This is a genomic window from Thermobifida fusca YX, assembly GCF_000012405.1.
Taxonomy (GTDB): Bacteria; Actinomycetota; Actinomycetes; order Streptosporangiales; family Streptosporangiaceae; genus Thermobifida; species Thermobifida fusca.
The window spans coordinates 1,840,519-1,898,189 of the sequence record NC_007333.1; the positions used below are offsets into that span (position 1 = coordinate 1,840,519).

40 protein-coding genes (3 of these 40 cut by a window edge) are annotated in these 57,671 nt (G+C 66.8%); 11 read left to right on the top strand and 29 right to left on the bottom strand.

What is annotated here, in order from left to right; translation table 11 throughout:
* Positions 1 to 7: the 5' end (the start) of a type I-E CRISPR-associated protein Cas6/Cse3/CasE gene (cas6e, locus tag TFU_RS07865; protein ID WP_041428033.1), read on the bottom strand. It extends 689 nt beyond the left edge of the window; 7 of the gene's 696 nt are visible here — the first part of the coding sequence; its start codon is at positions 5 to 7; the stop codon falls past the left edge of the window.
* Positions 1 to 719: the 5' portion of a type I-E CRISPR-associated protein Cas5/CasD gene (gene cas5e / locus TFU_RS07870; protein ID WP_011292023.1), read on the bottom strand. The gene continues 19 nt to the left of window position 1, outside the view; the window shows 719 of its 738 coding nt (coding positions 1–719); the start codon lies at positions 717 to 719; its stop codon lies off the left edge, out of view. The genes cas6e and cas5e overlap by 26 nt, the downstream gene beginning before the upstream one ends.
* A complete protein-coding gene (gene cas7e, locus TFU_RS07875) occupies positions 716 to 1,909 on the bottom strand; it encodes a type I-E CRISPR-associated protein Cas7/Cse4/CasC (protein ID WP_011292024.1) in 1,194 nt (397 codons plus the stop codon). Before cas7e ends, cas5e begins: the two co-directional genes overlap by 4 nt.
* Positions 1,906 to 2,550 (bottom strand): type I-E CRISPR-associated protein Cse2/CasB, encoded by a 645-nt coding sequence (gene casB, locus TFU_RS07880; RefSeq protein ID WP_011292025.1) that lies wholly within the window; start codon positions 2,548 to 2,550, stop codon positions 1,906 to 1,908. The genes cas7e and casB overlap by 4 nt, the downstream gene beginning before the upstream one ends.
* Entirely contained in the window at positions 2,547 to 4,214 is a 1,668-nt protein-coding gene (gene casA / locus TFU_RS07885; protein ID WP_011292026.1) for a type I-E CRISPR-associated protein Cse1/CasA, read from the bottom strand. Before casA ends, casB begins: the two co-directional genes overlap by 4 nt.
* Positions 4,204 to 7,116: a CRISPR-associated helicase/endonuclease Cas3 gene (locus tag TFU_RS07890; RefSeq protein WP_011292027.1), complete on the bottom strand. Its 2,913-nt coding sequence runs from the start codon at positions 7,114 to 7,116 to the stop codon at positions 4,204 to 4,206. The genes casA and TFU_RS07890 overlap by 11 nt, the downstream gene beginning before the upstream one ends.
* A 428-nt stretch (positions 7,117 to 7,544) precedes the next feature.
* Positions 7,545 to 7,733, bottom strand: coding sequence for a hypothetical protein (locus TFU_RS16065; RefSeq protein WP_155983541.1), 189 nt, complete (start codon positions 7,731 to 7,733; stop codon positions 7,545 to 7,547).
* A gap of 945 nt (positions 7,734 to 8,678) precedes the next feature.
* Entirely contained in the window at positions 8,679 to 9,248 is a 570-nt protein-coding gene (locus TFU_RS07895) for a DUF4352 domain-containing protein (protein ID WP_038043725.1), read from the bottom strand.
* 838 nt (positions 9,249 to 10,086) lie between these two features.
* Positions 10,087 to 11,244: a xylose isomerase gene (xylA, locus tag TFU_RS07900; protein ID WP_011292029.1), complete on the bottom strand. Its 1,158-nt coding sequence runs from the start codon at positions 11,242 to 11,244 to the stop codon at positions 10,087 to 10,089.
* Between the two features lie 28 nt (positions 11,245 to 11,272).
* Positions 11,273 to 12,667 carry a xylulokinase gene (gene xylB / locus TFU_RS07905; protein ID WP_011292030.1) on the bottom strand — a complete coding sequence of 465 codons (1,395 nt, stop codon included), beginning with the start codon at positions 12,665 to 12,667 and terminating at the stop codon, positions 11,273 to 11,275.
* A 153-nt stretch (positions 12,668 to 12,820) separates the two neighbouring features.
* Between xylB and TFU_RS07910 the strand changes: the two genes are divergently transcribed.
* Positions 12,821 to 14,074, top strand: a complete 1,254-nt coding sequence (locus tag TFU_RS07910) for an ROK family transcriptional regulator (RefSeq protein ID WP_011292031.1) — start codon at positions 12,821 to 12,823, stop codon at positions 14,072 to 14,074.
* A 251-nt stretch (positions 14,075 to 14,325) separates the two neighbouring features.
* On the top strand, positions 14,326 to 14,910 hold the full coding sequence (locus TFU_RS07915; RefSeq protein ID WP_011292032.1) for a hypothetical protein: 585 nt from the start codon (positions 14,326 to 14,328) through the stop codon (positions 14,908 to 14,910).
* A gap of 49 nt (positions 14,911 to 14,959) precedes the next feature.
* Here the strand turns inward: TFU_RS07915 and TFU_RS07920 are convergent, their stop codons facing one another.
* A complete protein-coding gene (locus tag TFU_RS07920) occupies positions 14,960 to 17,746 on the bottom strand; it encodes a glycoside hydrolase family 3 protein (RefSeq protein WP_011292033.1) in 2,787 nt (928 codons plus the stop codon).
* Positions 17,747 to 17,778: 32 nt separating this feature from the next.
* On the bottom strand, positions 17,779 to 19,029 hold the full coding sequence (locus TFU_RS07925; RefSeq protein ID WP_011292034.1) for an ROK family protein: 1,251 nt from the start codon (positions 19,027 to 19,029) through the stop codon (positions 17,779 to 17,781).
* 165 nt (positions 19,030 to 19,194) lie between these two features.
* Between TFU_RS07925 and TFU_RS07930 the strand changes: the two genes are divergently transcribed.
* Genes TFU_RS07930 through TFU_RS07940 form a run of 3 tightly spaced genes read left to right on the top strand, consistent with a single transcriptional unit; the run spans position 19,195 to position 22,806 of the window.
* The gene (locus tag TFU_RS07930) at positions 19,195 to 20,868 is read left to right on the top strand and encodes an extracellular solute-binding protein (RefSeq protein ID WP_011292035.1); all 1,674 of its coding nucleotides are present in this window, start codon (positions 19,195 to 19,197) and stop codon (positions 20,866 to 20,868) included.
* 4 nt (positions 20,869 to 20,872) lie between these two features.
* Entirely contained in the window at positions 20,873 to 21,898 is a 1,026-nt protein-coding gene (locus TFU_RS07935; protein WP_011292036.1) for an ABC transporter permease, read from the top strand.
* A complete protein-coding gene (locus tag TFU_RS07940; RefSeq protein ID WP_011292037.1) occupies positions 21,895 to 22,806 on the top strand; it encodes a carbohydrate ABC transporter permease in 912 nt (303 codons plus the stop codon). The genes TFU_RS07935 and TFU_RS07940 overlap by 4 nt, the downstream gene beginning before the upstream one ends.
* Positions 22,807 to 23,449: 643 nt before the next feature.
* On the opposite strand, the gene TFU_RS07945 is transcribed toward TFU_RS07940, so the two are convergent.
* The 3 genes from TFU_RS07945 to TFU_RS07955 all read right to left on the bottom strand — a co-directional run bounded on the left by TFU_RS07945 (position 23,450) and on the right by TFU_RS07955 (position 31,064).
* On the bottom strand, positions 23,450 to 26,227 hold the full coding sequence (locus TFU_RS07945) for a cellulose binding domain-containing protein (protein ID WP_011292038.1): 2,778 nt from the start codon (positions 26,225 to 26,227) through the stop codon (positions 23,450 to 23,452).
* A gap of 66 nt (positions 26,228 to 26,293) precedes the next feature.
* Positions 26,294 to 28,591 (bottom strand): alpha-xylosidase, encoded by a 2,298-nt coding sequence (yicI, locus tag TFU_RS07950; RefSeq protein ID WP_011292039.1) that lies wholly within the window; start codon positions 28,589 to 28,591, stop codon positions 26,294 to 26,296.
* A 211-nt stretch (positions 28,592 to 28,802) separates the two neighbouring features.
* A complete protein-coding gene (locus TFU_RS07955; protein ID WP_011292040.1) occupies positions 28,803 to 31,064 on the bottom strand; it encodes a glycosyl hydrolase family 95 catalytic domain-containing protein in 2,262 nt (753 codons plus the stop codon).
* Between the two features lie 74 nt (positions 31,065 to 31,138).
* On the opposite strand from TFU_RS07955, the gene TFU_RS07960 reads away from it, so the two are divergent.
* Entirely contained in the window at positions 31,139 to 33,130 is a 1,992-nt protein-coding gene (locus TFU_RS07960; RefSeq protein WP_011292041.1) for a beta-galactosidase, read from the top strand.
* Between the two features lie 348 nt (positions 33,131 to 33,478).
* Here TFU_RS07960 and TFU_RS07965 read toward each other — a convergent pair whose 3' ends face one another.
* From TFU_RS07965 to TFU_RS07980, 4 genes are read right to left on the bottom strand one after another with little or no spacing between them, the layout of a single operon-like run.
* Positions 33,479 to 35,131: a glycoside hydrolase family 43 protein gene (locus tag TFU_RS07965; protein ID WP_011292042.1), complete on the bottom strand. Its 1,653-nt coding sequence runs from the start codon at positions 35,129 to 35,131 to the stop codon at positions 33,479 to 33,481.
* A gap of 56 nt (positions 35,132 to 35,187) precedes the next feature.
* On the bottom strand, positions 35,188 to 36,102 hold the full coding sequence (locus TFU_RS07970; RefSeq protein WP_011292043.1) for a carbohydrate ABC transporter permease: 915 nt from the start codon (positions 36,100 to 36,102) through the stop codon (positions 35,188 to 35,190).
* Between the two features lie 2 nt (positions 36,103 to 36,104).
* Entirely contained in the window at positions 36,105 to 36,995 is an 891-nt protein-coding gene (locus TFU_RS07975) for a carbohydrate ABC transporter permease (protein ID WP_011292044.1), read from the bottom strand.
* A complete protein-coding gene (locus tag TFU_RS07980; protein WP_011292045.1) occupies positions 36,992 to 38,296 on the bottom strand; it encodes an ABC transporter substrate-binding protein in 1,305 nt (434 codons plus the stop codon). The genes TFU_RS07975 and TFU_RS07980 overlap by 4 nt, the downstream gene beginning before the upstream one ends.
* 295 nt (positions 38,297 to 38,591) lie before the next feature.
* On the opposite strand from TFU_RS07980, the gene TFU_RS07985 reads away from it, so the two are divergent.
* On the top strand, positions 38,592 to 39,605 hold the full coding sequence (locus tag TFU_RS07985) for a LacI family DNA-binding transcriptional regulator (protein ID WP_011292046.1): 1,014 nt from the start codon (positions 38,592 to 38,594) through the stop codon (positions 39,603 to 39,605).
* Between the two features lie 285 nt (positions 39,606 to 39,890).
* Here the strand turns inward: TFU_RS07985 and TFU_RS07990 are convergent, their stop codons facing one another.
* Complete coding sequence (locus TFU_RS07990; protein WP_370491877.1) at positions 39,891 to 41,309, bottom strand: polysaccharide deacetylase family protein; 1,419 nt, start codon at positions 41,307 to 41,309, stop codon at positions 39,891 to 39,893.
* A gap of 390 nt (positions 41,310 to 41,699) precedes the next feature.
* Between TFU_RS07990 and TFU_RS07995 the strand changes: the two genes are divergently transcribed.
* A complete protein-coding gene (locus TFU_RS07995; RefSeq protein WP_011292048.1) occupies positions 41,700 to 42,701 on the top strand; it encodes an NAD-dependent epimerase/dehydratase family protein in 1,002 nt (333 codons plus the stop codon).
* A gap of 178 nt (positions 42,702 to 42,879) precedes the next feature.
* Here the strand turns inward: TFU_RS07995 and TFU_RS08000 are convergent, their stop codons facing one another.
* Complete coding sequence (locus TFU_RS08000; protein WP_011292049.1) at positions 42,880 to 43,980, bottom strand: dual specificity protein phosphatase family protein; 1,101 nt, start codon at positions 43,978 to 43,980, stop codon at positions 42,880 to 42,882.
* A gap of 149 nt (positions 43,981 to 44,129) precedes the next feature.
* Between TFU_RS08000 and fdhD the strand changes: the two genes are divergently transcribed.
* The gene (gene fdhD, locus TFU_RS08005) at positions 44,130 to 44,957 is read left to right on the top strand and encodes a formate dehydrogenase accessory sulfurtransferase FdhD (RefSeq protein ID WP_011292050.1); all 828 of its coding nucleotides are present in this window, start codon (positions 44,130 to 44,132) and stop codon (positions 44,955 to 44,957) included.
* A 77-nt stretch (positions 44,958 to 45,034) separates the two neighbouring features.
* On the opposite strand, the gene TFU_RS08010 is transcribed toward fdhD, so the two are convergent.
* The 5 genes from TFU_RS08010 to TFU_RS16320 all read right to left on the bottom strand — a co-directional run bounded on the left by TFU_RS08010 (position 45,035) and on the right by TFU_RS16320 (position 51,448).
* On the bottom strand, positions 45,035 to 46,009 hold the full coding sequence (locus TFU_RS08010) for an EamA family transporter (protein WP_011292051.1): 975 nt from the start codon (positions 46,007 to 46,009) through the stop codon (positions 45,035 to 45,037).
* A gap of 127 nt (positions 46,010 to 46,136) precedes the next feature.
* The gene (locus TFU_RS08015; RefSeq protein WP_011292052.1) at positions 46,137 to 46,862 is read right to left on the bottom strand and encodes a FadR/GntR family transcriptional regulator; all 726 of its coding nucleotides are present in this window, start codon (positions 46,860 to 46,862) and stop codon (positions 46,137 to 46,139) included.
* Positions 46,863 to 46,999: 137 nt separating this feature from the next.
* Complete coding sequence (locus tag TFU_RS08020; protein ID WP_016188738.1) at positions 47,000 to 49,921, bottom strand: glycoside hydrolase family 9 protein; 2,922 nt, start codon at positions 49,919 to 49,921, stop codon at positions 47,000 to 47,002.
* A 253-nt stretch (positions 49,922 to 50,174) separates the two neighbouring features.
* Positions 50,175 to 51,314 (bottom strand): YeiH family protein, encoded by a 1,140-nt coding sequence (locus TFU_RS08025; RefSeq protein ID WP_016188739.1) that lies wholly within the window; start codon positions 51,312 to 51,314, stop codon positions 50,175 to 50,177.
* A complete protein-coding gene (locus tag TFU_RS16320) occupies positions 51,314 to 51,448 on the bottom strand; it encodes a hypothetical protein (RefSeq protein ID WP_258076890.1) in 135 nt (44 codons plus the stop codon). The genes TFU_RS08025 and TFU_RS16320 overlap by 1 nt, the downstream gene beginning before the upstream one ends.
* A gap of 198 nt (positions 51,449 to 51,646) precedes the next feature.
* Between TFU_RS16320 and TFU_RS08030 the strand changes: the two genes are divergently transcribed.
* On the top strand, positions 51,647 to 53,038 hold the full coding sequence (locus TFU_RS08030; RefSeq protein WP_011292055.1) for a GH1 family beta-glucosidase: 1,392 nt from the start codon (positions 51,647 to 51,649) through the stop codon (positions 53,036 to 53,038).
* 210 nt (positions 53,039 to 53,248) lie between these two features.
* The gene (locus TFU_RS16070; RefSeq protein ID WP_155983542.1) at positions 53,249 to 53,494 is read left to right on the top strand and encodes a hypothetical protein; all 246 of its coding nucleotides are present in this window, start codon (positions 53,249 to 53,251) and stop codon (positions 53,492 to 53,494) included.
* Positions 53,495 to 53,685: 191 nt separating this feature from the next.
* Here TFU_RS16070 and TFU_RS08035 read toward each other — a convergent pair whose 3' ends face one another.
* The 3 genes in view from TFU_RS08035 to TFU_RS08045 are tightly spaced (each overlapping or abutting the next) and all read right to left on the bottom strand, a layout consistent with a single transcriptional unit that may run on beyond the window.
* On the bottom strand, positions 53,686 to 55,824 hold the full coding sequence (locus TFU_RS08035; RefSeq protein WP_011292056.1) for an ABC transporter ATP-binding protein: 2,139 nt from the start codon (positions 55,822 to 55,824) through the stop codon (positions 53,686 to 53,688).
* Positions 55,821 to 56,759, bottom strand: a complete 939-nt coding sequence (locus TFU_RS08040) for an ABC transporter permease (protein WP_011292057.1) — start codon at positions 56,757 to 56,759, stop codon at positions 55,821 to 55,823. Before TFU_RS08040 ends, TFU_RS08035 begins: the two co-directional genes overlap by 4 nt.
* Positions 56,752 to 57,671, bottom strand: the 3' portion of a protein-coding gene (locus TFU_RS08045) for an ABC transporter permease (protein ID WP_011292058.1). The gene runs 91 nt beyond the window's last position; the window shows 920 of its 1,011 coding nt (coding positions 92–1,011); its start codon lies beyond the right edge, outside the window; it ends in the stop codon at positions 56,752 to 56,754. The genes TFU_RS08040 and TFU_RS08045 overlap by 8 nt, the downstream gene beginning before the upstream one ends.

The following is a 57,671-nucleotide window of genomic DNA, read 5'->3' on the forward strand; positions in this document are numbered from 1 at the left end:
GGTACATGAGGTTCTCTCAGGAGTGGGGTGGGGTCGTGGTTGGGCGGTGTGGTCTTGCGTGCCTGCGGGTTAGGCACGGTGACTGTTAACGTGCGTACGCCGCGCAGGGCGTAGCGGCGATGCACCGGGTCGAAGCTGATTGGCAGGTCACGCAGGCTGTCGGCACCAGGATCACCCGGGGGCGCGTCGACGAGAAGGTCGAGGGGGACCTCCGGAAGGTCGCGTAGTTGGCGCTGATACCAGTTGGCGGCATGCCACTTTTCTTCTGCCAACACTTGTTCAAGCGGTTTTCCGCTGTGCACGCCCAGGTTGATCGGGCGGGAGGGTGGGCAGGAGCGCCGCCCCAGGTAGGGCAGGTACACGGGGTGCTGTACTGCCTGGTGCAGGGTGTCGATGAGGGTGTCTTCGCCTTCGACTGCTGCCACGAACACAGCGTCCGCCAGGTAGAAACGTTCGGACACCGGCATGGATTTTCCGGTGTCGAGGTGTATAGCGGTCTGGAAGTCGCGGATGCGGGTGCCGCGCTGGTCGACGCGTACGCCGAAGCGCAGGGCAGCCAGGTCGGACAGGTCGTCGGTGCGTTCGCGGCCTTGGGCGGCGGCGAGCAGGCCGAGGACACCGCTTTTGGTAGGGGCGTGTTCGGTGGTGCGCCGCGTGAAGCGGGAGGCGGCCCCCCACGCCTGCAAGGGGCCGGCCAACAGTAGTGTCAGGACTTTCACCGGTCTGCCATCCGCTGTGCGACTGCTGAACCGACGGCGGTGACGAGTTCGGAGAGGGTCACCTGTGCGCCGGGAAGACTGGTGAGTGCCTTGGTGTTGGGTCCCACGCAGACCAGCCATGTGTCGGTGTCGTCTTTGACTCCGTAGGCGTGTTCGATCTCGGGGATGTAGGTGGCTAGGCGTTCGCAAGCCTGTTTCAGGTATCCGCCGGCGTTTGTGGCGGTGACGGGTTCTTCGAAAGCGCTAGCGAAGCTCACCGGGCGGGAGGTGCGGATTTTAGCGATCACCACGTCGGGGAGGGTGTGGTTGCCGAAGGTGTTGATCTTGCCGGTGGGCATGGATTCGACGAAGCCGCGGATGAACGCTTCAACGGCACGGCGTAGCGGTTCGGTGAGAGGCTCGTCTTCCCGAAGCCCTTCGCCGAGGTTCTTGCGCAGCAGATCGACGTCGAGGGCAGCGTAGCGGTAGAGGGTGGCGGCGTTGAATTCGATGGTGCCGATCATGCCCGCGCCAGTTTCACTGTCGGGGTTGCGGTCGTCGACAGCGGTGTAGTAGTCGAATTCGTTCTCTACCGCGTGCACGCTGATCGCGTGGGCGACTTGGGCGGCGGCGTCGACGTTGATGTCAGCGCCGTCGGCGACCATGCGTCCGAACAGGGCGATGTCGACGGAGTGGCGGGTGTCGGCGATCTCTTTAGCCCGCTTTTTGTTGTCTTTGTCCTTGAAAAACGCCTTGATGTCGGCGCGGCCTTCGAGAGCGAGTTCAGCCAGGCCGTCGAGCTGGCGGTTGCTGAGGAACATCAGGTAGGAGGATTCGGGGGCCGGAGCGGCTTTGCCTTCCTTCTTTGCTGTGTCGGCTTTGCGCTTGGGCACTTCGATCTTGCTACCGGTGGCGGCCTGAATGGTTTCCGCGGCCAGGGTCCAGGCGTTCTGCTCGTCGATGGAATCGTCGTGGCGGCGGATCCGTTCGGCCAGCACTTCAGCGACCCGCTTGGTGCGCACACCGAGGTCTTCCGGGGGGAGCAGGGTGTTGAAGGCCATGCGGGTGGCGCGTTTCCACGCCTGGCTGGACACGCGGGCGCGGCGCACCCCGCCGTAGTTGGCGGTCTTGGGGGCGCCGGTGTCGTCCCGGTTGAGGTTGCTGGGCGGGACGGTCTGCAGGATGTGCAGGTCGAGAATGGTGCGGTTCATGAGTTGTCCTTTTCGGTCGTCGTGGTGGAGTCAGGGTTTTGGGTGGTCTTGGGCCGGTAGGCGTGGAATCCGCGTCCCCAGGCAGTACGGACGCGTTGTGCTCCTTGGGGGGTGCGGAACTGGTAGAGCTGGTCAGCGAGCAGCCCGTAGTCGAGGGGGATGGCGTCGCGGCGCAGCAGGGTGACGATTTCGCGCAACCTCTGAGCGAGAGCTTTATACGTGACGGCGTGGCCGACTTGCACAAAGCGTTTGCGGAGCGGTTCGTCGATTTCGCTTGAAGGCATGAGTCTGCGTACTGCCTCACCCAGTCCCCAGCCACGTTGGTGCATGCGGTCGTCGCGGCGTGACTGTTGGTGGATGGCGTAGAGGGTGAGGGCGATGTGCGCGGAGTTCTCCGCGACTTCCATGTCTTTTTCTTTGAGGGGAGGGGCGTCAGCGTAGAAACGGTCGTCGAGGATGAGCCCCCACAAGTCGGGGGTGTCCCCGATTTCCTTGCCTGCTCCTCTGCGGAGGCGCGCCAGGGTCGCTACCGCGCGGGGATTGTCGAGGCGGTAGCCTTCCTGGATTTCTCGGACCCGTTGGTCGACGAATGTTCCCACCCATGTCAAGGAGATGGTTTTCGGGGTTTCGGTGGTGGTCACGATGCTGCCTCACCTGTCTGTTCACTGGTGGCCATGGGAAGCTCCTTTTTCAGTTCGGCGCGGAACTTCAGATCAGCTCGGGAAGCGTTGAGCCAGACATCGGTGTTTTTGCCCTTGATGACCCGGCCGTTCCATGCAGCTTCCCCTGCTTCTGCAACGAGTTGCCTGCCAAGGTCGCTGATGATGCGGTGGGCTTTCTGCTGCCAGGCGCGGCGTCTTTCGGTGGCGTCTGTGCCGGGGGCGAGGGTGGCCAGCCAGGTTCGAAAAGGACCGTCGAGCATGCCGAATCCGCGATCACGTGCTGCAGCACGTGGGGTTTCGGGGTCAGCTCCGGCCGCTTTCGCGAGGTCAGCGGCGAGGCCTCCGAGGACGGTGACTGCTTTTTCGGCGTCTTCCACTGCTTTGATCGCGGTGCGCCCCAGGCCGCTGTCGCGTTCGTGGAGCAGGACCACGGCCATGGCCACGTGGTCGTCGACGATTTCGTCGATGACGGCCTGCTGGGTTCCGTAGGAGACGCCGATGAGCCGGGTGCGGATGAAGTAGTCTTCGGGCAGGAAGCCTTCGTTGACGAGACGTGCCACCCAGTCGAGGATGCGGGGGCGCACGATCGCTGCGGCTTCGCCACGCTGTTCAGCTCCACTTGCCTCCCCGGCCACGAGGGCGCCGAGGCCCCGCCAGGCGCTGCGTGTCGGGTCGTGTTCGCGCGGCAGGTAGACCTGTGGCTTTTTCAGTTTCTTCTCTTGGGCTGGGCTGCGCCGCCAGGCGGTCATCGGTTCGTGGTTGTGCTTGTTGTGCGGGGCGAGCGGATCGCCGTAGGCGAGCAGAACCCCGTAAACACCGTCGGCGTCGTAGTGCAGTCGGATACGGCGGCTTTGCCAGGTGTAGAGGTCGCATAGACCGTACGGGCGTTGGGCGAGTTCTTCGTCGTCTGCGGGGGCGGCGGTGGTGGGTGGCTGCCGCCAGGCCGGGCGGTCCTCGGGGGTAACTATGAGGTTGTCGGTGTCGAACGCCACCAGGTTGAGCAGCAGTGTCTCGTACAGGTTGGCGCCTTCGACCAGAATGCCACCGAGGTTTCCGGCCCAGCTAACTCCTTGTGGGTAGCCTTTGCCGCCTTTGGCCCGAGGGTCTCCTACAGCACCGGATTTGATGCCGGAAGTGTCGTAGGCGTGGGCGTGGACTAGCCAGCGGGCGGCTTCAGCGAAGCTGAGGCGGTCCACGCCGCGGGCCCGCATGGTGAAGAACAGCTCCCCGTTGGGGACATCGGCGACGATCCGATCTAGGGAGAACACGTCGTTCTTCTGGGTGTGCAAATCAGCGACCTGGAAGAACGGAGTGGTGGGGTGCAGCAGGTCAAAGCGGTGGTAGTACTGCTCCAGGTATGAGGCAATGCAGTCGAAGGGCAGCTGTTGTTCTGCCTCGTCTTGCGTCCACAGTTCAGCCCACTCGTCGGAGTCTTCTGGGCCGCCAATCGCGTCGTGCAGGATCGCCAGTAGGAGCCGTAGGAGGGCGAACTCTTGGGTGGGCACGTCGCCGACGAGTCGGCGCAAAAGTGGCGCCTGTTTAAAGACTTCGAGCAGCGACAGTTCTTTTTCGGTGCCGTCCCGGTATTGCACGGGCAGCCACGGCTGCGTGATCAGGTTAAAGGAGGGTGCGTCAGTTGTCACGGTGGACCTCAAGGCCGTTGGCACGGGTGTAGCGGAGTTCGTAGCCCGCCAGGTGGCTACGACAGTTCTCGTCGAGAAACAGGATCAGTTCGCCTGCCAGCCAATACGCTTCTTTCGTTTGCCACGCCGGGATGCAGTTGGCTTCAAGCTCGGCGATGACTTGGTCAAGAACTTTGGCTGTGGAACTGAATTGGTAGGGCAAGCGCAGCGCTGAAGAAGCGACGATGCGGGCAAGCCGGACAGGAGGAGCAGCATCGGTGGGCAGTTTCAACCCGCCGCGGTTCTTGCCTAGCCACGGCAGGGTGGTGAGCGTACCGTCGGCGCGCCGCTGCACGACGAGGACTTCCAGGGTTTCCTGACTGTCACGGACTTGGGCGGCACCGCGGCGAGTGTCGTCGGCGTCTCCCAACCCGGCGTTTACCCATCCGGTCAGGGGTTGTCCGGGTTTCTTCACTGGTCCGAGGAGGAAGTCCCTGGCACGGCCGCGCTGGTCGGCTTGGTGGGCGTCGTCGGCGATTCGGGCTTTTTCCAGGGTTTCCTGCCATTCGGCGGGGCCGACCGTTTCGGAGCCGTAGGCTGCCTGCACCAGCGGGTGGATAGCGTCCGGCAGGCGGATCGCTTGTCCTTGCCCAGCAGTCTCGGCGAGGTAGGGTTCCAGGACCGCCAGGGAGCGCAGCAGTGGATAGTCCCGGTAGATGGTCCGAGAGCCTTTCACTGGTTGGGGGACCCTGGTTGTCCAGTCCACCCCGGTGATCAGGCAGCGCGCGGCGCGCAGCCGCGGGGGACGCTCGCACTGCTCTTTCCCGCGCTGGTGGCGGTGCAGGCGGCCCATCCGCTGCAACAGCAGGTCGATTGGTGCGAGATCGCTGACCAGCAGGTCGAAGTCAACGTCTAAAGACTGTTCCACTACCTGGCTGGCGACCACAATGTGTTTTGTGGGGCGGCTGCCTCCCGCTTGCGCGACTTTGTCGGGGGAGCCGAAGGTTTCCAGTAGCCGCGTGTCGTTCTCGACCCGGTCCGCATCCACGAAACGCGCGTGGGCGACGCTCACCTGGTCGTTCCCGAAACGCTGGCGCAGGTGGGCGGCGGCCTCGTGGACTCGGTCGACCGTGTTGCGGACGACTAGGGCACAGCCGCCCTCGGCGAGCTCTTCTTCCAACCGGTCCGCGAGTGTGTCCAGGTCGTCGTCTATGCGTTCCAGCCACACGGTGGTGCCGCGGCCTGAGGCGGCTGGCGCCACGATACGCGGGGCTGTTCCCGGGGCGACTGCGGTGAGCAGTGGGTAGCCGTCTGCTTTCTCCACCTCGGCGAAACCGCTGTCGATACTTGCGGCCCCGGCATAGGCTTCGAGGAGTTCGCGGCGGCGACGAGCCGGCAGGGTCGCGGAAAGTACCACTACTGGCACGCCGTAGGCACCCAGCCAGGACAGTACCCGGTCGAGGTAGGAGTTCATGTAGGTGTCGTAGGCGTGGGCTTCGTCGACGACAACCACTTTTCCGGCCATCGCGAGGTGGCGTAACGCCAGGTGGCGGCTCTTCAGTCCGGTGAAGAGAAGCTGGTCGATGGTGCCTGTCACAAACGAGGACAGCATTCCTTTCTTCCGGCCGCGCAGCCAGTGGTGAGCGACGAGTTGAGCGGGGGCCACTCGTTCATCGCTGCGGGGCTGCCATTCCCCTTCTGTGCCGTCGCGGTCGACGTCGGTGATCCGTCCATTGTCCTGGCGGGCCAGCGTGGTGTACTCCTCGTTGAGAGCAGCCTTGGAGTGTGCCAGGAACACCGAGTGCGTACCGGCTTTGTTGGGGAGACGCTTCAACCAGTGGAGCATCCGCGGGAACATGGCATTCCCGGTGGCCATGGTTGGCAGGGCGATGAAGCATCCGCCGGCTCCGGAGCGGGCAGCGAAGATCTCGGTGACAGCGAGCGCCGCCTCCGTTTTCCCCTCCCCCATCGGCGCTTCGATGATCATCATTCCCGGGGCGGGGAGGGCGCGGGCCAGTCGCACGGCTTCTTCCTGAACGGGACGGATCCGTGCCCCTTTCGGCAAGTCGAAGCGGGTGGCGAACAGGGTTGCGGGATCCTCTTCCGGTTCCACTGCCTGCCAAGGGTGTGGCAGGTCCAGTTGCTTCCAGGCTGTGTCGATGCGTTCAGGGTCGGTGGCGACCCCGTCGGGAAAGTAGGGGAAAAGGTCGGCGTTGCTGGCTATCCAGTCGGCAACAATGACCAGCGCGGTGAGGAGTACCTGCACTGGTTGAGGCAGGTCGACGTGCTGCCACTCCCCCAGCCGCTCAGTCACCCCGCAGGCCGCGGCAGCAGTGTCGAGCAGTTCGGTCTGGACACCGCGCCACATGTCTTCATAGGAGGAGGTACACAGCAGTTCGCGGGACTGGGCGAGCTTCCTCAGCTCATCGTGCGTGGGTGGCACCCCGTGGTGGCCGCCCGCGACGATCGTCCACGGAAGTGTTTTGCGCTTGTGCCAACCATGCCGTTCGATGAGCCACTGCTGGAGCAGGATCTGCCCGGCCAGGTTATGGGGGGCGTCCTTACGGTCCGGCATCTGCTTGTGCAGCGGCATGTCCAGGCCGGTGCGGCGCATGGCGGCAGCCAGCTCCTCGACCTGGCAGGCGAATGCCGGAGTGGCTTTCCCAATGTCGTGGGTTGCGGCCAGCCACACCGCTAGCCGCCGGGCGTCGTCTTCCCCGCCGGGCAGGGCCGCGGCGATCAGGCGCCGCACCTGGCGGGGTAGCCATTCGTCCCACAGCCGGCCTGCAACCGCGGCACTGTCTGCCATGTGCCGCCACAGCGGTAACCAGTCACCCGTGTCACGGTCGTGTTTGGCCCACACGGACCGTGCTGCAGCAGACAGTCTGCCCGGCCACGGCGACGCAGAGTCATCGAAAGCCATGCGCACATCTCACCACACCTCAGGAAGGAAAACACAGCAAACAGAAAAATTTCCTCAAATGTGGTGAAAGAGCCAGGTGAGGAGGGGCGACAAGCGGGCCGCCGCTCCCCCACATGCACCGGGAGCACGGCGAGGCGGACGTGATGGAGGATCCTCGACTGAGGGGTCATCCCCGCATAGGCGGGGAACGCTCTGTCCAGCATCAGTCGTCTACACAGGCGGAGCCTGAGGGTCCAAAGGCTGGTTGCTAAAAAGTAATGTCGCCGCCCACTCGTTGCAGAGGACGGCTTGAGCTGAGTGCTGACTCCCTTTCGGGAATACATGACCAGGATTCGGCGCTGACAGCTCTCCTTTTATTGCGCACACCATGAACTCAGAAAACTCATATTCAAGTCGCGCCAGACAGTTCCTGACGCAACAGCAACAGTTCATGGGTTTTTATCAAAGACAAAAGACGAATCTCTTTCCTCTTCTTCTCCATTCACATAGAATGTGAATTTATTAAAAGACTCTGTCAAGCATTGAAATTCCCAGATAGAGAAATAGCCTCCATCGCCTAGACATTTCCCTAAATCAATCTCTCCAGGAAGAACCATGAAATCATCACTTGTTGCCACCACTCCATACCTATTGATTATATAGATATAGTCACCCGGAAGCTCCCTTCCAAAAAGCTCATGAATCCTCTTTCAGTCATTCTAGACCACAGGAAACTTAGGCTCTCCGAGAATTCTTTCTAGCTCATTCAAGTACACATTCGCCATCTTTACCCCCTCAGAAAATATTCATTTAGAGAGAACACCAAACATGATCGCACCTGCTTCACAAGCAAGCGAAAAATCTAGATACCCCGTCAATCCACTCTGTGGACCGTAAGGGCACCCCTAAAGCCGGAGACACCTGGATGACCAGCAGAAGCGCGAACAGAGAGACACGAGAAGTGAAAAGCACTCGAAACTCACGCCTACTCTGCACTACCGGTCCCCCGGATCCCCTGACCTTCCGGATACAGAAAACAGAAGACCGAATTCGCGATCCGGGAGGCGCCTTGATCAAGTTGTCCCTCCGAAAACTAGCAAACCAGCACCCATCCACAAAGATGAACAAATCACCAATTTGTCACAGTTCATGCTACAGCTGCACGAACTGCCGTTTCTTCAGGTAAGGGCGTCTCACTGGACCAGGGTCGCTACCGCTCTGTCCCACTCGAAGACGAGCCCCTTGAACGGAGTCTGCTGTTGAAGAGCACTCCAATTAAGGCAGCAATAAACAGAACTCTTCGCAAAACTGGCTTAGAGTTATCCTCAGCCAGCAGGCTGACTACACAGAAAGCAACGCGAAGATAACGCCTCGCAAATCCACAGGTCAGCTTCTGTGAGCCCCACGCACGTGGGGATAGACCGTCTTTTCCCCTGAAGCCTGTACTGTGAGACACGGATAGGTTTCGAAAACGTTAGACCCTGTCACTCGGTGTAACAAGGTCTACTTTTCTGCGATAGAAAGCTGGTTTACAGGAAGGCATCGCCTTCTGCGGTGCCGCAGCCGCAGTAGCCTCCGCTCAGCTACTTGACATCCACGCGGACCCCTGTGGAGAAACTTCCCTCGCCATTGACGAGCAGGTGCGACAGCTCGAAAGCCTTTGGCACGTCAAATGCGAGTTTTCCTTCGACTTCCACTCCAGGATTCACTACCTCAAGCCAGTCAATTCCAGACGAGGCTGACACGTCCCGCCGATACATGGCTCCCTCAGTGTCTATGAGCACCTGATCGCCGTCCTCAAAATACTCTGGGCCGCTGCTAACGTTTTTTACGCGGAGTTCAACCACCACGTACTGGCCCTGCGGAACGTGTGTTCTGTAGCTTTCAGCGATCTCGGTAACCCCCTCCTCGACGCTCAGCACAGTGATCTCCCAATCGCCGTGTGTCACAGCGTCGCCCACCGTGTATGACTCTTCTTCCTCAGTCGGGGTCGATGCCGAAGAAGTTCCACCGCTACCGCTGCTGTTACTGCCGCTGTTGCTACTGCTGCTGCTCGCCACGATTCCCAGGAGTATCACGGAAACGATGAACAGAAACAGCACACCGCCGCAACCGCCACATCCGAATAGCGCGATCTTTGCACCTGTGGACATGCCCTGCTGGGGCGGCGGCTGGGGCGGCTGATATGGGGGATGCATCGTTGCCTCCGACTGATAAAAAGTCAGCGACTGGTGAAGCCAGCCCTCTAGGGAAGAAGTTCCTTCGAGGAAGGGAATGATTGCTGTGACACGCCTCTACTCATAGAGAGTGCGCTGGCTTCAACTTATCTAAGATCTGTTTCTTCCTGTCCCAACTGCCTAAATATCCCCATTTTTGATGAGGGCCTGGTGGAAGCCAGTTACTGCGCTGCATGTTTTCAGCCACCGCACACTCTTCCTGGACACGGAAAGTTATCGGAGATATCCAATTCGAACATCCTGCTTCCGAGGGCTTAGTCGCCGGAATGGCAAGTTTTCGGCAGCTAAGCTCCGTTTCCCCAGTAGCGCAGACAGCAACGGAATGGGCGCTCTGCTCTGACCAAGTTCTGATTCTCCTGAACGAGGTGCCGTGTTGCAGCGGGCAAGTGGGGGTGTATCGGTTGTGGACAGAACGGCTCCCTGCCGGAGACAGAAGCACGTGCTGCTGTAGTGGTAGACCCGTGGGAGATGAGGCGCGGTCCGAAGAGCGTGGTGAGAAGACTCTTGTCGAAAAATCCCCTGATGCTGGCGTGATTCCTCGGGACAGCGTTGTAGGCAGATCCGCTACGTGATGCAGGTGGCGAACTTCTAGAGAGAAGACGAATACCCCGCACGGGCTAGGCCTGGGGCTGGTGGCAGGCGGGCCCGTGCGGGGTGGAGGTGAGGATCCGCCCCAGTGTGCTCTCCGCGCCCCCGCTGCGGAGAGCGGTGGGCGGCCTGCGCGGCCGCCCACGTTGACGGGGCGGAATAGTGGTTAGCGCACGCCCAGGAGGTAGTCGAGGGCGAGCTGGTCGAGGCGTTCGAAGTGGTAGCCGCGCTGGGCCACTTCGTCCAGGTTGATGTCTTCGGCGAGCAGGTCGTCCAGGGTCTCCCCTTCGGCGAGGGTGGACTGCTCCAGTTCGAAGACCCGGGCGGCTTCCATGGCTTCGCGGACTTCGGGGTCGGCGCGGAACGCTTCAGCCTTCTCCTTGAAGATGAGGTAGTTGCGCATGCAGTTGCGTGCCGCTTCCCACACGCCGTCGACGTCTTCGGTGCGCGGGGTCTTGAAGTCGAAGTGGCGCGGTCCGTCGTAGCCACTGCTTTCCAGCAGGTTGACGAGGAAGAACGCGTCGCGCACGTCGCCGGCGCCGAAGCGCAGGTCCTGGTCGTATTTGATGCCGCGCTGGCCGTTGAGGTCGATGTGGAACAGTTTGCCGTGCCAGAGGGCTTGGGCGATGCCGTGGGTGAAGTTGAGTCCGGCCATCTGTTCGTGGCCGACTTCGGGGTTGAGGCCGACCATTTCGGGGTGGTCGAGCTCGTTGATGAAGGCGATGGCGTGGCCGATGGTGGGCAGGAGGATGTCGCCGCGGGGCTCGTTGGGTTTGGGTTCGAGGGCGAACCGCAGGTTGTAGCCCTTGCTGCGGACGTATTCGCACAGGATGTTGAAGGCTTCGCGCAGGCGGTCGAGCGCGGCGGAGATGTTCTTGGCGGGTTCGTATTCGGCGCCGTCCATGCCGCCCCAGCACACGTAGGTGCGGGCGCCGAGTTCCGCGGCGCGGTCGATGTTGCGCATGACCTTGCGCAGGGCGTAGCGGCGCACGTCGCGGCTGTTGGAGGTGAAGCCGCCGTCGCGGAAGACGGGGTGGCTGAAGAGGTCGGTAGTGACCATGGGGACGGTCATGCCGCTCTCTTCGAGCGCCCGGGTGAAGCGTTTGATGATGGCGTCGCGTTCCGCGGGGGTGCTGTCCGGCGGGAGGAGGTCGTCGTCGTGGAAGGTGATGCCGTAGGCGCCGAGTTCGCGGAGTTTCCAGACGACGTCGACGGGGTCGAGTTGCGGGCGTACGGCCTTGCCGAAGGTGTTGTGGCCGCGCCATCCCACAGTCCACAGTCCGAAGCTGAACCGGTCCTCGGGTGTGGGCTGGTAGTTGCTCATGTGGGCCTCTTTCGTTGTCGGTTTGGTTTTACGGTTCGAGTCGGTTTCGGGCTTCGGCGTAGCGTTCGCGTACCTGCGGGGTGGGGTCGGCTTCGCTGACGACGGTTCCGGCGTCTTCCCATTCGGGTGGGGTGGGTTTGCCGGAGAGTGCCCAGGCTGCTTGGCGGGCGGCGCCGTCGGCGACGTATTCGCCTTCGGCTGGGATGGTGACGGGGCGGCCGAGGATTTGGGGGGCGATGGCGCGGACTGCGGCGGAGCGGGCGCCGCCGCCGATGAGGAGGACACGGTTGACGGGGACACCTTGGTGGACGAGGGCGTCGACGGCGTCAGCGAGGCCGCAGAGCATGCCTTCGACGAAGGCGCGGGCCAGGTTGGCGGGGGTGAGGTTGGCTCGGGTGAGGCCGTCGAGGCGGCCGGTGGCGTTGGGCAGGTCGGGGGTGCGTTCGCCGTCGAGGTAGGGCAAGAGGACGAGGCCGCCGGCGCCGGGGGGTGCGGTGAGGGCGAGTTGGTTGAATTCTTCGAGGGTGACGCCGAGCGCAGCGGCTCCGGCGGTGAGGACGCGGGCTGCGTTGAGGGTGCAGACGAGGGGGAGGAAGCGTCCGGTGGCGTCGGCGAATCCGGCGATGGTGCCGGTGGGGTCGGCGGTGGGTTTTTCGGCGACGGCGAAGGCGGTTCCGGAGGTGCCGATGGAGACGACGACGTCGCCGGGTCGGGCGTTGAGGGCGAGTGCGGCGGCCATGTTGTCGCCGGTGCCGGGGCCGACGACGTCGATGGCGGGGAGTTCGGGGGTGGTGACGCTGCCGACGACTTCGGCGGGGGCGGCGACTCGCGGGGTGCGGAGTTCGCGGCCGAAGGCGAGGGTGAGCAGGTCGGTCCGGTAGGTGTTGGTGGCGGGGTCGTAGTAGCCGGTGCCGGAGGCGTCGCCGCGGTCGGTGACGGGTTCGGTGGCTTGGGTAAGGCGTTGGGTGAGCCAGTCGTGGGGCAGGAGGATGCTTTCGGCTCGGGCGGCGTTGTCGGGTTCGTGTTGGGCGAGCCAGCGGAGTTTGGTGACGGTGAAGCTGGCGACGGGGACTGAGCCGACGGCTTGGCTCCATGCGGCGGGGCCACCGAGTTCGTTGATGAGGTCGGTGGCGGCGTCTGCGGAACGGGTGTCGTTCCACAGGAGTGCGTCGCGGACGGGGGTGCCGTCGGCGTCGAGGGCGACCATGCCGTGTTGCTGGGCGGCGATGGAGATGGCGGCGACGTCGTCGAGGAGGCCCCCTTCGGCGGCTTTGAGGAGGGCATGCCACCACACGTGGGGGTTGACTTCGGTTCCGTCAGGGTGGGGGGCACGGCCTTGACGGATGAGGGCTCCGGTTTCTGCGTCGCGTACGACGATCTTGGTGGATTGGGTTGAGGAGTCAACTCCGGCGACGAGCGGCATGGTGCCTCTCTTTGGTGGGACTGCTGGACATCTATTAGTTTTGTGTTTGAACGAATTGATTGTCAATCCTTGCCTGGACGGTAACGAGCAGACTGGTAGGAAAGCGTGGTGGAGGAACGCCGTGGCGGGCGTCAACCGGGAGGGAGCCATCGCATGGTGGGCGCTACCGAGGGACCGGCTGGTTTCCAGGCGGTAAGGGAGACCAACTTGGGGATCGTGCTGCGCACGATCCGGACGAGTGCTCCCTGTTCCCGGGCGGTGGTTGCCGCGTCGACAGGGTTGACGAAGGCTACTGTGTCCAGCTTGGTGGCTGAGTTGATCGACCGGGGTCTGGTGTGTGAGACCGGGTTGGTCAACGAGCGTCGGGTGGGGCGTCCCGGCATGATGTTGACGATCAACGGGTCGACCCTGGTGGCTCTCGGGCTTGAGGTCAACGTCGACTATCTCGCGTTGGCGGCGTTGGACCTGTTGGAGCGCGAGGTGCTGACGCGGCATGTGGCTTTCGACGCTCGGGCTGCCGGTCCTGAGGAGTGCGCGAAGCAGCTCAAGACGCTGCTGTTGGAGACGGTTGCGGACCCTTTGCTACGGGATCGTCCCCTGCTGGGGGTGAGTGTGGCGATTCCCGCGCTCGTCGATGTGAGTTCGGGGACGGTCACGAATGCTCCGAACTTGGGGTGGCGGAATTTCCCGTTGCAGCAGCGGCTCACTGAGCTGCTGGCGGATACTCCGCTGGCGGGGGCGCCGGTGCGGGTCGACAACGACGCCAATCTGGGTGCGGTCGCCGAGTACCGGGGCGGGCATCTGGCGCGCACCATGGACTTGGTGTATTTGACGGGTGAGGTCGGTATCGGCGCGGGTGTGCTGATGAACGGTGAACCGTTGCGCGGGGCGAGCGGGTTCGCCGGGGAGGTCGGGCATATTCCGCTGCTCAAGGACGGGCCGGCATGTGCGTGCGGGCAGGACGGCTGCTTGGAGGCGTTGGCGGGGTTGGATTCGATCCTGCGCCGCGCGGTCCCTGACCTGGTTCCGGAGGGGCCGGTGCGGGGCAGTGTCGTGGAGTCCTTGGTTGCGGAGACGGTGCGCCGCGCGGAGTCAGGGGATGCGACGGCGGTGCAGGCGTTGGAGGATGCCGGGGAGTGGCTGGGGCGTGCCGCAGCGACTCTGGTGAACTTGTTGAATCCCAGCGCGATTATTCTCGGCGGGTATTTTGTGCCGCTGTCGCCGTGGCTGTTGCCGTCGTGCCGGGAGGCGATGGCTGCGTATTCTTTCGCGCCGAACAGTGGGAACTGCCGGATTGAGCCGTCCACGTTGGGGTTGAGTGCGGCGGCCCGCGGCGGCGCTATGGCGTTGATCGATGCGTTGGATACCGGGTTGTTGCCGTTGCCGCCGGGCAGTAGTGCGGCCTGACCGGTAAGGGGGTGGCGGCTGCGGGGCCCGGTCTGGTGGTTTTCGGGGTGGGGCCGTCTGGACTGGGTGCGGCGGTGTTCTGCTGGTACGGGGCAGGCTCGCGGTCGTGCTCCTCGTGTTGTGCCCTCAGGATTGGTGCCGCAGGACGGGGCGGAAGGGGAATTCCATACGTGTTTCAGTGATTGTTTTGGTGTTCCTGGGCTAGGGGCCGCTCGAACTTCGAGCCTGTTTCTCACCTGGAGGCGCCTGCAATGCAGATGCAGATGATGCAGATGGCCCAGCGCAACACTGTGATACGCGGCCTGCACGATCTGGGGTTGGCCGCGTGGTTCGGCGGCTCCTTGATGGGGGCGGTCGGTTTGAACAAGGCCGCTGAGCAGGAGGCTGACCGGCTCGACGAGTCGATCCGGATTTCTGGCGCGGGGTGGGACAAGTGGGCGCCGCTGAACCTTGCTGCGATCGGCGCGCATCTGCTCGGCGGGGCTGGCCTGTTGGGGGCGAACCGGGAGCGGGTCATGCACCAGAAGGGGGTGGCTGCTTCGACGATCGCGAAGACAGCGGTGACGGCGGCGGCGCTGGGTGCCACCGCGTATTCCCGGATGTTGGGGCGGCGTGCTGAAGAGGCAGCGTCGGAGACGCCTGGGGGCGCGCCGTCGGCGAACTCCGAGTTGGAGGACACGTCCCGGAAGCTGCGGGTGGCGCAGTGGGCGGTGCCCGCGTTGACGGGCGTGTTGGTGGTGCTCAACGCGTTGCACGGGGAGCAGCAGAAGGCTGGTCAGCAGAAACTGGGCTTCATGCGCACGATGGGTTCCCGTTTGGGGTGGAACATGGCGTGAGCTCGGATGGTGGGGCGGCACTCCCGTGGGGGTGCCGCCCCACCTGTTTTTAGGACAGGTCGATCCAGGAGAGGGCGGTACCTGCGGCTTCGAACACGATGTAGAGGTCGTGTCGGCGGGTGACGCTGTCGACGGGGATGCGGACTTCGGTGAAGTCGAAGTGGTCGGTGGCGGCGGGGATGTCGGCGGTGGCGACGGTGGGGCCGCTGATCGGGTTGTCGATGCGCAGGGTGAGTGTGCCTGGCTGGTCGGTGTTGGCGCAGATGACGGCTTCCTTGGGGGCGGGGGTGAAGTCCACGTCGAGGAAGGCGATCCAGGCGCCGGGTTCGGTGGCGCGTACCGCGTCTCCGCGGTCTTTGGCGGCGGCGCACAGCACGACGCCGTGGTATTCGTCGTTGTCGGCGGCGTGGAGCCGGGTGGCGGGGCGGGGGCCGATGGGTTCGCCGGGGACGTTGAGGGGGGCGCAGACCCGCAGGTCTTTGGCGGAGCGTCCGAGGTGGACGGTGCGGGGTGCGTCTTCGACGACGAACCGGGATCGGGTGACGTCCCAGATGGCGAGCGCGTGGATGGGGAAGTCGATGCGGACGCGGCGGGTTTCGCCGGGGTGGAGGGCGACGCGGGCGAATCCTTGGAGTTTGCGGAGTGGTTGTTTGACGCGGGAGACCCGCTGGTGGGTGTAGCACTGGACGACTTCTTCACCGAAGCGGTCGCCGGTGTTGGTGACGGTGACGTGGACGGTGACGTGGTCGTCGGTGACGTGGACTTCAGGGTCGGTGTAGTCGAAGGTGGTGTAGCTGAGTCCGTGCCCGAAGGGGTAGAGCGGGGAGCCGAGGTAGTACAGGTAGGTGGCGTCGTTGGCGATGATGTCGTAGTCGAACAGGTCGGGGAGTTCGGCTGCGGAGCGGTACCAGGTTTGGGTGAGGCGTCCGGTGGGGTCGGCGTCGCCGAAGAGGACGTCGGCGAGGGCGCGCCCGTATTCTTGGCCGCCGTGGGCTGACCAGAGGATGGCGGGGATGTGTTCGTCGGCCCACACGATGCCGAACGGGTAGCCGCTGGTGAGGACGAGGACGGTGGCGGGGTTGGCGGCGCGGACGGCGCGGAGCACTTTTTCTTGGGCGGCGGGCAGGTCGAGATCGGTGCGGTCTTCGGTTTCGCGTCCGTTGACGAGGGGGTGGTCGCCGGCGACGACGATGGCGACTTCGGCGGTGGCGGCGATGGCGGCGGCTTCGGTGGCGCCGGAGCGGAGGGTGTCGATGGCGAAGACGGCGGCGCTGTCGGCGTCCGGGGTGAGGGTGACGGTGTTGTTGTCGCCGACGGCGACGTAGCGGCCGGTGGCGATGTGTTGCAGGACGCCGGTGCCGTTGGGGTCGGGTTGCCAGCGGAAGGTTTGGCGGACTTCCCAGCCGTTGGGCCCGGGCTGGTCGTTGGTGAGGTGGCCGTTTTCGTCTTCGGAGACGTAGCGGCCGTTGACGACGGCGCGGAGGGCCCAGGCGCCGCCCCAGTCGAAGAGGTCGAAGGCGGCGGATTCGGCGACGGGGCCGAAGCCGGGGGCGGGGGTGATGGTCATGGGGGTGCCGTCGGCGCTGGCGGTGAGGTAGCCCTCGTTGGTGCGGAGCGCGATGCGGTCGACGCCTTCGCAGAACACGGTTTCGGTGCGTTCGGCGAGGCCGGCGCGGGCGGTGATGGCGTAGGGGAGGGTGCCGCTGTACCAGTCTTCCATGAGGGTGTCGGCGAGTTGGCCGATGACGGCGATGCGGCGGGGGTCGCGGAGGGGGAGGATGCCGTCGTTTTTGAGGAGGACGATGGAGCGGCGGGCTGCGGTGCGGGCGAGGGCTTGGTGGGCGGGGCTGTTGACGGTGTCGGGGTCGACGCGGCGGAGGGGTTCGGGGTCGAATTCGCCGAGGCGGACGCGGACCGACAGGATGTGGGTGGCTGCGCGGTCGAGGTCTTCTTCGGTGATGAGGCCGCGGTCGAGGGCGTCGCGGAGGTGGGCGAGAGTGGCTTCGGCGCGGTCGTCGTCTTGGGTGAAGCTGTCGATTCCGGCGCGGAGGGCGTGCGCGTAGGCGGTGGCGTGGTCGTCGTAGTAGTGCTGGGGGTCGACGAGGTTGCCGGGGGCCATGGCGTCGCTGACGACCATGAGTTCGTCGGGGGCGGCGGCGCGGAGGACGTCGTTGATGAGTGGGCTGAGGTGGGCGGGGCGGCCGTTGACGAGGTTGTAGGAGGGCATGACGGCGACTGCGACGCCTTCGCGGAGGGCGGGGAGGAAGGCGGGGAGTTCGTATTCGTGGAGGACGCGTGGGGGGAGGTGGCTGGAGCTGGTGCAGCGGTCGGTTTCGTTGTTGTAGGCGAGGAAGTGTTTGAGGGTGGGGGCGGTGTCCATGCGGTGGGGGTGGGGTCCGGCGAGGCCGCGGGCGTAGGAGACGGCCATGACTCCGGTGAGCCAGGGGTCTTCGGAGTAGCCTTCTTCGTTTCGGCCCCAGCGGGGGTCGCGGAGAGGGTTGACGACGGGGGCCCAGACGTTGCGGCCGACAGTGGCGGGGTTTTTGGTGTGGAAGACGAGGACTTCGGCGGCGGTGGCTGCGCCGACTTGTTGGACGAGGTCGGGGTCCCAGGTGCTGGCGAGGCCGATGGCTTGGGGGAAGACGGTGGCTGGTCCGTGCCAGGCGAGGCCGTGGAGTGCTTCGGTTCCGGTGCGGAAAGATGCGATACCGAGTCGGGGGATGGGGCGTTGGTATTGGTGGAGGAGGCCGATTTTTTCTTCGGTGGTGAGTCGGGCTAGGAGGTCGCGGACGCGTTCGTGTGGGGGCAGGGTGGGGTCGCGGAAGGGTTCGGTCACGGTGTGTCCCTGTCTGGTTGGTGGTCTGCGGGTTATCGGGGTGCTCGGGCGGCGGCGGCAAGGGCGCGAGCGGGGGTGGTGTTGTCGGGGAGGCGTCCTTGTTCGACTGCGTCGAGGACTCGGGCTGCGGCACCGAGGGCGGGGGCGTCCAGGCTGAGGGTGGAGGCCACCGCGATGGGTTCGTCGGCGGGGATGCCGCGGGTGTCGAGGAGGTCGTTGACGACGGGGAGCAGCCAGGGGGCGAGTTCGGCGTAGTAGCCGCCGAGGATGACGCGGGCGGGGTCGAGGACGCTGACGAGGGTGAAGATTCCGGTGGCGAGGTCTTTGGCTGCGTCGTGGAGGCGGGTGAGGGTGGTGGGGTCTCCGGCGCGAGCGCGGGCGACGATTTCGTCGATGCGGAGTTCGATTTCGGCGAGGGAGAGGTGTTCGTCGTCGCGGGTGTCGTCGGGGAGGACGCGGCGGGCGATGGCGGTGATGGAGGCGACGGTTTCGAGGGGTGCGGTTCCGCCGGGGGCGGGGACGGGGATGTGTCCGGCTTCGCCGCTGTAGCCGGAGTGGCCGCGGCGGAGGGAGCCGTCGACGAGGAGTCCGGCGCCGAGGCTGGTGCCGCCGGTGAGGTAGACGAGGTCGCGGGTGCCGGCGTGTTCTCCGAAGCGGTGTTCGGCGAGGACGGCGTAGTTGGCGTCGTTGCCGATTTCGACGGGGAATCCGGGGCCGCGGAGTGCGTCGACGAGTTCGGCGGCGAAGTCGACGTTACGCCAGTTGAGGGAGGGGACGAGGCGGGCTCGGCCGTCGGGGTCGACGAGTCCGGGGAGGGCGACGCCGAGGCCGAGGACTTGGCGGCCGTCGTGTTCGATGCGGGTGACGACGCGGCGGATGAGTGCGGTGACGGCGGTGACGGTGCGGGCGGGTGAGACGGTGTTGCCGGGGAAGGCGCGCCGCCAGGAGAGGACGGGGCGGCCGGCGAGGTCGACGGCGACGGCGGTGAGGTAGTCGGCGTTGACTTCGATGCCGATGGCGGCGCTGGAGGCACCGTCGAGGGCGAGCATGATGGCGGGGCGGCCGACACGGTTTTCGGTGGTGCCGGTTTCTCGGAGGAGGCGGCGGCGCAGGAGTTCGGAGACGAGGCTGGAGACGGTGGTTTTGTTGAGTCCGGTGGCGGCGGCGATGTCGGCGCGGGAGCAGGGGCCCTGCTCGCGGACGCAGCGGAGCACCACTGCGAGGTTGGTGGCGCGGACGTCGCCCACTTCTGCTTTGTTGGGGTCTCTGGTCCTGCCGATCACTGCGTGTCCCGTCTCCGTTTCGTAGCGCTTCGGTTGCGGATCTTGTGGTCCGCATCACCCGAGAGTAATTTGTTTGTCTAAAACCCAAACTAATTCTATACGCGGCTACGTCAAGACTCCAGAGAGTCATCGCAGACCCCTAGCTCCCCTCGTGAAGGGACGACGATGAGACACTCCCACCCCTCCCCCGGCCACGGGCCGAGCCGGCGCCGCTTCCTCGGGTTGACCGGTGCTGCTGCCGCACTCGTGGCGGGCAGCGGCCTGCTGTCGGCCTGCGCCCCCAAGGGGCCGCGTCCCGGCAGCAGCGGTTCCGCGGCCAACCTCGACAAACTGGACGCGCTCGTCCCCGACTACATTCCGTTCCAAGCGGTGGAGCCCGACATTCCCGGCACGCACGGGGCCCCGCCCGGTTTCACCTCCTACCCCACCGAGCTGGTGCAGGCGGTGGACGGCACCCCCGGCAAGGGCGGCAGCTACAAGGCGATGGCCCCGCTGTGGGGGCCTATCCCGCCGGGGTTAGGAGAGAACTCTTTCTACGACTTCGTCAACAGCAAACTGGGGACCACGATCGACTTCCAGTTCCAGGACGGCAACACGATCATCGACAAGATGAACGCTGTGATCGCTGCTGGGGACGTCGTCGACATCACGATGATCCCCGACTGGGCGATCAACCTCATCCCCGACTTCAACGAGGCTGCGCCCCAGCTTTTCGAAGACCTCACCCCGTACCTGGCCGGATCAGCGGTGGAACCGTATCCGATGCTGGCAAGCCTGCCCACCAACGCGTGGAAGTGGGGGGTGTTCAGCGACCGGCTCTACGGGGTGCCGTGGCCCACCGATCCGCTGTCGGAGTGGATCTTCTACCGCAAGGACCTGTTCGACAAGCACGGCTGGGGTCTGCCCACCACTGCTGAGGAGCTGTTCGAACTCGGTGAGGAGATCAACGACCCGCGCAACAACCGGTGGGCGTTCGGCGACTTCTACCGGGTGGCCCGCCAGATTTTCCGGGCGCCGCGGGAGTGGCGGTATGAGGACGGAAAACTTGTCCACCGCTATGAGACTCCCGAGTTCGAGGAGGCTGTGGCGTTCATGCGCCGCGTCTACGACGCTGGGCTCGTCCACCCGGATATCGCGGCGGGGACCGGAGCGAACTCCAAGGAGCTGTTCAACAGCGGCAAGATCGTCATCACCCAGGACGGGTTTGGCGCGTGGACCGAGGCCTACCAGGCGATCCTGCCGCAGAACCCCGACTTCCGTATGGACTTGGTGCCGGTGTTCGCGCACGACGGCGGCACCCCGTCCCTGCACGGCAACGACCCGTCCAGCCAGAGCGTGTTCATCAAGAAGGGCTTGGGCGAGGAGAAGGTGACCGAGATCCTCGCGGTGCTCAACTACTGTGCGGCCCCGTTCGGCACGGTCGAGTACATGGTGTACCGCTACGGCGAGGAGGGGCGGCACTACGAGCTGAACGACGACGGTGCCCCCGAGCTGACCGAGCTCGGGCAGAAAGAAGTGTCCAACGGCTACCTGTTCATCAGCGGCCGCAACAACGCGATCGCGGAAAGCGAGTACCCGGACTACGTGGAGTCTTTCACTGCCTGGTTCAACGAGGCCGCGCAGTACACCGAGGAAAACCCGTTCGAGGGGATCCGGATCCAGCGGCCGTCGGCGTATGTCAGTGCTGAGCAGCCCACGGAAGACAAGATCACGGACATTCTGCGGGGCCGCCGCGAGGTGAGTGAGCTCAGCGAGGTCGTCGCCCAGTGGCGGCGGGACGGCGGTGATGCGGCACGCGACTTCTACGGCGACGTCCTCGCCGAGCACGGCCGTGCTTGACCGGATGCTCCGGCCCCGCTCTGCGGTGCGCGCGGCTGCCCCCGATACTGCAGCAGCGCCTCAGGGGGCCGCGCGCACCCCGCGGGACAGCCGGAAGACGAAGCACCGTCCTGCCGCTAAACCGCTCCGGGCCCGGTTGCGCCAGGACTGGCAGTTGCTGTTGATGACCGTGCCCGCGTTGGGGCTGCTGCTGGTCTTCCACTACATCCCGACGCTGGGCAACATCATCGCGTTTCAGGACTACTCCCCTTACCGGGGGATCTGGGACAGTCCTTTTGTCGGTTTCGACAACTTCTACTGGCTGCTGACCGACCCGGCGTTTTGGGACGCGACCCTGAACACGCTCACCATCACCGCGTTCCAGTTGGTGTTCTACTTTCCCGTGCCGATCGCGTTGGCGATCCTGTTGGACAGTGTGCTCTCCCCGCGGATCCGCATGCTGCTGCAGACCGTGGTGTACATGCCGCACTTCTTCTCCTGGGTGCTGGTCATCACACTGTTCCAGCAGATCATCGGCGGTGCCGGGCTGATTTCGCAGATGCTGCGGCAGCACGGCTATGAAGGGTTGGACATTATGACCAACCCGGACACGTTCCTGCTGCTGGTCACCGCTGAGGTGGTGTGGAAGGACGCGGGCTGGGGGATGATCGTGTTCCTCGCCGCGCTAGCCGCGATCGACCAGAACCTGTATGAGGCTGCGGCCGTGGACGGGGCGAGCCGGTGGCGGCGGTTGTGGCACATCACCCTGCCGGGGCTGCGCCCGGTCATTGTGCTCCTGCTCATCTTGCGGCTCGGGGACGCCCTCAACGTGGGGTTCGAACAGTTCTTCTTGCAGCGTGACGCGGTGGGGCAGCAGGCCGCGGAGGTGCTCGACACGTTCATCTACTGGCAGACCCTGGCGGTGGGTGAGTGGAGCTACGGCGCGGCTGCGGGCCTGGTCAAAGGCGTTGTCGGCCTGGTGCTGATCTTGGTGGCGAACAAGGTCGCCCACATGCTGGGTGAGAACGGAATCTACCGGCGGACATCATGACGACACTGACACGGCAGCGCCCGGTGTGGGCTGAGACCCCTTCCCTGGTGGAGCGGATCGCTAAGGCGCTGGTGCTTACCGGGATTGCCTTAGCGGTGCTGTTCCCCATCTATGTGGTGGTGTTGACCAGTTTTTCGCCTGCTTCGGCGATCAACGAGGCGGGCGGCCTGGTGGTGATCCCCCGCGGGTTTTCCTTAGCCGCCTATGCGGAGCTGTTCGCGGGCGGCGTGGTGACGCGGGCGGTGGCGGTCAGTGTAGGGGTGACCGTGGTCGGGACCGCGATCAGTTTGAGCGCGACGATCCTGGCCGCCTACGGGTTGTCGCGGCCCGGGTCGCTGCTGCACCGGCCGTTGCTGTTCCTGGTTTTGCTGACGTTCCTGTTCAGCCCGGGCATGATCCCCAGTTATCTGCTGGTCAGCTCTTTGGGGTTGATCGACAGCTACTGGGCGCTCATCCTGCCGACTGCGATCAACGCGTTCAACCTAGTGGTGATGCGCGCGTTCTTCATGAACTTGCCGAGCGAGATCGCGGACAGCGCCCGGGTGGACGGGGCCAGCGAGTGGACGATCCTCACCCGGCTGGTGCTCCCCATGTCCAAGGGTGTGGTGGCGGTGGTCGGACTGTTTTACGCGGTCGGCTACTGGAACGCGTTCTTCAACGCGATCCTCTACATCAACGACAACGCTAAGTGGCCGCTGCAACTGGTGTTGCGCCAGTACGTGCAGCAGGGGCAGAACATTAGCGTGGGTGCGTTGGCGGACGCCTCCCAGACGGCGAGCACCCTGCCGCCGAGTCTCGCCTTGCAGATGGCGATTGTGGTGATCGCGCTGGTGCCGGTGCTGGTGCTGTACCCGTTTGTGCAGCGCCATTTCACCAAGGGTGTGATCATCGGCGCGGTGAAGGGGTGAGAGACAGGCCGTGCTCGTCTTCGGGGCTGCGGGCACGGCCTCATGTTTGTGTGTGACTGGACTCGGCGGGCGCCGTGCGAGTCTTTTTTACTGGTTTGGTGGGGGCGTGCCGGGTTCTCCGGCCTTTCTCGTCGCGGGTGTCTCCTCTGGCCGCCGGTGGTGCGTGGTGCGAGCGGCCCGGCCTGGAGTGGTCTGCTGGTGGTTGGTATTCGGAGGCCTTGCGTAGGCTCTTCCCTCCCCTGCCGTAGGTCGGAAGGCCGTCCGCTGGGGCCGCGCGGCCGCTTCCCTGTTTGGGTGAGGCTGGCGGGGTGTGGGCCGAGCTCAGATGCCGCGGGTTTCCGCATGGCTAAGGGCTGTGTCCTGGTTCGTTCTTGTGTGTGCCGGAGGCAGGGGGCACACAGTCCTGGCCGGGCGGGTGCCCGGGTGAAGCCTTCGGGTATGGGATGCCCTGCAGGAGGCCCGAGTGCGGAAAAAGCCCTCGTGCGGACGGGGCACGAGGGCTTTGCAATAACCGGGTGCTCGACTAGTGGTGTCGCGCGCCCGGTCGGCAGCGGCCCGGGCGCTGCCGTGGTGGCGCCAGGCGGGGACTGCGCAACCGGGGTTTCCACGGTGTGGCGTCCGGGCCGCTGGTCTCAGGGCTGACCTAGCCGGCTGCCGAACACGGGGTCCCGTTGAGGGTGAACTCGGTCGGCTTGCTGCCGGGGGCAGGCGAGCCGAGGAATCCGAAGCTCGCAGTGCCGCCGGGGGCGATGGTGCTGTTCCATCCCGCGTCGCGGGCGGTCACCTTGGCTCCCGACTGGGTGAGCTGGGTGTTCCATGCCTGGGTGATCTGCTGGTTGTCGGGGAAGGTCCACGTCAGCTCCCAGCCGTTGATCGGCGTGTCGCCGGTGTTGGTGATGGTCACCTCGCCTTGGAAGCCGCCGCCCCACTCGTTGAGGACCTGGTAGGAGACAGCGCAGGCGGCGTCACCGGGCGGCTCCTCCGTTGGCGGAGTGGACGGTTCCTCCGTGGGCTCCTCGGTGGGTTCTTCCGTGGGCGGGGTGGAGGGTTCTTCTGTCGGCTCCTCGGTGGGCTGCGGTGGCGGCCCGTCCAGGTCGCCGACGATGACGCCGCGGCCGTTGGTGCCGATGTAGACGCGGCCGTAGACGTCGGGGTCGCCGGTGATGGCCGCACCGGTCCAGGCCCACTGGTGCTGGTCGTCGTTGATCCGGACCCAGGTCGTGCCTGCGTCGTCGGAGCGGAAGATGCCGCGCACCCCGTTGATCTTCGACGAGGTGTAGACAGCGGGGTAGCTGCGGCCGGGGGCGGGTTTGCCGAATCCGACGACGTCGCCTTCGTCCACGGCGGTGATCCGGGTGAAGGTGGCCCCGGAGTCGGTGGAGCGCCACATGCCGTAGGTGCTGTTGGTTTCCCCGCCTGCCAGCCAGATGTCGCCTTCGTGGCCGGGGACGGCCGCAAAACGGATGTTGCCCTTCGTGGGCAGGCCGGCGGCGGAGGATTTCGTGAAGGTGGCACCGCCGTCGGTGCTGGTGTAGAACGTGCCGTTGGCGAAGGCGTAGAACTTGTCCGGGTTGACCCGGTCGGCTTCCACGCGGGCCCCGGCGGGGACTCCCTGGGACGGGGTCCACGAAGAGCCGAGGGTGGTGGAGTAGTGCACGCCAGTGCCGTCGGGGCTCCACACGATGCGCGACCCGTCGGCGTTGACCGCGACGGTGCCAGCGCCGGTGACTCCGGAGGGTTCCTGTCCGGCCCACCAGTGTGATCCGCCGCTGGTGGAGATGCCGATGTGGGAGTCGACTTCCCCGTCGACCGCTTCCCCTACCCGGGCCATGACGCTCGGGTTGAGTTCTGCGAAGTCGATGCTGCGGGTGTTGCCGTGGAAGGGCGAGTCGAACATGGCGTCGGGGACGACGGTGATGTCGTCGTGGACGAAACCGCCGATGTCGCCGAGGGCGGAGACCAGTTCGGTGTCGCCGGGCGGGGCGATGAGGTCCTGGACCGCGGTTTCTTCAATACCTTGAGCGCGGACCTTGATGTCGATCTTCTTGCCTTCGTCCCAGTTGGTGAGGTTGTCGCTGCCGTAGATGGTGGCTCCGGTGCCGTACAGCATGCGGTCGGAGTTGAACGGGTCGATTTCGAAGGCCTGGGTCATCCAACCGAGCTTGGGGCTGACTTCGGGCGGGTTGTCCTGCCGGTTGAAGTCCAGCCACGGGGCCGCGGAGATGTCGTGGTTGTAGCGCAGGGTGCGGTCGGGGTATCCGCTGAACTCCCAGATGCGGCTCCAGGTTTCTCCGCGGTCGGTGGAACGCCAGATTTGGATGTCGGGCCACCACAGGATCTGGCTGACCACCATGATCGTGTCCGGGTTCTGCCGGTCAATGGTCAGGCCGCTGAAACCGTATTCGAAGCCGTCGGGATCGGCGGGGGTGATGTCGGTCCAGGTGCCGGTCGTGGTGTCGTAGCGCCACACTTCACCGTCGGATCCGTCGTAAGGGCCGCCGGTGTCGCTGGTGGCGATGTAGAGCAGTCCGTTGACGTGGTCGAAGACGCCTTTTTGCGCGAGGAAGCCGGTGGGCTGTCCGGGGATGCGCTCCCAGGTCTGGCCGCCGTCGGTGGAGCGGTAGACGGTGTTCTGCTTGTCGGCCACCCCGACGTAGATGTCTTTGGTGACGTGGCCGGGCGAGGAGCTGGTGGGGTCGAAGACGACCCAGACGACGCCCTGGTTGTCTCCCAGGTATCCGCCGACGTCGGAGGGGTCGGCGACGTAGTTTCCGGGGTTGGGGAAGCTGGTGACTTTCTGCCAGGTCTTGCCGTAGTCGGTGCTCTTCCACAGGCCGTGGCCGCTGGGTGCGCCCAGGTAGAGCACGCTGTTGTCGTTGGGGTCGATGGCGAGCCGCTCCCCCATGCCGCGGCCGGGCATGTTGCCGCCGAGTTTGAACGGTAGTTCAGTGGTTTCCCAGGTTTCTCCGCGGTCGGTGGAGCGTTTGATCGCGCCGTTGTTGGGGTCCCAGTCGTTGGTGTAAGTGCCGACGGCCGCATACACGCGGTCGGGGTCGACCGGGTCGGTAGCGATGCTGACGACGCCGCTGTGTCCCCAGTCGTCCCAGCCGACGTGGTCGAGCAGGGGGATCCACCGTTCGGTGGCGGGGTCCCACCGGTAGGCGCCGCCGATGTCGGTGCGCGCGTAGATCAGGTCCGGTTCGCTCTGGTTGAAGACGATGCCGGGGACGAAGCCGCCGCCGACGATTTCGACGTTGCGCCAGGTGTAGCCGGTGGTGGCGGAGGCGGGGGCGGCAGCGGAGTGGACGAGGCCGACTGCGGCCACGGTTGCGGCGGCCGCGATGCAGGTGAGTGCACGGGCGATGATGCCGCGTCTGCGGGGGGTGGGCGGGGGTGGTGTTCGCTGTGCTGTTGCTGTCATGTCATGCTCCTGATGTGGGGGTGGAGCCTGCCCGGGGCGGTCCCGGGCGGAGGGGTGGTGGCCCTGTTACCGGTGCAGTTCCACGTGTGTGGGCGGGGTGAGCCCGTGGACGGGAACGATGTCGACACCGGTGATGGGGGCCGGGCCGTCCACGGTGACGCGGAGGGTGTCGCCTTCGCGGACGGCGGTGACGACGGTGTCGCCGTCGACGTCGGTGAGGACGGTGCGCCGCCCCTGACCGCCCCAACTGACGAGGGTGATCGGGGGGAATGGGCCGTCGGGGATGGTGGTGGTTGCTTCCACTACCGGGATGAGGGCGCCCAACCGCACGAAGAGCGGGAAGCGGTTGAGCGGGCTGTGGAGTTTCACGGTGCGGCCGCCGTCGTGGAGGCGTCCGCTCCAGTAGTCGACCCAGTGGCCGGGCGGCAGGTAGACGTTGCGGATGCCTTCCGGCCCGCAGACGGGGGCGACGAGCAGGTCAGGGCCGAGGAGGTATTCCAGTTCGGCCTGCCAGGCCAGCGGGTCGTCCGGGTAGTCGACGCACAGGGCGCGCATGAGCGGTGTTCCGGTGCGTGCGGCGACGGCGGCGGCCGAGTACAGGTAGGGCATGAGCCGGTAGCGCAGGTGGAGGGCTTCGCGGGCGGCGTCTTCTGCTTCGGGGGCGAACCGCCAGGGTTCTCGGGTGGTGGTGCCGTGGAAGCGGACGAGGGGGGAGAACGCGCCGAATTGGGCCCAGCGGGCGTAGAGGACGGTGTCGGGGGTGCCGTTGAATCCTCCGGCGTCGTGGCTCCAGAAGGGGACGCCGCTGAGTCCGTGGCTGAGTCCGCCGCGCAGGGTGGCGGCCATGGCGGGGAAGGTGCATTGGCTGTCGCCGCTCCATTGGGCGGAGTGGCGTTGCCCGCCGAGATAGGAGGAGCGGGCCCAGACCAGGTCGTATCCCTTGACGTCGCGGGTGACTTGGGCGACGGCGTCGTTGAACAGCAGGGTGTAGACGTTGTGCAGGTCGGTGCCGGTCATGCCGTTGGCGGCGACGGCGTCGGCGGGGACGCCTTCCCCGAAGTCGGTTTTGAAGACGGCGACGCCTTGCTGCAGGAGGGTGCGGAGCCGGGCGGTGTACCACTCGGTGGCTTCAGGGTTGGTGAAGTCGACGATGCCGACGGGCGGGTGGGAGCCGTGCCAGGCGTCGGCGAGGTAGACCTCGCCGGTGGTGCGGCGGAGGAAGTAGCCGTGTTTGGCGGCTTTTTCGAAGTGGGGGCTGAGGTGGGAGATGTAGGGGTTGATCCACAGGCAGACGCGGAAGCCGAGGTCGGCGAGGTCGGCGAGCATCTGTTCGGGGTTGGGGAAGGCGTTGCGGTCCCAGTCCAGGTCGGACCAGTGTCCTTCGGCTTGCCAGTAGCAGTCGAGGTGGAGGACGTCGCAGGGGATGCCGCGTTCGCGGATGGTGCGGGCGCGTTCCATGACCCGCTGTTGGGTGTCGTGGATGAATCCGGAGGAGATCCAGGTGCCGAACGCCCATTTGGGGGGTAGGGCGGGGCGGCAGGTGAGCTGGTTGTAGCGGTCGAGGATGTCGCGTGGGCTGGGGCCGGCGATGACGTGGTAGTCGAGGATGTCGTCGGGGACGAGGAGTTGCACGCTGCTGTGCGTGGACTGTCCCATGTCGAATTCGGCGGGGCTGCCGGTGTGGAGGAGGAGGCCGTAGCCGCGGCTGGAGATGTAGAGCGGAACGTTTTTGTAGGCGCGGTCGGATTCGGCGCCGAAGGCGTCGAAGTTCCACATGCGGACGCGGCGGCCGCGCAGGTCGAAGGGGGTGAAGCGTTCTCCGAGGCCGCCGAGGCGTTCGTCGCTGGCGAGGGTGAAGGAGTCGTGGTAGGCGGTGACGCCGTCGACGGTGCTGCGGCCGAAGGGGAGGGTGCGGCAGCGTCCGCTGATGTCGACGTGGCCGCGGTCTTGTTCGGTGAGGAGGCGGCCGGTGTCGTCGGTGAAGCGCAGGTGCCAGGGGTCGAGGGTGAGGTGGGCGTGGAGTGGTCCGCTAGCGATGACGATGTGGTCGTCGTTGATGGTGACGTCGGCGGTGGCGTCGGGGTGGGGGTGGACCATGGTGAGGGCGCGTGTTGCGCGGGGGGCGGCGTCGGGTTGGGCGCTGAGGCGGACGCGGATGACGCCGGGTGCGGAGGCGGTGATGCTGGCGGTGAGGGTTTCGCCCGTGGTGGTGGCGGCCTTGAGGTGGATTCCCTGGTCGGTGATGTCGAGGAGGTCGGCTCGGGTGACGGTGCCGGGACTGCTGTGCCCGGGTGCGGGGACGGGCAGTTCCGGTGGGTCGGCGACGAAGCGCTCGTGGGGGACCATGGGGGGCCGGTAGAGCATGCGGGCTCCTTGCGAGGGCACGGACGTCACTCTCGATTAGTTTGGCTTCAAAACGAACAAAAATCAACGCTCCGTATGAAGGAGACCACGCACCGATAGGTGTGCGGGAGGGTCGCTGCGGGCCAAGGCGGTTCCTCGGCGTGTGCCACGTCGTGCTGTCTGGGCTGGGCGGGTGTGGGCGCGGCTCCCCGGGCCGGGGAGCCGGTTCTGGTCACTGGTGCAGGGTGAGGGGTGCGGTCACGTCCACTGCCTGGTCCGGGTCCAGGGTGACGACCCGGGTGGCGCCGTCGGGGAGTCCGATGCGTACTCGGGTGGTGTGGCGGGCGCGCAGGCGGGCGCGCATCCGGGTGGGGGTCCATTCCAGGTGGTCGACGAGCACGCCGCCGCGGCCGCACAGTCCGCGGGCTTCCCCTTCAGGCCAGGCTGGGGGAAGCGCGGGGAGCAGGTCGCAGCGGCCTTCGCGGGAGCGCAGCAGCATGGCGGCCACGACCGCGGGGAAGCCGCCGCAGATGTCGGTGTTGAACAGCGCTCTCCTGTTGTGGGTGGAGACCAGGGTGGGCCGCCAGTAGCGGGTGGCCATGAGTTCCAGCGTGGTGGCGGCCTCGGTGGCCAGGCCCAGGTTGGCGGCGGCAAGGCCGAGTTGGACGAGTCCGAACGCCATCTCGTCGGACGCTGCGGAGCGCCACCAGGCGAGGCGGGCGCGGATGGCGCGGACGGCGGCGGCGCGCAGCGTCGGGTCGGCGAAGGCGGGGTCGCCTTCGTACCAGAACGGGAAGAGGTGGGAGGCGTGGCGGTGGGTGTGGCGGTCGGTCTGGTCGAGGGGGCCGGCTGGGGTCGCCCATTCGGCGAGTTCGCCGGTGGGAGCGATGCGGTAGCGGGGCAGGCGGGCGCCGAGCTCGGCCCAGCGGCGGGCTCCGGGCAGGTCGAGGATGCGGTGGGCGCGGAGCAGGTTGCGGACCAGGTCGCGGACAGCGGCGAGGTCCATGGTGGCGTTGGCGCAGGCCTGGGAGTCGGAGTCGGCGGGGGTGTTCTCGGGTGAATAGGAGGGGACGAATCCGTCGTCGGTGAGGAAGTCTTCGTAGAACGCGGCGGCGTGGTGCAGGAACGGGAGGGCGCGTTCGCGGAGGAAGCCGGGGTCGCGGGTGTAGCTGTAGTGGTCCCAGTACAGGCGGGCGAGCCAGGCTGCGCCGGCGGTCCACAGGGTGAGGCACCATTCGGGGCCGAAGTGGTTGTGGCGGCCGTGGGTGGAGGCGTGCGGGGGGACCAGGATTCCGCGGCAGCCGTAGAGGCGTTGGGCGTTGTGGGTGAAGTCGTCGAGGAGTGTGTCGACGAGGTCGAAGACCGGGAGCATGAGTTCCGGGGTGCCGAGGGGGTGGAGGGCGGCGACGGCGGAGGCGAGGTTGCCGTCGAAGGTGTAGCCGGAGCTCCACGGCGGACTGTAGGTGCCGCTCCACACGCCTTGCAGGGTGGGGGGCAGTTCTCCGATGGCGCACACGGTGGCGTAGCGGCCCGCCTCCACGAGGCGTTCCATGAGGTGCGGGGTGGGGCCTTGGGCGAGGAGGGCTTCCCCAGGGAGGGGGTCGGGGTGGGGCTGGCGGGGGGAGAGGCGGATGCGGGAGCGGGTGATGAGGGGGGTGTGGTGGGCGGTGTGGCGGCGGAGGAGAGTGTCGAAGTCGGGGGTGAGACGGGCAAGGTCGGGGTCGCCTGGTGCGGGGGTGGTCTCGGAGGTGACGGTGGTGCGGACGAGGAGCAGGACGTGGCGGGCGCCGCTGAGGTGGAGGCGGCCTGGTTCGAGAGGGCGCAGGTGTCCGCCGGGGGCGATGATGCGGCAGGTGAGGGTGTAGCCGGTGAGGGTGGTGGGCCAGGTTCGGGCGAAGGCGGTGTGCAGGGTGAGGGTGTGGGGGGTGCTGGTGAGGCGGGTGTCGGCGGGGGTGGGGGGTTCGCCGGGCAGGGGGGCGAGTTGGAGGGTGCCGGCAAGCTCGTGGTCTGCGCTGAGGCGGATGACGATGACGTTGTCGGCGCGGGAGGCGAAGACGTCGTGGCGGATTCCGTTGGGGAGTTCTTCGCGGACGACGCCGGTGGTGTAGTCGCAGGTGCGGTGGATGGGTCCCCAGGCGGGGGCGTCGGGGATGAAGGTGAGGGTGCCGGCTCCGGTGAGCGGGTCGATCCAGCGGGTGTGGGCGTAGCCGGGGTGTTCGGTTCGGGCGAGTTCGGTGACGTGTTCGGCTGCGGCGCGGGGGCGTCCAGCGCGGATGAGGGAGCGGAGTTCGTCGAGGGCGGGGGCGGTGTGGGGGGCGGGCAGGGGTTCTTCGCGGGGCCAGAACAGGCGTTCGTGGCTGAGGGTGAGGCGGATCTGGGTTTGCATGCTGTGGGCGAGGACGCCTTGGCGGCCGTTGCCGGTGATGAGGGCTTCTTCCCAGGAGGCGGCGGGGAGGCGGGTGGCGGTGCCCTGTGTCGGGGTGGAGTAGGTCATGGGGTTACTCCCTGGTGTGGGGTGGGCACAGTACCTTATTAGTTTGTTTACTAGCCAAAATAAGGAGGGGTGGTATGCCGAGTCCAGCGTCTCTGTGGTTCGGCGGCGACTACAACCCTGACCAGTGGCCGGAACCGGTCTGGGACGAGGACATGCGGCTCATGCGGCAGGCCGGAGTCACCCTGGCCACGGTCGGCGTGTTCTCCTGGAGCCTGCTGGAACCCGAAGAAGACCGCTACACCTTCGACTGGCTGGACCGGGTCCTGGACCTGCTGCACGCCAACGGGATCAGTGCCTGCCTCGCCACCCCGACCGCGTCCCCGCCCCCGTGGTTCACCCTCGCCCACCCCGACGCTCTGCCGGTGACTGCCGACGGGGTGCGGCTGACCCACGGCAGCCGCGACACCTACGACGTGTGCGCCCCCGCCTACCGGGAGGCGTCTTTACGCATCACCCGGGCGCTCGCGGAACGCTATGCCCACCACCCCGCGCTGGCGCTGTGGCATGTGCACAACGAGTACGGCACCCACACCTACGGGGAGCACGCTGCCCGCGCCTTCCGCACCTGGCTGCGTGGCCGCTACGGCAGCCTGGCCACGCTCAACGACGCGTGGACCACGGCGTTTTGGGGGCAGCGCTATTCGGACTGGGAGCAGATCCACCCGCCGCGCGCCACCCAGTACCTGCCCAACCCGGCACACCTGTTGGACTTCCGCCGTTTCCTCTCCGACGCCATGCGCGGCCACTACTGCGCCCAGCGCGACATCCTGCGGGCCGCCAACCCGGATGTCCCCGTCACCACCAACTTCGCGTTCGGCTCCTGGGTTCCGGTCGACCCGTGGCGGTGGGCTGCCGACCTGGATCTCGTAGCGGTTGACGTCTACCCGGACGCCACCGGGGAGGCTGCGGCCCACCAGCACGCGTTCGCCGCTGACCTGGCCCGCTCCTGGGGAAGGGGCCGGCCGTGGCTGCTCATGGAGCAGGCCACCGGCTATCTCGGGGCTCGGGTGCGGCCCAAAGCTCCCGGGGAGATCATCCGGCACAGTCTGAGCCACGTGGCCCGCGGCTCCCGGGGGGCGATGTTCTTCCAATGGCGGGCCTCCGTGGGCGGAGCCGAACAGTGGCATCCCGCGATGTTGCCGCACACCGGCGCGGACTCCCCCGTCTTTGCGGAAGTGTGTGAGCTGGGAGCACTGTTGGGCCGCCTTGCGGAAGTCCAGGACACCCGGGTTGTGGAGGACGCGGCCGTGGTGTGGGATCCCGAGTCCTGGTGGGCGCTGCAGTCGCCGTCACTCCCCTCCCCCGACCTGGACTATCTCGCCGCAGTCCGGCAAGTGCACCGGGTGCTGTGGCGGCAGGGACGCACGGTCGCGTTCGTCTCCCCCCACTCCCCTATGCCGGATCTTCCCCTGCTCGTCGTGCCGCTGCTGTACTTGACCTCCGCGGCGACTGCGCGTTTCCTCGCCGACTATGCGGAGCAAGGCGGCATTCTCGTGGTCACCTACGGCAGTGGGACCGCAGACGAGCATGCGCGGGTGTGGCCTGGAGGCTACCCGGGGGCGCTCCGCGACCTGCTGGGAGTGCGTGCTCTGCAGCACTATCCGCTCGATCCGGCGGTCGACGCGGTCACGGTGTGCGGGGAGGACGGTGAATACTGGGGGCGGGCGCGCCGGTGGAGTGAAGAGCTCGACGTGGCCGACGCTAAGGTGGTAGCACGCTATGCGGACGGCCCGTTCGCGGGGCGTGCCGCGGTCACGCGGGTGGGGCGCGGCGCGGGACAGGCGTGGTACGTCTCCTGCGATCTGGAGGACGCTGGGTTGGGGAAGGTCCTGTCCCGCGCCGGCCTGTCCGGGGGCACCGCTACTCCCCCCGCGGTGGAAGTGGTACACCGGGATTCCCGGGACGAGCAGTGGGTGTTCGTGCTCAACCACGGCAACGGCCCGGTGACAGGCGCCGACCTGGGGCTGGCTGTGGAGAGCCGCGAGGTGCTCTCCGGGGTTTCTGGAGCGGCGCTGGTCGTCCCCGCGGGAGGAGTGGCGGTGCTGCGGGGGCCGCGTCGGCCGTGACCCGGAGGGGAAGGCCGCGGCCGACGCGGCTTTCTCGTATGGCCTTGGGAGGATGAAGGCCATGCGAGGGGTGGAGGACTGCCCTCACACCAGTGCGGCGAGGGGTCGGCGCGGCCGGGAGGAGGAAACCGCGCCGACCCTCACCTTCGTGCCCCGGCCGGGAGGGAAGCCGGGGTTTCTTGGCGGGGAGCACAGTGAGGGCTGGTCCGGGTTGCCGTCCGTGGGCCGCGTCGGCCGCGGCGAGCCACGGCCGACGCTCTCCCGTTCCCGGGAGGGGGACCGGGGGTGTGGGAGGGACCACGGACGGTCCGGCCCGGCACGCCACGAGTGGCGTGCCGGCCCCCGGCCTCAGGAGGGGGACTGAGGCCGGTAGGTGCAGAAGTCGAAGTCGGCAGGGAGCCCTGCCCCGGTCATGTCGTGGGCCCACAGGCCGAGGAACGCCCCCGTGAAACCCCACATGATGGGGTCGTTGCCGAACCGTTCCTCGGCGTACTCGTCGGACAGGATGCTCATGTCCAGACGCACCCCCATGTCAGCCCACGTGCTGCCGTCGGAGGAGACGGCGAAGCGCAGGTCGTTCCGGTCGATTTCGGCGCGCAGGAAGACCTTCGGCCAGTCGGTGACGCTGATCCGCCGTCCCACTTCGCGGATGATGCCGCGGTCGCTGGTGAGCACGCCCGCGAACACGCCGCCCCGGTCGTCGCGGTTGATCCGCAGGTAGTGCCATTGGCGGGTGTTGTAGTAGGCGGTGATGCCTGCCATCTGCCGGAAGTCTTCCGGCTTGAACTCCAGGCAGGCTTCGAAGATGCAGGCGCGGTGCTGCAGTCGGCGTGCCACCAGGCTGGGCTCGTGCAGGCCAGCAGGCGACTGCCCGCCGCGGATCCGCAGGTAGCCGGGCCGTTCGGTGAGGGAGACCCAGGAGGAGTCGAAGGGCCGGCGCAGCGTGCTCCACTCGGGCCGCGGCGTGGGGTCGTCGAAGTGGTCGGTCTCCGACGGCTGCGGCCACGGGTGCGGGGCCAGGCCGCGCGGTCCCGGCACTTCCAGCAGCGGTTCCGCGTTGCGGACGCGGGGCCACCCGTCTGAAGACCATTCGATCTTCTGCAACGCGGTCTCCCGACCGAGGACGCACCGGCCGCTGGGCGGCATCGGGCGTCCGGTCAGGTGCGCGAAATACCATTCGCCGTGCTGGGTTTCGACCATGCTCGCGTGCCCGGCCTTCTGCAGCGGCGCTTCGGGAACGTGCCGCGAGGTGAGGGCTGGCCCGGCCGGGTCGACCTCGTAGGGTCCGGTGACCGAGCGGGAGCGGGCCACGGTGACCTGGTGCTCCCACTGGGTGCCGCCTTCGGCGGTGACCAGGTAGTACCAGCCGTCGCGCTTGTAGATGTGGGGCGCCTCGGTCACGCCGGCTTCGGTGCCGGTGAAGATGATCACCGGTTCACCGACGAGTTTCATGTCGCGCACCGAGAACTCTTGGGCGACGATGCCACCGAACGCGTCCCGTCCCGGCCGCCAGTCCATGGAGGTGCTGAGCAGCCAGCTCCGTCCGTCGTCGTCGTGGAACAGCGACGGGTCGAAGCCGAGGGAGTGGAGCGGCACCGGGTCGGACCAGGGGCCGGTGATGTCGGGAGCGGTGGTGACGTAGTTGGGCGCGTCCCAGAAGTTGCCGCTGTAGCTTGCGACGTTCGTGAAGACGAGGAAGAACAGTCCGTCCCGGTAGGACAGGGCGGGTGCCCACACCCCTGCGCCGTCCCGCCGTCCAGCCAGGTCCAGCAGTCGAGTCTCGGTGAGTGCACCGCCCAGGGGGCGCCAGTGCACCAAGTCCCGGGAATGGTGCAGGGTCACTCCGGGATACCACTCGAATGTGGAGGTCGCCATGTAGTAGTCGTCGCCCACTCGCAGGATGGAAGGGTCGGGGTAGAAGCCGGTGAGTACCGGGTTGCGAATCGTGCCCGCCCTCGGTTCCTCACGAGACGGGGAGGACGTGACTTGGGGAGACGTCATGACTGCCTTTCTGGCTCGGGCCGGAGTCTCCGGCAGACGCGAGGGTCAGTGGTGGCTTATTTGCCGATGCCGGCGGCCAGACCACTGAGCAGTTGTCTTCGACCGAACAGGTAGAGGGCCAGCACGGGGAGCGCCGACAGCACCACGGCCGCCATGAGGCCGGGGACGTCGGTGCCGTACTGGGTCTGGAACTCCCACAGGCCCAGGGGGAGTACTCGGGTGTCCATGCTCTGGGTCAGCACGAGGGGGAACAGGAAGTTGTTCCAGGCGTTGAGACCCACGAAGATCGTCACGGTGACCACCCCGGAGCGGGACAGGGGCAACACCAGGTTCCAGAAGATCTGGAAGTTGCTTGCACCGTCCAGGGACATGGCCTCGTACAGCGAACTGGGGACATCCCGCAGCGAGCTGGTGAGGACGACGATGGACACGGGCAGCGCGAACGCGGCGGTCGGCAGGATGACCGCGGTGAGCGAGTCGTAGAGGTGCAGCCGGGTGATGAGCAGGTAGATCGGGATGATCACTGCCTGGGCGGGGACGGCGAGTCCCAGCAGGAACAGGGTGAACCCGATGCGGACCACGCGGCTCTTGCTGCGCACGATGGCGAAAGCGGCAGGCAGGGCCACAGCGAGGACCAGGATGATCGCGCCGAACGCCACGATGAGGCTGTTGGTGAGGAATTTAAGGAACCCCACCTCGAAGGCGCGCCGGTAGGCGTCGAGCGTGATCTCTTCGGGGATCGACAGTGGTCCAGCGCTGAGGTAGTCGCCGGAGCCGCGCAGGCTCGTAGCGATGAGGAAGTACAGCGGGACCACGACGAGGACCAGCCAGATGGCCGCGCCGATGCCGGCACCGTAGGCGGGACGGCTCACTCTCCTGCTGCCGGCGCGCGCCGCAGAGCGCTTGGCGGAGCGGGCAGGCGTAACCGATTCTGCCTGCTCTCCCGCGGGGCGGGCGGTGATGGTCGACATCGTCAGACTCCTTCTCGCTCGCTGGTCATCTGCGAGTAGCCGCTGACCCGCACCACCAGCAGCGACAATCCGGTACCGACCGCGACCAGCAGGACCGCGATGGCGCTGGCGTAGCCCATTTCGAAGGCGGAGAAGCCCTTGAGGTACATGTGCAGCGGCAGGATGCGGGTGGCTGTGCCGGGACCGCCTCCAGTCAGCAGCAGCACGGTCTCGAAGTAGGTCATGGACCCGACGATCATGAGCACTGAGGAGGCGATGATGGTGTGCCGCAGTTGCGGCACGGTGATGCGCCAGAAGCGCTGCAGCGGGCTGGCTCCGTCGATTTCGGCTGCCTCATACAGCGACGCGGGGATCTGCTTGGCGGCCGCCTGGTAGAGCAGCATGTGGAAGGGGAGGAACTGCCAGAGGAGGACGAACACGATCGCCCACAGCGCCAGGTCGGGGTCGCCCAGCACGTTGGCGCTCAGTCCGGTCAGTTCCGACCATTGGGCGGGGAGCCCGAAGGTGGGGTCCAGCAGGGCCTGCCAGATCAGCGCGATCGCAGCGGTGGACAGCAGCAGCGGGAGGAAGAAGATGGTGCTGACCACGGCGCGGATGCGCTGAGGGCCGGCTGCCCACGCCCCGAACGCCAGGGCGAGCGGGGTCTGGGTGGCCCAGGTCAGGACGGTCAGGGTCAGCGTGATCATCAGGCCGGAGCCGACGAGTTTGTCGGACGGCAGCGTCCGCCAGTTGTGCAGTCCGGCCCACTCGGGGTTGCCGAGCCCGTCCCACGTGGTGAAGCTGAGCCCCGCCACGATGGCGATCGGGGCAAGTCCGAAGATCCCGAAGAAGATAAGGGCGGGAGCGGCCCAGAGGGCTCCGGGCCGCTGCACTCGGGTGGTAGCCGAGGTCACTGGGTGGCCTCCATGGCCTCAGCGAACTCTTCAGGAGTCATGTCACCCAGGAAGACCAACTGCAGGTTGGTCAGCATCGTCTCGGCCGCCGCCGGCGGGATCGCCTGGTCCCAGGACTGGGTGAAGCTGGGCGCCTCGGCGACGAGCTGGTAGGTGAAGGTGGTGAACTCGGAGTGCTCGGTCTCGGCGAGCTTGTCTTCGATGCCGGCGACCGCGGGCACGTGGCCGATCTCGATGAGGTCCTCGACGTAGGCGTCGGAGGCCATGGTCTCGACGAGGAAGTCAATCGCCTCGTCCACGTTGTCGCTGTCCGAGTTCACGGAGAAGTAGTTGCTGGGGTTGCCGACGATCGCGGCGGGGTCACCCTTGCCGTCTTCCAGGGCGGGGAAGGCGATGAAGCCGAGGTTTCCGTCGGCCAGGAAGTCGGGGTTGTGCTCCTGCTGGTTGGAGATCTCCCAGGTACCCATCAGGTACATGGCACCCTTGCCGCTGGCGAGCACGGTGGAGGCGCTGCCGTTGTCGGAGGTGAGGGAGGAGAAGTTGTCACCGAAGGCGCCGCGCTCCACCAGGTCCTGGCACATTTCGAGGGCCTTGATGATGGCCGGGTCCTTCCAGGCGCCTTCCTTGCCTTCGGCGATGGCCTGGAACACTTCGGCACCGCCGATGCGGTCCGTGAGGTACTCCAGCCACATCAGCTCGGTCCACGCCTGGGCACCGGGCAGGACGATGGGGGTGATGCCTTCCTTCTTGAAGGTGTCGACCAGGTCGAGCAGCTCGCTGTAGGTGGTGGGCGGTTCGACGCCGACTTCCTTGAAGACCTTCTTGTTGTAGAAGAGCACCACCGGCAGCACGCCCTGCATCGGAACGCCGTAGTAGCTGCCGTCGATCTTGGCCACGTCCAGGACGCTGGGCAGGAAGGCGTCGCGGAACTCGGGGTTGGCCTCCATCGCCTCGGTCAGGTCAACCACCTGGTTGGCCTTGACGTACTGGGCGAGGTTTCCACCACCCCAGTTGAAGAAGACGTCGGGAGACTCGGGCGAGCCGAGCGCCACCTGGATGCGCTGCTTGTAAGCGTCGTTGACGTAGGTGACGAGCTCGCCGTCGATTCCGGCGTTCTTGCTGTAGGTGTCGATGGCGCTCTGCACGACCTCGTTGACCGAGGCGTCCTCGACCATCCACACTTCGACTCCGGCCTTGTCGCTATCAGCGCCGGGTCCGGAGGTCCCGCACGCGGTCGTGAGGCCGAGCGCGAGCGCCGCCAGGGCGCTGCCGAGCATGTGGGTCCGGGTTATGCGTCTCATGAACGGGACACCGTCCTCGGGTTAGTTTCAGGGGGATTTCGACGACAGCAGCCGAACTCCGAAATTTTTCGAGAGTTTTCGGGATAAAGACGCTAGGTGTGTCGAAAATCTCCGTCAACCCCCCAGACGTCTCATTCAGGTAACAGCACTCACATCCCTGAGAGAGCCCCCAGCTCAGACGAGTACGATCTGCTACAGAGAAGGACAAAGCTCCACACTCCACCCCGAAAGATTTGTCGAAACCTTTCGGTCTAGGATGGTGGGGTAACCGCGTTCCACTGCCCTGAGGAGGCCCGTGTCCAGACGACGCCCCACCCTGGCCGAGGTGGCCCGTCAGGCCGGTGTCTCGGTTTCGACCGTCTCCAAGGTGGTCAACGGCCATCTCGATGTGGCGGCCGAAACCCGACGCCACATTGAGCAACTTCTGGAGCAGCACCAGTACCGGCAGCGCCGCTCACCTGGCCGCCAAGCCGTGGGTCTTATCGACCTGGTCTTCCACGACCTGGATAACTCCTGGGCGATGCAGATCCTGGCCGGGGTGGAGCAGGCTGCCCACGAGCACGGTGTTGGCGTAGTGGTTTCCGCGGTGCGCAACGACAACGACCGTCCGGGGCGCCGTTGGCTGGACAATGTGCGCGCCCGGGGAACCGACGGCGTCGTGCTGGTGCTGTCGGAACTGTCGCCTGAGCAGCGGTCCCAGTTGAAAGCGCTGGGAGTTCCCGTGGCCGTGGTCGACCCGGTCGGTGACCTTTCCCACGAGGTCCCCGCGGTGGGCACTACGAACTGGGCTGGCGGCCTGGCCGCCACCCAGCATCTCATCGAACTGGGCCACACGCGTATCGCCACCATCAGCGGGCCCACACACATGTTGTGCAGCCGGGCCCGGGTGGACGGATACCGCAGTGCGCTTGACGCGGCAGGGTTGACCGTACCCGACGAGTACATCGGCTACGGCGACTTCACGATCCCCGGCGGGCACGCGGAGACCCACCGGTTGATGGAGCTCCCTGAACCGCCCACGGCGATCTTCGCCGGGTCCGACATGATGGCCCGGGGTGCCTACGAGGCCCTGTTCGAACGCGGCCTGCGGGTCCCGCAGGATGTGAGTGTGGTCGGTTTCGACGACCTTCCCGAAGCTGCCTGGGCGGCGCCGCCGCTGACCACGGTGCGTCAGCCGCTCAGTGAGATGGGACAGATGGCGGCCCGCACCCTGCTGCGCATGGTCGCCGGGGAAAAGCCTCACCCTCGCCGCGTGGAACTCGCTACCGAACTGGTGAAACGCGCGAGCACCGGTCCCCCGCCCAGTTAATAAAACATGCCGCCGGGAAAGCGCTCACATGCGGACGTCCACGGGGGTACGCCCGCAACCGCCTTGCCCGCCGGTGCAGCGCCGCGGCGCGGTGCCCTTTGGCTTGAGCGAACCCGCTGCTGACCGGGCCTGCGGTGCGGGCGGCTGGGTGGCTCGCTCCACAGCTTTCCCCCACTGCGATGCGGGTCGGACGAACGTGTCTACCCCGTGCGGGTGAGGGGGCGACAGCTCGAGCTGTCGCCCCCTCTGCCTGTCCAGTGGGTTTTCTGGCAGGCGCTGTGGCGGTCAGTCGCGCCGAGTGTAAGCCACGCCGGGTTCGAGAGTCCGACCACCGAAGAGCTCGGTGACCGTCACAAAGTGGTACCCCTTGGCGTGCAGCTGGCTGAGCACTTCGGGGATGGCGTCCACCGTGGGCCGGTGGATGTCGTGGAAGAGCACGATGCTGCCGGGCCGGGTGCCGGACACGGCCGCTTCGATAGTCTTCTCGGTGTCCCGGTGCTGCCAGTCCAGGGTGTCGACGTCCCACAGGATCAGCGGGTAGTCGATGCTGGCCTGGGTGGTTTCGTTGTACGAACCGTAGGGCGGGCGAACCGTGGTCCGCGTCACCCCGGTCGCCTCCTCGATCGCCTTCCACGTCTTCTCAATGTCGTCCTGCACGGCGTTCCCGCTCTTGGTGGCGAGGTTGTCGTGCTTCCAGGAGTGGTTGGCGATCTCGTGCCCGGCTTCCATCGCGGCCCGTACCGTGTCCGGGTCGCCTTCGGTGAGCTGGCCCAGCACGTAGAAGGTGGCCTTCGCCGAGTAGGCCTCCAAGTGCTTCAGCAGGAGCGGGGTGTCCGCTCCTGGCCCGTCGTCGAACGTCAAAGCCACGCACGGCACCCGGTCGCAGTCGATGGTGTAGGTGGGGACGGTGTTCGAGGGCAGCTCCAGGCTCTCCTCCCCGTCCCGGACGGCTTGCCGGGCGCTGCGCCCGAACCGGGACAGCAGCGGTTCACTGTCGGCCACGGTCACCTGGACCTCGTTGTCGGCGACTTCGCCAGGGCTGAAGCTCACCACGAGATCCCCCGCAGCGTCGAAGCCGAGGTCTGCGAGCGGCGAGTCTTCGTGCTTTTCCGCGCTCTTCCACACTGCTTCGGGGTCGACCAGCGCGGGCTCGGTGTCTTCCGCGTCCGGCAGTTCGTCTTGCGGGGTGGGCAGCCCGTCGGGCATGGCGTCAGCGGCCACATCGTGGTCCTTGTGCAGCGCTAGCGCGACCCGGGCGGCGAGCTGGTCGACCGCTTGGTCTCCGTTGAGGAGCGCAGTCCACGGCAGTGCCTCTCCGGAGGCCACGTCGTACCAGTGGGTGGAGGCGTCGACCCGGTCTTCGTACTGGGAGATCACCCGGGCACCCAGCACTCCGTTCGAGGCGACGAGGAACTCGGCGTGCTGGGTCAATTCCCCGCCGTCCCCTTGGGTGATGAATTCGGTCTCCCGCTCGGCCATCGTGGTGCGGATGTCGACGGTGAAGTCGGTGGCTCCTGGAACCACCGGATATTTGCTGGTGATCGTCGTACCGTCGACGGACACGGAGTGTTCGGCAACGGTCAATCCGTCGATCCACGTGGGTTCGATCGTGTGCAAGCCGTCAGCGAGTCTTTCGCGTCCTCCTTTGAGGGCGCCGAGTTCTTCCCACGACGTACAAGCAGTGAGCGGCGCTGTGACCGCCATGACCGCGCACCAGCTGACCAGTTGCCTTTTCCAGGTTTTCCACACCACTGCGACCCGACCTAACCGACGAAGAAGGGCATGCGGGAGTTGAGACGATCCGGGATCAGGGATCGGTTCGGCGCCGTTGACACCGTTGACTGTACGTTATGTCCCACCACCGAACCACAGGGGAAATAAACGCGCGGTCCAGTGACAGACTTGGGTTTTTCCATGGCTGGACACAACCATTCTGGCGGTAACTGTTGGTGGGGGGAGACAGATCGTGTCACCTGGGTGCGTCTTCCACCAATGGTCGGGACACACCTGCCTGCCTCTCTGCAACTATCGCTCTGTGTAGTTATATGAGCATTGACAGTGGTGGCGGCGAATACGCCTCGGTGGGTGATCGTTATGCGGGCTCTAGTGACCGGAGGAGCCGGATTTATCGGTTCCCACCTGGTTGACTTCCTGCTTACCCACGGCCACGACGTGGTAGTCCTCGACGATCTGTCGACTGGGTCACGCACCAACCTGGTCTCCGCACTGCGGGACCCCCGGATGCGGTTTATTCACGGGTCGGTGCTCGACGATCGGGCGCTGCGCACCGCGATGGCCGGCCGGGACACGGTCTTCCACCTGGCTGCGCTCGTAGGCGCCCGGGTGGTGGGGGTCGACCCGGTGCGTGCCATCCACGTCAACATCACGGGCACGGAGCGGGTCTTGGCTGCCGCTTTGGAACAGGGGTGCCGTTTCCTGTTCGCTTCGGGAGGCGAGGTGTACGGCCGCTGCGACGGGGAGGCGCTCCGGGAGAACGACGACCGTCTCTTGGGCTCGGCCCAGGAAGGGCGCTGGTGTACCGCGGCGAGTAAAGGGCTGGGCGAGTACTTGGTCACCCGCTATGCCCGGGAGTATGGGATGCCCGCGGTGATCGTCCGCCTGTTCGACGTGACGGGGCCGCGGCAGAGCGCTGATCAGGGACATGTGGTGCCCACTTTCGTGGAGCAGGCCTTGCACGGGCGTCCGCTCACCGTGCACGGGGACGGGTCGCAGACGCGCTGCTTCTGCTCGGTGCGCGAGGTGGTGGCGGCGCTCCTCGCCCTCATCGAACAGCCTTTGGCGTACGGGCGTGCCGTCAACATTGGTGCGACCCGGCCGGTGAGCATCCGGGATCTGGCGGTACGGGTCCGGGATCTCACCGGTTCGACCAGTCCGATTGTGAGCATTGACCATCGCGTGGCCCGCGGGCCGCACTACGATCTGACCCGCCACCGCACCCCGGATACGACGTTGGCTGCAGCGTTGATTGACTGGCGGGCCACTGTCGACGTGGACACGATCATCACGGAGATGATCGCCGACTATTCCACGCCCGCGTCCTTGTTTCCGCTGCTGGACGGCGACGTGACGGTCTAAGGTCCGCAGGTTTCCCGCGGGGGGCGGTTGCGGGTTCGGGCACGCTCCAGGGAACCGGGTGCGGTCCACGGCTTTCCGGTGTCGCTGGGCCCGAGTGCCAGGTTGCTGTGCCGGGCGCGGTTGTCGGTCTACTGCGGGGCCTGTGTTCGCGGGCAGCACTGTTTTCGGGAGTGCCCGCTCAGATTCGCGGGGCGCGGGTGAGTGTCGGCAGCCCCTCGGGGAAGAGCACAGCGGCCGGGTCGGGGAGTTCCACTCCCGCCAGTTCTGCGGCAGCGCGGCTCAGTTCCGGGTTGTTGAGGTGTCCTGCCACAGTCGTGATGATCTCCCGTAGCGCTGCCACCACGTCTGCTCCGCGGTATGCGGAAGCGTAGCGGGCGGCCACGGCCGGGGTCCGCGACTGGCATGCCGCGCAGTGCAGCAGCACCCGCTTGTTCTCGTCGCGCAGCTGCGCGACCATACGGGCTGCTTCGTCCAGCACGAAATGCAGGTTGGGGTTGGCTCCGGGTAGGTCGTGCAGCCACACTTCCACGATGTCGCGGCGTGGCAGATGCGGTGGGTGGTCGCGAGTGCCCATCCGGCACAGCGACACTACTGCGTCCGCGTCAGTGCTGTCACGGACGTATTCCATGGTGCACAGCACGACCCCCGGGTCGTGAGGGTGAGGGATCGCGAAGGGTTGGCGGTGTTCCCGGTCAAGACCGGGCACCACTTGGGTGTCGCGTTGCGGCCAGGCTGCGGGGTCCGGGCCGCGGGCGGCGACGAGCGCGGCGGTGACGAGGACGCGCTGCGGTGTGGCTGCGGCGAGTTCCCGCTGCACGGACAGCGGGATAGCGGAGACTCCCCAGCGGGCGCCGGCGAGTACGCCCGCGTACTGGGCGGCGGCGAGCCCGCCTTGGGTGTAGGCCCGCTGGACTGCGGCGGTGAGCTGAGTGCAGGGGAAGAGGCCGCGTGCGAGGTCCAAAGGCGGTGTCGGAGTTTCTGCTGCCGCCCGCCAGCCCACGGCTGCCGGGTGTGCGCTGTCCGGGAAGACAGGGTCGGGGAGGATGCCGTCGACTACTCCGCGTTGCACTGCTGCGGCCCAGTGGCGGGCAAGAGGAGTGCCGGGCAGTTCGCGAGGCCCGGCGGTGAGGTCCCGGATCGCTTCCCTGGCCTGGCCGCCGATTCCTGCCAGGTATTCCTCGGCTGGCTGGGGGTCTTCCCCCAGCAGCAGGCGGGCTGCTGCCCCGCCGACCATTGCTCCGGCGGCCCGGTCCCAGACCACGTGCCATTCGTCCCACACGGCCGTACGTGCTCACCCCCCGAGTATCCGTAGTGTGCCGCACCGTTTTTCTCTTCCGTGCTGGCCGGTGCTCTTTGCGGAAGCTCGGCGCGGGGAGAAGAGGTAGTTTTGGGGCCGTCCCACCGGTGCGAGGAGCGGGAGGAGTGGGTATGGGGCGGGTCACCACCCGGGTACGGGTGCGGCGGATCAGCGGTTCCGTGGCGCGTGACCGCATGGACACCCTCGTGGTGGAAGAACCATTGGAGATGCGGCTCGGCGGTCAAGTATTGACCGTCACCATGCGCACTCCCGGACACGATTTTGAGATGGTGACCGGGTTCCTCATCGGTGAGGGCGTGATCGCTGATGCTTCCGACATCCACTCCCTGCGCTATTGCGCGGGCGCGACCGAGGACGGCGTCAATACGTACAACGTTATCGACGTCGTCTTAGCTCCCGGTGTTCCGGAACCGAATGTCGCTGCGGCACGGAACTTCACCACTACCTCGTCGTGCGGGGTGTGCGGGAAGACCAGTCTGGAAGCGGTGCGGACGAAGAGCCGTTTCGTGGTAGCTGACGACCGGGTGTGTTTCTCCACGGCTGTCTTGTCTGCTCTGCCGGACCGGTTGCGGGAAGCACAGAAAGTGTTTGCGCGCACGGGCGGGCTGCACGCTGCTGCGCTCGTCACCCCCGGCGGGGAGCTGCTGTGTGTCCGGGAGGACATCGGTCGGCACAACGCGGTGGACAAGGTGATCGGGTATGCCGCTGGCCGGTACGGGCTGCCGTTGCGGGGCATGGGGCTGCTGGTGTCGAGCCGGGCTTCGTTCGAGTTGACGCAGAAAGCCTTGATGGCGGGGATTCCGGTGCTGGCCGCGGTCTCCGCGCCGTCGTCGCTGGCGGTGGAGCTGGCCGATCAGTCGGGGATGACCCTCATCGGGTTCCTGCGCGGTCCTTCGATGAACGTCTACGCCGGGGGGCACCGCGTGGTCGAGGATTGACTGCTCCCCCGCCTGAGGGCCGGGACGCCTCTGGGGCTCTCGGTGACCGGGCCCTCGGCGGGGTGTTTGGGGGATGGTCAGCGGGCGGAACCGGTCTGCGGGGCCGGGTCCTGGGCGGTGGGCAGCGTCTCCGGGCCTTGCGCGGCACTGGTGTCGGGGACCGCGGTCTGGGCGAGGAACGCACCGGTCACCACGGCGGCCGCCCCGACAAGCTGGGCGACGCTCAACGCTTCCCCGAGCAGCAGCCAGGCCAGGACGATAGAGGTTACGACCTCCAGGTAGGCCACTCCCCCGGCGACGACAGGGGACAGCCGCCGTACCGCGGCCACCCCGGTGAGGTAGGCGATGGTGGTGGCGACCAGGGCAAGCCACACCAGGAGGATGAGGGCGGGGATGTCCAGCCCGCCGAACCCGACATTCTGGGCCAGGATGCCCCACGGCAGGGTCCACGGGCGGGCGAGGAGGCTCAGGAGTGCGGTGGCGATGAGCGCGCCGTAGGAGATGACAGCGAGAGGGTCGACGTCGTCGCGGGCCGTGTCCGACAGCAGGAAGTAGGTGGCCTGGCAGACCGCTGCAGCCAGCGCGAGGATCAGGCCGACCGCGTCCAGGCGGATGCCTGCCCAGACTTCGACGAGGCAGCCCAGGCCGATGACTGCCAGGGCCACGCCGAGGGATGCGGCGCGGGACACGGGGATGCGCCGCACGAGGCGGGTCCACAGCAGGACGAGGACGGGGCCGAGGAATTCGATGAGGAGCGCCACCCCCACGGGGATCCGGGAAATGGCTGCGAAGTAGAAGGCTTGGACTCCCGCCATCGGGAAGACGCCGTAGGCGAGGAGAAGGGCGGGGCGGGTACGCAGGGTGCGGTGGTGGCGGAAAGCGACGGGAAGCAGGAGTAGAGCTGCTCCGGCTACCCGGAGCCACGTGACGTGCAGGGGGTCGAGTCCGGCGTCGATGAGCGGCCGGGCCACGGGGCCGGAGCCGCCGAAGGCAAGTGCAGAGGCGATCGCGAATGCCAACCCGGAGGACCGGTTTCTGGTGATGTCGGCCATGACTCCCCCTGACATCGAAATTGTCCGCTGATAGGACCTTGACGGCCGCGTTGATCCTAGGCCATCCGGAGACAGTCGGATCCGGGGGTGTCGTGCCGGTGCGGGGCATGGGGCAGCGGACGTCGTGTTAGACGGCGATGCGGTCGCGGAACCGCTCTTCCAGGCGGAGGAGATGGAGGGTGGTTGCGGCCTGCGCTGCCTCCGGGTCCCGGTTCTGCAGGGCGCGGTAGATGATGTGGTGGTCGCCGCGGAGCTGTGCCGCCCATTCTTCCTCGTCGGCTGCCGGGTCGCGGTGGATCCGCGCTCCCAGCGCGGGTGAGGCCAGCCCGTCGATGAGTGCCGCCAGGGTCGCGTTTCCCGCGAGTTCGGCGAGGGTGCGGTGGAAGGCGGTGCCTGCCTCGGTCGCGGCCAGGCCGCAGGCGTGGTCTTCTGCGTCCAGGAGGGCGGCCAGGGTGCTCAGGTGTGTGTCGCTGGCGCGGACCGCAGCGAGTGCTGCGGCGGCCGGTTCCACGATGCGGCGCACGTGGAGCATTTCCAGCAGGGTGGTGCCGCGGCCGACCTCGGCGAGGACGGAGAAGGGTTCGAGCAGTCTGCGGGGGTGGAGTTCGGTGACGTAGACGCCTGCGCCGTGCCGCGCTTCCAGTACCCCCAGGGTGGTCAGGACCCGGATCGCTTCCCGCATGGAGCTGCGGGAGAGTCCCATTTTCGCGGCGAGTTCCCGCTCGGTGGGGAGCCGCTGGCCGGGGTGGAGTGTTCCGTCGGCGATCATCGCCTTGATCTGTTCGACTGCTCGGCGGGTCACCGTCATCCGTCCGGCACGGGGGGCCGCGCGCACGGGGCTCTCGGAGGTCACGTTGGCGCCTTCCTCGTCTTACCAGACCAATGAGGGGAGCACCATCCCCGCACAGGGGGTGTGCGGGGATGGTGCCGGGTGTGGCCCCCGCCGATGACGGGGGCCACGGCGGCTTACATCCGAATCCAGGGCGAGGTTCAGCCGATGGAGCAGACCGCGCCGTTGACGGTGAACTTCTCAGGTTTGGTGTTCGAACCGCCCCAGGTTCCGTTGAAGCCGATGTTGACTGAGCCGCCCGGCGGAACTGATCCGTTCCACGGCAAGGAGGTGGCGGTCACGTCACTGCCGCTCTGCTGCCAGTTGGCGCTCCAGCCGTGGCTGACAGTCTGTCCCGACGGGAAGGTGAAGCGCAGTTCCCAGGAGTCCCACGGGGTGCTGCCGGTGTTGGTCAGCGTCACCGAGGCGGTGAAGCCGCCCGGCCAGTCGTTGGTCTGGTACGTCACCGCGCAGGAGGCGCTGGGCGTGGGAGTCTCGTCCTCCTTCTCGGTGGTGAAGGTGACGGTGGCTGGCGTGGAGAGGTTGCCTGCCGCGTCGTAGGCGACCACCTGGACGGTGTACTCCTGGTCCGCGCTCAGCCCGGTGAGCGTGTAGCTGGTCTGCGCGGTGGTGCCCACCTCTTCAGCGTCACCGTCGCGGACCAGGGAGACCTTGTAGCCGACCACTCCGACGTTGTCGGTGGAGGCGTCCCAGGTCAGGGTGGCGCTGGTCGCGGTGATGTCGCTGGCCTTCAGGTTCCCAGGCTTGCTCGGCGGGGTCTCGTCGTCGCCCGGTCCGGGCTCTTCTCCGCCGGGCTCGCCGGCGTCGTCCTGGTCGGCGATGAAGGACGCGATCCACGACAGGGGGGCGTTCCAGTTGATGGTCAGCTCGTTGGTGGACCACGACTCGATGTGGTCGATGTAGCACATCTGGGGGGCGCACCCGGTCAGCTTGGACTGGGCCACCGGGTCCCAGGTGGTGGAGTCGGAGTTGGGTCCACCGGCCAGCGTGCCCTTGGGCGGGTTGGGCAACCGGGGGTCGAGCTGGTGGGCGTACCAGCGGCTGTGCTGGTTGCGGGAGTCCTTGTCGCCGTAGCCGGTGACGTAGGACTGGTTCAGCGCGTTGCGGCCGAAGATGTAGTCCATGCCTTCCAGCACGCCGTCGCGGTATTTGGTGTCACCGGTGAGGTCGAAGGCGACCGCCAGGATCACCATGTTGTTGAGGACAGCGCTGTTGGAGCCCCAGACGAACACGCCGTTGTTCGGCTTGTAGGCCAGGCCCCACGGGCTGGTCTCGACGTTGGCGAGGTACATGTCGGCGGCATCGACCACGGACTGGCGCACCCGGTCGCGGTCGGCGAGGTCGTTGGGGATCGTGGCCAGCTGGAGGCGGGCCAGCGCAGCAGTCCATCCCCAGTCGAAGGCGCCGTCGCGGAAGACCTCTTCGTCGTCGGTGTGCAGCGGCGACGAGGTCACCGCGTCGCGGTACTCCTCCTTGCCGGTGGTGAGGAACAGTTCGGCCGCGGCCCAGTAGAACTCGTCGGTGACGTTGTTGTCGTTGTACGGGCCGCCGCCTTCACCGAAGGCAGGCGCGTAGATGTTCGGGTTGGCCTTGGCGGCGTCCCACGCGGTTTCCGCGGCAGCCAGGCACTCGGCGGCGAAATCCTCGTCGAAGGGTTCGAACACGCGAGCGCACTGGGCGGCGGTGGCGGCCAGGTTCAGCGTGGCCGCGGTGGACGGCGGCTGCAGGTAGCGCGGCTGCGGGTCAGCGGAGGGCAGCAGCGGCAGCCCGGTCCACTGTTCGTCGTGGATCTTGTGGTGCGCCATGCCGGCGAGCGGTTCGCCTTCGGGCACCTGCATCTTGAGGAGGAACTCCATCTCCCAGCGTGCTTCGTCGAGCACGTCGGGCACGCCGTTGCCGGTTTCGGGCAGGCGCAGGGTGGAGTCGGCCAGCTTGTCGGGCTGGGCGGTGTCGGCGAGCTGGGAGCGCTCGTAGATGCTCATGATCTGGTGCACCGAGATACCGCCGTTGACCACGTATTTGCCGTGGTCGCCCGCGTCGTACCAGCCGCCGGAGACGTCCAGGGAGTAGTCGCAGGTGCCGGGCGCGCACGGCACGTCGGTATCGCCCTGGTTGGGGGGCACGCCGATGTGGCCGGCCGGGCGTCCGTAGCCGGGGGCGATGGAGTCGAGGATCTCGATGCCGCTGCGCTGCGGGTAGTAGAACGACAGCGCGTCGACGCGCAGTTCCTCGTAGACGCTTTCGTCGATGTCGAAGGGGTAGCTGGTTTCACCGTCGACGGTGAGCGTGTAGTCGCTTCCCTTCGTGGTGTAGGAGCTGAAGTCGACGGTGTGGACGTTGAGCCCGGAGCTGGAGTCCGCGCCGTGCGGCTTGGTCTGGCCGCTGGCGACCACGTTACCGTCGGCGTCGGCAAGCTCCCAGGTGAGCGCGCTGGTGGCGTCGGTGACCACGGTCGCCTTCTTGGGACCGTGCGGGAGGTAGCCGACCTGGTTGACGCGGACCCGCGGTCCGGTGTCGGGTTCGTAGACCGGGGGTTCGGCGCCGCCGAGCAGGGCGACGTCGTCGAGGCAGAAGGTCCACGGTTCGTCGGAGCCGCCGATCTGGAAGGCGACTTGGGCGTCGTCCCAGTCGACGTTGGAGGTGAAGACGAATTCGTAGGTTTCTGCCTCGGGGCCGAGCAGGGCACGCTCGTCCATCTGGGTGGTCCACGGCTCCACGGGCTCTTGCACCAGGGCGCGGATGGAGACGGGGACGGTGCTGGAGGCAGTGAAGGAGAAGGCGTAGGACTCACCTTCGATGAGGGGGATGTCGTCCTGGCCGATGATCACGTCCCACGGGTTGACGGTGCCGCCGGGGACGTCGACGCACAGCATCCCGTCGGTGACGTTGAGTTGGATGTTCTCGGTTCCCCACCAGGGTGCGGTGCCGGAGCTGAAGTCGCCGTTGCGAATCTGGTTGACTTCGTCTGCCTGGGCGGGAACCGCCGTACCCCCGAGCGCGACTGCGCAAGTCGCCGCGGTGAGGGCGACAAGGGGGGATCGAGATCTGGGTCTCCTAAGCACGGAAGTCCTTCCGTAGGGGGATTCGAACTGGGAGGATGACCTCACAGCGGAGGCCCACCATGGGAGCGCTCCCATTTCATGTGACCTATGACATAAAAACAGGATCACTCAGCGGTGTCAATAGGTTACGCTCGGATCAGGACTTTCCGGCTGCTCTTTCCTCCCGCAGAACAAAAAGGGCCCCGCTACCCGCGGGGTTATTCTCTGCTCGTCCAGCGTTCTCCCCGGGGCAGCGGGCCCTATTCCCGCCGTTTTACACACTGAATCCGCGGAACAGCAGGCTGGCCAGAATCAGGCCTACGACCAGGTTGAACAGCGTGGCGAGCGCGAAGACTCCGATCGGCCGCCAGCCGACCTCCTTGAGCGAATTGACGCTGAATTCCAGGCCAATACTGGTGAACGCCGCAATGAGGAACCAGTCACGCAGGGCTTTGGCCGTGTCGAGCCCGGCCGCTCCCGCTTCGCCCATGGCACTGGCCCACAGGGTGGCGATGATGGACGCGGCGAGGAAGCCCAGCACGAACTTGGGGAATCGGTCCCAGAGAGTGCGTGCCCAGGTGCCGATGCCGACCGTCGCCCCGCCTGCCGGAGCCACCCGGAAGGTGAAGTAGGCGGTGAGCAGGACGGCGGCCACGCCCATGAGGATGTTCTGCGTGGACTTGACGATAGAGGCGATCTGCAGCGCCCCCTCACCGACGATGGCGCCTGAGGCGGCCACCGCCGCTGTCGTGTCGATGTTGCCGCCGATCCAGGCCCCTGCCTGGGCCGCGTTGAGACCGATGATCTCCACGAGCCAGGGCAGCAGGAAGATGGACGGCAGCGCGAACAGGATCACCAGGCTCGCGGTGTAGGCGAGCTGTTCCTTACGGGCCTGCACGGCTCCGGCTGCAGCGATCGCGGCGCTCACCCCGCAGATCGACACGGAGGAGGCCAGCAGGGCGCGCAACCGGTCGTCCAGTCCGAAGCGGCCGCCCAGCCACCAGGTGAAGAGGAAGACCGCGCTGACCAAGAGGATCGCCTGGAGGATGGCCGGTCCTGCGGCTTTGATGATCACGTCGAACAGGACTGTGGAGCCGAGGAGGACCAGACCGGTCTTGATGAAGAACTCGGTGCGGAATCCTCCGGCGAGCCGACGGCGGATTCCCAGGGCGCTGAGCACGGCGTTGGCCGCCAGTCCCAGCAGGATCGCGTAGACGGGATATTCGACGGCTTTGGCGACTCCGGCGAAACCAGTGCCTTCGGCGGCCGCGGGGACAGCGGACTCCAGGAACCGGGTCACTGCGGCAAGGAGGACGACGACGGCGACTCCGAGCAGCGCCCAGTACCAGGGGCGGGCGGGGTCGGCGCCGTCAGGTGCTGCAACGTCGGGGGGTGTCGTAGTGCTCTCGCTCATCAGGGCACCAGTCCCGTGGGGATAATCCCGATCAGGGAAGCGGCCAACAGGACGAGGCCGAGGACGGTCGCGGCCCAGTCTTCGCTGAGTCGGAAGCGAGGTGCACCGGTGGGATGGGATGCTCTGTCGTTCATGGCGTGTCCTTACCGGCAGACGAGTGTGCAGGGTGCGGGAGTACCGCGCGCCCACCTTAACTCAAGTAATCCTACCTATTTAGTATAGATATGGGCTACTTTTCCGAAAAGACCGCCTCGCTCCCCTGCCTGCGACGCACTACCCTGGGCTCCTGAACCGGTTCACATGCGAGCATGCACCAGCTACCAGGAGCGCTAGTGAGCAACGACCACCTCCCCGAGTTCCCGGCCGGATTCTGGTTCGGCGCGGCTACGGCCAGCTACCAGATCGAGGGTGCGGTCCACGCGGACGGACGCGGCCCGTCCATCTGGGACACCTACAGCCACACACCGGGCCTGGTCCTCAACGGCGACACCGGCGACGTGGCCTGCGACCACTACCACCGCTACCCCGAGGACGTGGAGCTCCTGCGCCGCCTGGGGGTGGACGCCTACCGCTTCTCCATCGCCTGGCCGCGCGTCATGCCCACGGGATCAGGCGACGTCAACCAGCGCGGCCTGGACTTCTACGACCGTCTCGTCGATGCGCTGCTCGAAGCGGGGATCACCCCGGTGCCCACCCTCTACCACTGGGACCTGCCGCAGGCCCTGGAGGATGCCGGCGGCTGGCGTTCCCGCAGCACCGCGGAGCACTTCGCCGCCTACACCCGGGCGGTCGTTGCCCGTCTCGGCGACCGGATCCGCCACTGGATCACGCTCAACGAGCCGTTCTGCAGCGCTTTCCTGGGCTATGCCGTGGGCCGGCACGCCCCCGGGGCCCGGGAAGGCACGCCTGCGCTCGCCGCCGCGCACCACCTGCTCCTCGCCCACGGCCTGGCAGTGCAGGAACTGCGCGCTGCCGATGCGGGCGAGGTCGGCATCACCCTCAACCCCGACCGGATCCTGCCCGCCTCCGACAGTGCGGCCGACCGCGCGGCTGCCGACCGCGCGGAAACCCTGCACAACCGGGTCTGGTTCGACCCGCTGTTCGCCGGCCGCTACCCCGCGAACGAAGCCGACGTGTGGGGAGAGCTCGCGGACGGCTCGTACCGGCGCGACGGCGACCTGGAGATCATCGGCCAGCCGCTGGACTTCCTCGGCATCAACTACTACCGGCCGCTCAAAGTCGCCGACGGCCCGCTGACCGAAGCCGACCCGGCACGCCGCACCGCCGTAGACATCCGCGCCCACCAGCAGCGTTTCGATGGAGTGCGGCACACAGCCATGGACTGGCCGGTCGTCCCCGAATCCTTCACGGACCTGCTGCTGGACCTCACGGAGCGCTACCCGAACCTTCCGCCCATCTACATCACAGAGAACGGCTCAGCCGAGCACGACGTCGTCTCCCCTGACGGACGGGTGCACGACACGGACCGCATCGCCTATCTCAACGACCACCTGCATGCCCTGGCCGCGGCGATCCGCGCCGGGGTGGACGTGCGCGGCTACTTCGTCTGGTCGCTGCTCGACAACTTCGAGTGGGCGTTCGGATACGAGCGGCGTTTCGGCATCGTCCGGGTGGACTACGACACCTTGGAACGGCTTCCGAAGGACAGCTACTTCTGGTATCAGCGGCTCATCGAGCACCACCGCGCCCGCCACCGCGGCTGACCCCTCGTCTGCGGGCTGCCTGGGGCAGCGGCTGCACAGCCGCTGCCCGGACTGGCCACGATCCGCTCTGCCGTAACGTGCGCACCACGGTGTCGATACTCTCCAGGGCCGCACAGCATCGACAGTCCGGCCTCTCCCCTACATACGCCCCTCCGGTTCGCCCCACAGGACAATCTCGATCTTTCAACCTCGGTGGAGCGTGGACCGGGCGTGGACGAATCGGTGGAGGTCTGCCGGGAACACGACGCGGTCTCCTGCGGTGCGAGCGGGAACGGCTTGGTGGCCTGGCTCGTCGGCTCCGCCCCGCTGCCCACTCCTCCGCCTGGGCCGCTGACCCCGGGCACTTTCGGGTTGCCGGGCAGCAGGCACGGCTCGTCCCTGCTGCCGGTCCGCGGCCCGGTGACGTCAACATTGGGAGCTCCTCACCCAGGAGACCGCCGCTCCCGATGGTCCTGATGCCCCTTGTGCACAGCAGCGGCCCACGCTGGGGCCGTGCGCACTGCGGCGGCTCCGGCTTCGGCGCTGCAATGCACGGCCATCGTGCTCTCTTTTCTCGTCACGCTGGGGAGAGTGCCCGCTCCGCCTCACGTTACGGCCATGACTTGCCGAGACAACGGACCCTAATCCCGACCCTCATGTCTGGTTTTTCACGGTGTGCGGTGGGGTGGGAAAGCGTCGCCGAGCGGGGAGCGGGGGACGGCGTAGTGGCATGCCACAGCGTGGTCGTTGCCGTGGTCGGCCAGGGTCGGCACCTCTGTTGCGCAGCGGGCCTGCTCTGCTTCCGTGAGACGGGCGAACACGGGACAGCGGGTGCGGAACCGGCAGCCCGAGGGGGGATGCATCGGGCTGGGCACGTCGCCGCGGAGCACAATCCGCTGCCGGGCACGCTCCCGGCGCGGGTCCGGGATCGGCACCGCGGAGATCAGCGCCTGGGTATAGGGGTGGGCTGCCGCGGTGAACAGGCGTTCCACGGGTGCGGTCTCCACGATCCGCCCCAGGTACATCACCGCGACCTGGTCAGCGAGGTGCCGGACCACGGCCAGGTCGTGGGAGACGAAGAGGTAGGAAAGCCCCAGCCGCTCCTGGAGTTCCTCGAGGAGGTTGATCACCCCGGCTTGGACGGACACGTCCAGCGCGGAGACCGGCTCGTCCAAGACGAGCACTTCAGGTTCTAAGGCGAGGGCGCGTGCAATCCCGACGCGCTGCCGTTGGCCGCCAGAGAACTCGTGCGGGTACCGGTTGCCGTGGGCCGGGTCCAAACCGACGAGCCGGAACAGCTCCCGGACCCGTTCTGCTCCCCCGTTGCGGAACTGGCCGTGGACGCGCAGCGGTTCAGCGACCGCATCGAACACGGTCATCCGCGGGTCCAGGGAGGCGAACGGGTCTTGGAACACGATCTGCATGCTGCGACGCAACGGCCGCATCCGGGACGAGGACAGTCCGGTGAGAGTCTGCCCGCGGTAGGACACCCGGCCGCGGGTCGGAGGGATGAGGTTGAGCAGCATCCGGGCCGTGGTGGACTTCCCGCACCCGGATTCGCCTACCAGCGCCAAGGTCTGGTGGGCGTGCAGGGTGAGAGAGACGTCGCATACCGCGTGGATCTCCCCGCTGCGGCGCCGGATCAGCCCTTTGGAGCGCACCGGGAAGTGTTTGACGAGGCCTTCGGCGACGAGCACGGGCTCGCCGCGGCTGCGGGTGCGCTCCACCGCCTCTGGAAGCGGGTTCGCACTCGGAGCCGTATTAGAGGCGAACAACTCTTCCGGTCGGATACCGGCCAGTTGGTCAGCGAAGTGGCAGGCTGCGGCATGGGTGTCGCTGACCGCAGTGAGCTGCGGGGTGCTGGTACGGCACACCGGTTTCGCGAGCGGGCAGCGGGGCGCGAACGCGCATCCGGAGAGCTGGTGGTCCGGGGAGGGCGGGGCGCCGGGGATGGGGACGAGCCTGCTGTGGGGTGCGGCGTCCATGCGTGGCTGGCTGCCCAGCAGGCCGAGAGTGTAGGGCATTTGCGGGGAGGAGAAGACCTCGTCCACGCTTCCGGTTTCCACGATGCGTCCCGCATACATCACCGCGACCCGGTCGACGTGTCCGGCGGCGATGCCCAGGTCGTGGGTGATGAGCACGAGCGCGGCACCGGTAGCGCGGCGTGCGGCCTGCAGTGCGTCGAGGACTTGTGCTTGGACGGTCACGTCCAGGGCGGTGGTGGGCTCGTCGGCGATGATCACGTCGGGGTCGTTGGCCATGGCGATGGCGAGCACAACCCGCTGGCGCATGCCGCCGGAGAGTTCATGCGGGTAAGCGTCGATACGCTGCTCCGGTTGGGGGATGCCGACGGTCCGCAGGAGTTCCACGGCGCGTTCGCGGGCGGCAGCGCGGGACACGTCCCGGTGGGCGTGGATCGCCTCGGTGATCTGCGTGCCGATCGGGTGGACGGGGTTGAGCGAGGTCAGCGGGTCTTGGAAGACCATGGCGACGCGGGCGCCGCGGATCCGGGTCAGTTCTGCGTCTTTGCGGCCGACGATTTCGTAGCCGGCGACCTGGATCGAACCGGAGACGCGGGCCGTGCGGGGCAGGAGTCCCAGGACAGCGAGTGCGGACACGGACTTGCCGGATCCGGATTCGCCCACGATGCCGAGGGCTTCGCCGCGGCGCAGGTGGTAGGAGATGCCGCGCACGGCGTGGACGTCCCCTTCGCTGGTGGGGATCCGGACGTGTAGGTCGGTGACGCTGAGCACGGGGGCGTCTGCGGCAGCGGTTGCAGGGTTCGGGGCGTGGTTGGTCGAAGTCATCGGCGTGTGATGGTTTGTCGAGGGTCGAGGGCGTCGCGCAGGCCGTCACCGATGAAGTTAATCGTCAGGCAGATCATCACGATGAACAAGCCCGGCGGGTAGAAGAGCCACGGCCGGGTGAAGGCGGCGGTGCGCGCGTTGTCGATCATCAGGCCGAGGGAGATGTCGGGTGCCTGGATGCCGAAACCGAGGAAGGACATGCTCGCTTCGAGCAGGATCGACGTGGCAATGAGGAGGGTGGCGGCGACGATCGTGGGACCGGCCGCGTTGGGGAGCAGGTGGTGGAGGACGATGCGGGCGTCAGAGGCGCCGGCAGCGCGGGCCGCTTCCACGAACTCCTGTTCCCGCAGGGAGAGCACTACGCCGCGGACGACGCGTGCGATCGTGGTCCACGAGAACAGCGCGATGATGAGCGCGACCGCCCACCAGGTGGTGCCGCCGCGCACGTTGCCGCTGATGGCGGCGACAGCGACGAGGAGGGGGACCACCATGAGCACGTCGACGATACGCATCATCACCGCGTCGATCCAGCCCCGGTAGTAGCCGGCGACCGCGCCCCACAGCGCACCGAAGGCGGTGGCCAGCACGGAGACGGTGAGCGCGACTTTGAGGGTCTGCTGGGTGCCGCGCATGAGCTGGCCGAGCACGTCGTGTCCGGCGTTGGTGGTGCCGAAGGGGTGGGCCCAGCTGGGTGGCTGGTTGGGCAGGATTTCCCGGTGCACGGTGTGGTCCCACGGCCACAGGAGGGGGCCGAGGAACGCGAACAGCACGGTGAGGACGAGCACGGTGAGGCTGGCCATGGCCATGCGGTGGCGGAGAAACCGGGTGGCGACCATGCGGAGTTGCCCGTGCTCGGCACTGCGGTCGACAGGATCAGGTGATGCCGCGCTCGCAGACGGGGCGGGGGTGCTGGCGGGCGGGTGGAGGTCACTCATAGCGGATCCTCGGGTCGAGTACGCCGTAGAGCAGGTCGGCAATGAGGTTGGCGATGATGACCGCGGTCCCGCTGAGCATCAGCCAGCCCATGAGGGCATAAGAGTCGTTGCGTTTGATCGCTTCCACGAAGAAGTCGCCAAGGCCGCGCCATTGGAAGACGGTTTCGATGAGGATGACTCCGTCCACGGTTCCGGCGACGGTGACGGCGACGACGGTGGTCAGCGGGATGAGGGCGGTGCGCAGGGCGTGTCTGCGCAGGACGACGCGGTTGGGCAGGCCTTTGGCTCGGGCGAGGCGCACGTAGTCGCTGTTGAGGACTTCCAGCATGGAGGTGCGCTGGTAGCGGCTCCAGGCGGCGTATCCGGTGAGCATCAGGGTGAGGGTGGGGAGGACGAGGTGGCCGAGGTGGTCGGCGAGGAGTTGTGCGGTGGTGAAGCCGCGAGTGTCGGCGGAGGTTGCGCCGACGGTGTAGAAGATCGTGTAGCCGGTCTGCTGGTTGACCCACACTCCGGCTTCCTTGATGAGCGCGCCCAGCCAGAAGGTGGGCATGGCGAGGGCGAGGAAGCCGATGAGGGTGAGGGTGTAGTCGACCATCGAGTATTGGCGGAGTGCGCTGATGACTCCGCTGAGGATCGCTAGTCCGAGTGCCAACAGCAGGGCGGCACTGACCAGGCGCAGGGTGGTGCCGAGTCGTTCGGCGAGGGCGTGTCCGATGTCGTAGTCGGCTCCTTGGACGGAGGGGCCGAATTTGCCGCGGAGCAGGCCGATGTCGCCGTTGCCTCCGATGCCGGTCAGCCACAGCACGTACCGTTCCGGCAGGGAGCGGTCCAGGTAGAGCCGGGCTTCTTCGGCTTTGATCACTTCTTCGGGAACGGGGGGCTGCTGGACGCGCAGGTCAGCGAGCGGGTCTC

Excerpts from the sequence above, each read along its gene's own strand:
- TFU_RS07940 (WP_011292037.1), top strand. The coding sequence starts at position 21,895 with ATGACGACACTGACACGGCAGCGCCCGGTGTGGGCTGAGACCCCTTCC.
- TFU_RS07995 (WP_011292048.1), top strand. The coding sequence starts at position 41,700 with ATGCGGGCTCTAGTGACCGGAGGAGCCGGATTTATCGGTTCCCACCTG.
- TFU_RS07980 (WP_011292045.1), bottom strand. The coding sequence starts at position 38,296 with ATGAGACGCATAACCCGGACCCACATGCTCGGCAGCGCCCTGGCGGCG.
- TFU_RS07955 (WP_011292040.1), bottom strand. The coding sequence starts at position 31,064 with ATGACCTACTCCACCCCGACACAGGGCACCGCCACCCGCCTCCCCGCC.
- TFU_RS07990 (WP_370491877.1), bottom strand. The coding sequence starts at position 41,309 with ATGGCGGTCACAGCGCCGCTCACTGCTTGTACGTCGTGGGAAGAACTC.
- TFU_RS07935 (WP_011292036.1), top strand. The coding sequence starts at position 20,873 with ATGCTCCGGCCCCGCTCTGCGGTGCGCGCGGCTGCCCCCGATACTGCA.
- yicI (WP_011292039.1), bottom strand. The coding sequence starts at position 28,591 with ATGCTCTACCGGCCCCCCATGGTCCCCCACGAGCGCTTCGTCGCCGAC.
- cas7e (WP_011292024.1), bottom strand. The coding sequence starts at position 1,909 with ATGAACCGCACCATTCTCGACCTGCACATCCTGCAGACCGTCCCGCCC.
- TFU_RS07890 (WP_011292027.1), bottom strand. The coding sequence starts at position 7,116 with ATGGCTTTCGATGACTCTGCGTCGCCGTGGCCGGGCAGACTGTCTGCT.
- xylA (WP_011292029.1), bottom strand. The coding sequence starts at position 11,244 with ATGAGCAACTACCAGCCCACACCCGAGGACCGGTTCAGCTTCGGACTG.
- TFU_RS08025 (WP_016188739.1), bottom strand. The coding sequence starts at position 51,314 with ATGAGCGAGAGCACTACGACACCCCCCGACGTTGCAGCACCTGACGGC.
- TFU_RS08010 (WP_011292051.1), bottom strand. The coding sequence starts at position 46,009 with ATGGCCGACATCACCAGAAACCGGTCCTCCGGGTTGGCATTCGCGATC.
- xylB (WP_011292030.1), bottom strand. The coding sequence starts at position 12,667 with ATGCCGCTCGTCGCCGGAGTTGACTCCTCAACCCAATCCACCAAGATC.
- TFU_RS07945 (WP_011292038.1), bottom strand. The coding sequence starts at position 26,227 with ATGACAGCAACAGCACAGCGAACACCACCCCCGCCCACCCCCCGCAGA.
- TFU_RS07930 (WP_011292035.1), top strand. The coding sequence starts at position 19,195 with ATGAGACACTCCCACCCCTCCCCCGGCCACGGGCCGAGCCGGCGCCGC.
- TFU_RS16320 (WP_258076890.1), bottom strand. The coding sequence starts at position 51,448 with ATGAACGACAGAGCATCCCATCCCACCGGTGCACCTCGCTTCCGACTC.
- TFU_RS07895 (WP_038043725.1), bottom strand. The coding sequence starts at position 9,248 with ATGTCCACAGGTGCAAAGATCGCGCTATTCGGATGTGGCGGTTGCGGC.
- TFU_RS07970 (WP_011292043.1), bottom strand. The coding sequence starts at position 36,102 with ATGTCGACCATCACCGCCCGCCCCGCGGGAGAGCAGGCAGAATCGGTT.
- fdhD (WP_011292050.1), top strand. The coding sequence starts at position 44,130 with ATGGGGCGGGTCACCACCCGGGTACGGGTGCGGCGGATCAGCGGTTCC.
- TFU_RS08035 (WP_011292056.1), bottom strand. The coding sequence starts at position 55,824 with ATGACTTCGACCAACCACGCCCCGAACCCTGCAACCGCTGCCGCAGAC.
- TFU_RS07965 (WP_011292042.1), bottom strand. The coding sequence starts at position 35,131 with ATGACGTCTCCCCAAGTCACGTCCTCCCCGTCTCGTGAGGAACCGAGG.
- TFU_RS07915 (WP_011292032.1), top strand. The coding sequence starts at position 14,326 with ATGCAGATGCAGATGATGCAGATGGCCCAGCGCAACACTGTGATACGC.
- TFU_RS07960 (WP_011292041.1), top strand. The coding sequence starts at position 31,139 with ATGCCGAGTCCAGCGTCTCTGTGGTTCGGCGGCGACTACAACCCTGAC.
- TFU_RS07910 (WP_011292031.1), top strand. The coding sequence starts at position 12,821 with ATGGTGGGCGCTACCGAGGGACCGGCTGGTTTCCAGGCGGTAAGGGAG.
- TFU_RS08040 (WP_011292057.1), bottom strand. The coding sequence starts at position 56,759 with ATGAGTGACCTCCACCCGCCCGCCAGCACCCCCGCCCCGTCTGCGAGC.